Here is a 42,029-nt window from a genome sequence, read left to right as displayed (position 1 = left end):
GCGACCGGGCGCACCGGGTCAGCCACGCGGGACGACGACGACCGGACACCAGGCGCGGTGGATCACCGCCCGGTGACCGGGCCCAGGCGGTGCCCGGTGCGGCCGAGTACGAGCAGGTCGGCGGTGCCGGAGCCGGCCGCCGTCGCGGACGTCGCCGAGTGCGCTCTCCTCCGTTGCGGCGACCCCTGCCGGCTCGGCGGCGGACAGCAGCGGCCGGTTCGGCGTCCAGGCGTGGACGACCCGCAGCCGGACGCCCCGGACCGCGGCGGCCCGCCGGGCGAAGACGAGGGCGGCCTCGGCGGGGTCGTGGGCGTCGACACCCGCCACCACCTCCCGGGGCGGCCCCGTCGAACCCGGCGAAGCCCGGACCAGGACGACAAGACAGACCGCGCGGGCCGCGACGGCGAGCCCCACCGAACCGAGCGGGCGGTGCGACGCGGAGGAACCGATCACCAGCAGTTCGGCCGAATCCGCCGAGGCCAGATGGTCGGCCCGCAGCCAGGCCGCGGTGTCTGCGAGCATGCCGAGCACCCGGCCGCGCGCCTCGCTCACACCGGGCAGTCCGGGCGCCGCGTGCTGCGGCCGGGGCCAGGCGCACACCAGCCGCAGCCGGGCACCGCGCCGGACCGTCTCGTCAGCGGCCCACCCGGGCGGCGGCAAGACTCTCCGGCGAACCGTCGACTGCGGCGAGCCCCAGCGCCGCCCAGCCCCCGTCAGGCCGGGGCGGCGAGCCGCAGCTCCACGCCGACCACCCCGGGCACGGAGCACACCAGGCACTCCAGGACAGGCACGGAGACCGTGTCCGGCAGGCCGCCGCTCAGGGTGATCCGGCCGTTCTCGGAGCGGACGTCGGTGTCCACCGCAGCGGCGGGGCCGAGGGTGGCGACCAGTTCGAGGCGGACGCGGTCGGCGAGTTCCCGGTCGTCGCCGAGGTAGACCTTCAACAGGTCGCCCCGGCTGACGATGCCGACCAGGTAGTCCTCCTCGTCCACGACCGGGAGCCGCTTGAGGTGGCCGCGGGCCATCGCCCGGGCGGCCTCGCCGAGCGGGCTGCCCGGGTGCACGGTGACCGCCGGGACGGACATCATCCGCCCGGCCGTCAGGGCGTCGGCGCGCTCGCCGTCGCGGTCACGGGCGGTGAGCAGGTCGGCCTCGGAGACCACCCCGATCACCCGACCGTCGCCGGTCAGCACGGGAAGCGCGCTGACCTGCCAGCGCTGCAGGGTCTCCGCGACCTCACGGAAGTCCGCGTCGCGGCCGACGGCGACCACGGCGTGGGTCATGACGTCGGCGACCGTGCTCGGTGTGCGGGTCATCGTGGCCTCCTACGAAGCGGCGCGGTAGGCGCGGGGGCGTTCCACGGCCGGATCGGTGTCGTCCTCGGTCCAGTCGAGGGTGTGGTGGACGGCGACCACGCCGTCCACGGCGCGGCAGAGCTGTTCGGCGATCGGGACCAGGCTGCGGCGCGGAAGCCTGCCCTTGAGCGTGACCACACCGTCGTGCACCGCCACCTGGACATCACCGGGGGCGAGCCAGAGGGTCTGGCCGAGGACATCGTGGGTGATCTCCTCCCGGATGGCCGCGTCGTGTCGCAGGAAGACCTGGAGCAGGTCGCGGCGGCTCACGATGCCGACCAGGCGGCCGATCTCGTCGATCACGGGCAGGCGCTTGACCTTGTGTTTGTCCATGGCCCGAGCGGCCTCCGGCACCGACCAGCCGGGGCGGGCGGTGACGGCGGGACTGGTCATCAGCCCGCCGGCGGTCTCGGCCTCGGCGCGGGCGCGGTCGCTCGCGTCCAGCCAGCGGCCCGGGAAGCGGCCCTCCGGGTCCGGCAGAACGGCCTCCTTGCGAAGCAGGTCGGCCTCCGAGACCATGCCGAGCGGTCGGCGCTGGTCGTCGATCACCGGGATCGCGGTGATGTCGTTGCGGTGGAACAGCGCCGCGATCTCCTTGAACGGCGTGTCGGGCCGGGCGGTGACGACCTCACGGGTCATCACGTCATTGACGCTGCGGTGCTGCATCGTCCTCACTCCTCCTCGGGTGGTCCCGCCTTCACTCTCCGCCGCACCGGCCGCCGCCGGACAGGGCCGTACGGTCCCCGCGGACAGGGCCGATCCGGCCCAGGACAGCGCGACCGTACGGCGGGAGCATGGGAGGATCCGTACCTCTCTGGAGGCGGCCATGACCACGGAAGCCCACACACCCCGGCCCGGCCTGCTCACCTTCCTCGGTGGCGTGGGCACCGTCACCGGCAGCAAGTTCCTGGTCGAGACCGACCACGCCCGTCTGATGATCGACTGCGGCCTGTTCCAGGGCCTGGCCGAGCTGCGCCGCCGCAACCGGCGCCCGCTGCCGCTCGACCCGGCCGACGTACGGGCCGTGGTGCTCACCCACGCCCACCTGGACCACTGCGGCTACCTGCCGCGCCTCGTCCGGGACGGCTTCCGCGGCCCGATCCTCACCACCCCCGACACTGCCCGGATCGCCGAGCTGATCCTGCGCGACAGCGCCCACCTGCAGCGGGAGGAGGCGGACCACGCCAACGAGCACGGCTGGTCCAAACACCGGCCGGCCCAGCCGCTCTACGACGACAAGGACGTCGAGAACGCCCTGCGGATGTTCGACCCCGTCCCGTTGGACACCGACATCGAGATCACCACCGGCATCGTGCTCCGGCTGCACCGCGCCGGACACATCCTCGGCTCCGCCTGGGCCCACCTCACGCTCGAAGACGGCCACACCATCGCCGCCAGCGGCGACCTCGGCCGCCCCGTCCATCCGCTGCTGCGCCCGCCCGAACCCTTCACCGGCGCCGACGTCCTGCTCATGGAGTCCACCTACGGCCACCGCCACCACGAGGAGACGGCCGCCCGCGAATGGTTTGCCGCGGCCCTGGAGCGCACCCTGGCCCGCGGCGGGACCGTCGTCATCCCGTCCTTCGCCGTCGACCGCACCGAGGTCGTCCTGCACCAGCTGACCGAGCTGCGCAAGGCCGGCCGCCTTTCCGCCCACGTCCCGGTGTACGTGGACAGCCCGATGGCGCTGGCCACCCTGCAGATCTACCGGGAGGCCTTCGCGGCCGGCTCCGACCAGCTGCGCCCGGACGTCCTCGCCGAGGGCCCGACCGCGCTGGATCCCGAGCCGTTCACCCTGATCCGCTCGCTCCAGGAGTCACTCGCCCTGGACCACGCCCACGGCCCGGCCGTCATCGTCTCCGCCTCCGGCATGGCCACCGGCGGCCGCGTCGTCCACCATCTCGCCCGCCTGCTGCCCGACGCCCGCAACACCGTCGTCGTGGTCGGCTACGCCGCCGAGGGCACCCGCGCCCGGGACCTGGTGGACGGCGCCCGCGCGCTCAAGATGTACGGCAGCTACGTCCCGGTGCGCGCCGAGGTCGTCAACGTCCCCGCCTTCTCCGCGCACGCCGACGCCGGCGAGATCATCGACTGGCTGCGGCATGCCCCACCGCCCAGCGCCGTCTACCTCGTGCACGGCGAACCGGAGGGCTCGCAGGCGCTGCGCGACCGGATCGACCGCGAACTCGGCTGGACGGCCGTGGTGCCCCGCTCGGGCGAACGGGTGCTCGTCCGCTGATCGGCGCCGGGTACCTGGTGGCCGGTCAGCGGCCTCTTGGACCGCGCCGGTGGCCCATACGACGGCGGAACGGAGAACAGCCCGCCGCGCTCGTCCGGGCGCCGGAAGGTGGTGGTCGTCGGTGCCGGGATCAGTGGTCTGGGGACCGCGCGGTACCTGGCCGACAAGGGGCAGGACGTGTCGGTACTCGAAGCCCGCGAGCGGATCGGCGGGCGGGTCTGGACCAGCCAGAAGTGGGCCGGGGTGCCGCTTGACCTGGGTGCGTCGTGGATCCCGACGTCGACGGCAACCCGATCACCGACCTGGCGAAGCAGGCCGGCGCGAGGAGCGTGGTGACCGACCCCGAGAGCGCCACCGACTACGCGTCCGACGGACAGGAGTTCTCCGATGCCCAGACGCAGGCGCTGCAGCGCCGGCAGCAGGACACCGCGAAGGCTCTTTCGACGTTCCAGGGCGACGACAACCAGGACGCCGCGGTGCGCGACATCGTCCAGAAGGCACTCGGATGGTCGAACCTCACCGACTCCGACAAGGCCCTGGTGTCCTTCGCGCTGAACGACTACGAGCACGATTACGCGGGCAGCGTCGACCGGATGTCCGGCCTGTACTTCGACGACGACGCCAGGATCAAGGGCAAGGACGTGCTGTTCCCCGACGGCTACGGCTCCGTCACCGACCACCTCGCCAAGGACCTGACGGTGCAGACCGGGCAGGTCGTCAAGCGGATCGACTGGACCTCCGACGGCGTGACCGTCACCACCGACAGGGGAACCCTCCAGGCCGACCACGTGGTGGTCACGCTGCCCCTGGGCGTCCTGCAAAGCGGCGCGGTCACCTTCGGCCCCGGCCTGCCCGAGGACAGGCAGACCGCGATCGGCAGGCTCGGCGTGGGCGTGCTCGACAAGTGCTACCTGCGCTTCCCGAAGGTGTTCTGGGCGGAGACCGACTGGCTGATGTACCTGCCCGCCCCGGACCACGACGGGCCAGTGGGCGCAGTGGATCAACGTCGCCTGCCCCACCGGGCAGCCCGTGCTGCTCGGTTTCAACGCCGCCGACTTCGGCCGCACCACCGAGAGCTGGAGCGACAACCAGATCGTCGACAGCGCCATGACCAGCCTGAAGACCATCTGCGGCAACGACGTCCCCCGCACCGACCGAGTTCCAGATCACCCGCTGGGCCTCCGACCCGTACGCACTGGGCTCGTACTCCTTTCTCGGACGTGGCCGGAGCCCTGGGCGGACCGTGGCTGCGCACCGCCGTGACGGTCGGCGGCATGATCGCCGCCGGCGCGATGTTCTCCGCGCTCCTCACCTCCAGCGCCCGGGTGCCCTTCGTCCTGGCGCAGGACGGCTACTTCCCGGCCTGGGTGGCGAGGAGGACCGCCCGCCACCGGGTCCCGGTCGTCTCCCTCATCGGCTCCTCCGCGATCTACGCCCTGTTCTGCCTGAGCAGCTTCACCAGCCTGATCATCGCGGACGTCTTCCTCGCCAACATCACGCTCCTGCTCGAAGTCGCCGCACTCATCGCTCTGCGGGTGCGCGAACCCGACCTGGAACGCCCCTACCACGTCCCCGGCGGGGCCATCGGCCTGTCCTTCGTGACCCTGAGCCTGACCGGCGTCTGCGCGTGGGCCACGTGGCAGCAGTACGTGGAGAACGGTGCCAGGGCGGTGACCTACTGCCTCGTCGCCGTCGGCTCCTGCGCGCTGCTCTACCTCCCGTTGGCCAGGCGCCGCCGCCTCGCGGACACAGCGGCGTAGCCCAGCACCGAGGCTCAGGCCGACCCGTTGCTCCGACCTGCCGTTCCAGCAGGCCTGGGACGTCACCTGCGGCCGGGCGCGGCACCTACGGCATCCCGGTCCAGTACGGCGGCGGTACGCCCGCCTCCTCGCTCACTCCGCCCCGGGCCTTCACGAACGCCTCCACGCCGGACCCGGCGGGCCTCGTCCGCGGCTACCTCGGCCGGATGGACCAGCGCTGGCCGGGCACCGCGGCGGCGTGGAACGGCCGGGCCACTCTGTCCGCCTGGCACCTCGACCCGTACACCCACAGGGTCTACTCCTACTGGCCGGTGAGCCACCTCACCACCCACACCGGCCACGAGGGGACGGCCCAGGGCCGACTGCACTCCGCCGGCGAACACACCTCCGACGGCTTCCAGGGCTTCACGGAGGGCGGCGCGAGGACCGGCGCCCGGGCTGCCTTGCCCCCGTCGCTTCGACTGGGGGACCGAGGGGCGGATCGATCAGGCCGAGCGCCGGTAGTAAGTGATGGAGACTCTCACCGGGCCGTCGGTCGTGGCGGTGGCGAGCGTACGGACGACGGCGACATCCTGGCCGCCCGAGGCGCGGACGCAGAAGCTGCGATCGGCACGCAGTGTGGTGAACGGCAGGGCGGAGGTGGGCTGCGTTTCGATGCCCTTGAGGCAGTCGATGAGGGTGAGGGGACCGGCCGGCGGGACGTATGCGTCGCCGTCCTCCTGGATGTAGAAGGCGCCGGCCTGACGGGCCAGGTACCAGGCACTGGCATCCTGGGTGACCTTCCCGTCCTTGAGGTCGAACTCGTGGTCCCGGTCGGGCGAGGTGAGTTCGAGGTCGGTGTAGACGGTGGTGTAGCCGGGGACCCCGGCCTCGTGTGAGGAGGCGGGCGGGACGGGTGTGGCGGACGGCAGGAGGGCGGCGGCCGTGTTCTGCCTGCCGGTGTTCTGCTCGGCGGAATCGTCGAAGTAGTCGGTGTAGTCGAGCAGGACGTAGGCCGCCGCGGCGCCGAGGAGGAGGGTGGCCACCGTCACGACGGCGGCGCGGGCGCCCCGGCGTGTGGTGGCCTCGACCCTGCGTCCGCTGCCGGAAGCGGTCCCCCCGTGGGGGGGGGAACGGGGATGGGCGGGGCGGGTGCAGGCGGGGCCGGTACCCGGTCGAGAACGGTGACGGGCGGCGCGGGTGCGGTCGGCAGGTCGGTGTGGCGGTGCAGCTCGCCGCTTACCCCTGGGGGCAACCAGCCGTCGGAGAAACGGAGTTCGCCGCCGGTTGCGGGGTGGTGGCGGACGGCCTCGATCAGCCAACCCGTGCCCGGCCGGTCCCCGGGGTTCTTGGCCAGGCAGTACCGGACCAGTTCGTGCAGTCCGTACGGCAGGCGGGAGAGGTCGGGTTCCTCGTGGACCGCCCGGTAGAGGGTGGTGGGCTCGGGCCCGTCCCCGAAGGGCGGTGCGCCGGAGCCGATGTACGCGATCAGGGCCCCCAGGGCGAAGACGTCGGTGGCCGCGGTGGCGGGCTGTCCGAGGGCCTGCTCGGGGGCCATGTAGCCCGGCGAGCCGATGAGCAGGCCCGTGCCGGTGAGCGGGCTGGCGTCGGCGGCTCTTGCGATGCCGAAGTCGATGACGCGCGGCCCGTCCGCGGCCACCAGGACGTTGCCGGGCTTGAGGTCGCGGTGGACGACGCCCGCCGCGTGGATCGCCTGCAGGGCCTCGGCGATGCCGGCGAGCAGCGGCAGGACCGTGCGCTCCGGCAGCGGACCGTGGCGCCGGACGACCTGCTGGAGGGAGGGACCGGGCACGAACGTGGTGGCCAGCCAGGGGGAGGCGGCGTCGACGCCGGCGTCGACGACCTGGGCGGTGTAGAGACCGTGGATCCGGCGGGCGCTGGCGACCTCCTGGGCGAACCGGTGCCGGAACTCGGCGTCCTCCGCGAGCTCGGGCCGGACCACCTTGAGCGCGACCGGACGCCCACCGGGGGTGTACGCGAGGTAGACGCGCCCCATCCCGCCCGCACCGAGCCGCGCGCGGAGGCGGTAACCCCCGACCTCGCCGGGGTCATCGGGGGCGAGTGCCTCGAAGGCCGAGGAGGAGGCACTGAAGGGCTGCGTGGTCATGAGGGCTCCAGCAGGTGGTGCGGTGGGGACGGGGGCGGGGACGCGGTGGCAGGGGCGGCATGCTGCGGAGCCCCGGGTGCACGCCGGTGGCCGGAACCGCACCGGATCGTGTGCGGCCGCGATCACCGTCCTGGGTCGGACCCGTTCGACCGGTCACCCGGAGTGCCGGGGCCGCTCATGAGGGCGCCTTCGGGCCGGCCGCAGCGTGACCGCCGGACGCCCCCGTCGGTGCGTTCGGGGGTACGCGCCGAAGGGGGCTGCCATCCCGCAGGCCGCAGGGCGACCGACGGGGTCCTGGTGGACGGCTCCCGGGTCGTCCCCCGTCGCCCGCACGAGGGGAGAACGACCCGGGGTTCGGTCACGCGGCGGTGTCAGCCGGTGATCTCCCTGGCCGCGCGAAGACCCGACCGGTAGGCGCCGTGGACGGTGGCGTAGTCCTTGCGGTCCGTCGCCTCTCCGGCGAAGTGCACCCGGCCGTCCACGCCGGCGGCGAGCTGGTTGCGCATGTCGGACGTGGCACCGAGCTTGGTGAACGAGTACGAGCCGCATGCGTACGGGTCGGAGGCCCAGCGCGTGATCTGGTAGTCCGTCGGCTGGGGAATGTTGCCGCCGTAGATCGTCTTCAGGGTGCTCATGGCACTGTCGACGATCTGGGCGTCGCTCCAGCCCTCGATGGTGCGGCCGACGTCGCCAGCGTTGAAGCCGAGCAGCACCGGCTGGCCGGTGGGCCGGGCGACGTTGATCCACTGCGCCCACTGCCCGTACTTGCCCACGTCCGGCACGTACTCCAGCCAGTCTGTGTCCGCCCAGAACACCTTGGGGAAGCGCAGGTAGCACTTGTTGAGGACACCCGAGCCGAGCTTGCCGATGGCGGTGGTCTTGTCCTTCGGCAGGCCGGGGCCGAACTTCACCGCCCCGCTCTGCAGGACGCCCAGCGGCAGGGTGACCACGACGTGGTCGGCCTGGAAGGCGCCCTTGACGGTGGTGACCGTCACCCCGCCGGAGTTCCAGTCGATCTGCTGAACCACCTGCCCGGTCTGCACGGAGAGCCCCTTGGCCAGGTAGTCGCTGATCTGCCCGTAGCCGCCCGGGAACAGCACGTCCTTGCCCTTGATCCTGGCGTCGTCGTCGAAGTACAGGGCCGACATCTGGTCAGCGCTGCCCGAGTACTCGTGCTCGTAGTCGTTCAGCGCGAAGGACACCAGCGCCTTGTCGGAGTCCGAGAGCTTGGACCAGCCCACCGCGTCCTGTACGACGCTGCGGACCGAGGCATCATCGTCATCCTTCTTCTGGAAGGCGGACAGTGCGTTGGCGGCGGCCTTGCGCCAGCGATCGAGCGCCTGGGCCTGGGCGCCCTCGATCTCGTGGCCGGTGGCGAGGTAGTCGGTGGCGCTTTCGAGGTCGGTCACCACCGTCTTCGCACCGGCCTTCTGTGCCAGATCGGTGATCGGATTGCCGTCGATACCGTGGATCCACGACGCGCCGAGATCGAGCGGGGCGCCGGCCCACTTCTGGCTGGTCCAGATCCGCCCGCCGATCCGGTCGCGCGCTTCGAGCACCGACACCTCGTGGCCCCTGTCGGCCAGATCACGCGCGGCGGCGAGACCACTGATCCCGGCGCCGACGACGATCACCTTCTTACGCCCGGACGGGCCCGGCATCCCGCTCTCCTCGCCGTTTCCCCCGTTGTCGCCGTTGTCGTCGCAGGCGGAGAGGGAAGCGAGCAGGGCGAGACTGGGCAGGCCCAGGCCTGCGCTCCGTAGGAAGTGCCGTCGATGCATCGTCATAGCCGTCAACCGATCTGCGTTCTGACACGGGCCGGGACGAGGATGTCGCCGAACGCTCCGTCGCGTCCGTCGGCCCGCCCGCGGGTGAGGAAGCCTCGCAGGCTTCGAAGGGCCCCTCCGGTCGGGGACGGCCTCCCGCCCTGTCGTCCTCCCAACCGGCGTACGCCGCTGGGATGCCGACCTGCGGCAACCCGCCCCGCCGGCAAGTGGGGCCGATACAGCAAAGAATACTTTGAAACATCAATGTGTCAATAGAGGCATTAGAGGCCTCCAGCGAGGCGGAAACTCGTCCCGGGTGACGCCCACAAGTGACGCTCATCTCGGCGTCCGAGGCGCACTTCCGGGCATTGGCAGGCCGAGACGATCAGCACTCTCGGCGATCCAGGTCGTGCTGCCGGGGCGCGCCGGTCGAGCCGGCGCCGCCGCCCGCTCCTGCCGCCGAGGCGTGAGAGCCCGAGACCGGCGCCTCGGACGCACGGTCAGGCGGCCGCGCCCTGGAGCAGGATCGCCGTGATGAAGTCCGGGGCCTGGCGGGACCCCATGGAACCTTCGAGGGTCAGCTCCCAGGCGGTCTCGGACAGGCCGCAGAAGGTCGAGGCCAGCCAGGTCGCCGGCATGTCGTTGCGCAGCAGCCCGGCGTTCTGGCCGCGCTTGAAGAGCTCCACGGTCCGCCCGAAGACCGAGTCGGCCCGCCGACTGGCCTCGGGCACGCCCAGGACGTCGGGCTCGACGTAGACGAGGTTCCACAGCTGGGCGAACGGCGGATACTCGGCGACCAGGGCGGCGAGCACGTCTTCCACGGGAGCAGTGTCGGCCTCGGCCCGGGACAGGGCCTGGTCGCAGTCGTCGAGGATCTTCCCGGCCATCGCCTGAACCAGGTCCTGGCGGGTGGGGAAGAGCCGCACCAGGGTCGCCCGACTGATGCCCGCCCGCTTGGCGATGGCCTGCATGGACGCCGCCCGGTCCTTGGCCAGGACGGGGATCGCCGAGTCCAGGACCTCGGTCGCATCGGTACGCATCGCCGAGCCAGCCCCCAATGCTTCTGTTGATACATTGATGCCTCAATGTATTCTCTGTAGTATCACCCCTCATTGTACTGAAGAGAGCCGCGGGCCTGGGACCGGCGTCGAGTCCCGTCCCACCGACCGAGGGAACCCGCGCCATGCCGAACCACCCGGCCAACCGGGGCGTCCTCCCATCGAGCCCGAACCCGGCCCGATCACCGTGCCGCACCCGAGGAGCGAGGAATCGGACCACACGACGACGCGGACTGCCTGCCGCCCCGGCGGGTCTCCCGCCCTCACCGGACGGAAGACCCGCGCGCAGGCGCGCCTCCTGCCGGAGCGTCAGACGCACCGAAGGCGCCCGCTCAACGGACTGGGCACCACCGCAGGATGCAGCCGGACGGCGAGACGGCAGCGCGGGTACGGCAACGGTCCCCGGTGGCAGCACCGGGGACCGCGGAGGGGCACGGGCCGGTGGCCGTGCAGCAGGGTGCTGCGGCGGAGCGAAGGTGCCACGGGCGCCTCGCGGGCCCTTCACGCGGGCGGCTCGGGGACCGCACGCGATCGACGGCGAGGCGTACGGGCGAAGTCACCGTCCGTGGCCGCCGACGCCGTCCGGGCGTTCCCGTCCGCGCCCCGTCCCAGAACGCCGATGGGCCCACGCCGCACCGTGCTGCTTCACGGGGTCGCGACGATGGACGCAGCCGCCTGCGCCGTCGGTCCCGTTCGTGCCGTTCTGGCCGGGCCGCCGTCCCAGCCTGCCGCCATTGCCACCGCCTCCACCGCCCCCGCCGACGCCGGCGGGGCAGGCCCCGGTCACGGCTACGGGCAGGGTGACGGTCCCGCCGGTGCCGCCGGCCTGGCTGCCTCCGCCGACGGGGCCGCCCGCGGTGCCGGGGTAGACGGTCGGGGCGGCGTTCACGTGAGGATCATGTCGATCGGCTTCGGCCCGCCGACCGGGTCCCCGGCCTCGTTCAGATCGATCCGCACGGGCGTGCCGGCGAGAGTCCCGTCCGGCACGGCCACGCTCCCCCTGCCGGGCCCGACGGGGTACGTCCAGCTGACCGGGGCGAACTCCCGGACACCGCCGGTACGTGAAGTACCCGACAGCGCCGCACCCGTGGTGACGGCGGTGACGACATGCCGGTGCCGCGCGGTCTGCTGCGCGGTGTGCGTCTCCGCGCGGTAGACCAACAGGGCCGCGACCACGGCCGCGACCAGCGTGGCCAGCATCGCCACCGCCAGCCCGGCCACCAGGCGGCTGTACGCCTGGTCGAGCGGGCGGCACAGCGGGCTGTAGTCCCGCCCGGTCGCCCGGCGGACGTGCCGGCGCAGGGACGTGTGCGAGGACGGGTGTCTGGGGGTGGTGACAGCGGTGGACATCTCGCGCCTCCTCGTACCGGGGTGGCAGGTGCTCCCGTCCATCAGTCTTCCGATCCGCCCCCGCTCCCCCGAGGGCCTGACGGCCCCGCCGCCGGGTCCCGAGGGTCCACCCGTTCCGGGCCCCTGGTCCCGGCTGGTCCCGGCCCGGCCTTCCGTGACCGGATCCACCACTCCGGGCCCCGGCGCCGGGGCCTCCAGGACCGGGAACCAGGGTCCGTCCGGCCCCTGCCGAAGCCGCCGCGCGGTGGTGCCATGGGAGTACGGACGGCCGGGCATGCCCCGGCCCGGGACCGACCCAGGGAGAACGGCATGGAAGCCGCCGTGGGAGACCGCATCATCGTCCAAGGCACCCGTCCCGGCGCGGTGCGGCGGGACGGGGAGATCATCGGCCTGCACCACCCGGACGGCAGCCCGCCGTATGACGTGCGCTGGTCCGACGACGGCCGGGTGACCGAGTACTTCCCCGGCCCGGACGCCCGGATCCACCACTACCGGCACGCGGACGAGACGGTCCCTTCCCAACCGCACCTCTTCGCGGACTAAGGGGCCCAAGGCCATCACCGTCGCCGCCCACGCCCCGGAGCCCGGGCTGACCTCCGCCGAGGCCGCCCGGCGGCTCGCCGAGCACGGCCCCAACGAGGTCGCCGCCGACCGGCGGGTGCCGCTGTGGTCCCGGGTGGGCGCGCAGCTGCGCGATCCCCTGATCACCGTGCTGCTCGCGGCCGTCGCCCTGACCCTCGCGATCGGGGACCAACCGGACGCAGTGGTCATCGCGCTGGTGATCGTGGTCAACACGACCGTGGGAGTGGTCCAGGAGGTCCGGGCGGAGAGCGCCGTCGCCGCCCTGTCCCGGCTCTCCGCGCCGGCCGCGCGGGTGCTGCGCGACGGTGAGCAACGCGGAGTCCCCTCGACCGGGATCGTCCCGGGCGATGCGGTGGCCCTCGCCGAGGGCGACATCGTCCCGGCCGACGCGAGGCTGGTCGACTCGGCGGCCCTCCTACTCGACGAGTCGATGTTGACCGGCGAGTCCCTGCCGGTGGCCAAGGCGGTCGGAGCCGCTGTACCGGAGGACGAGACGGTCCGGGCGGGGACGGTCGTGCTGCGCGGCCGGGCACTCGCCGTGGTCACCGCCACCGGGGCGGACAGCGCGCTGGGCCGGATCGCCGCGCTGCTGCGGCCCCAGCCCGAACCCACCCCGCTCCAGCGAAGGCTGGCCGGGCTCGGACGGGTGCTGGCCGCCGTGGCGGTCGGGTTGTGCGCGGTGGTCTTCGTCGTCGGCCTGCTCCGGCACCAGCCGCCCGGCGAGATGGGGGTGACGGCGATCAGCCTGGCGGTCGCCGCCGTGCCGGAGTCGCTGCCCGCGGTCGTCACGCTCGCGCTGGCCCTGGGCGCGCGCCGGATGGCCGCCCGGCATGCCGTCGTGCGGCGGCTGCCCGCCGTGGAGACGCTCGGCTCGGTCTCGGTGCTGGCGACGGACAAGACCGGCACCCTCACCGAGGGCCGGATGGTGGTCGAGCGCCTCTGGACGCCGCACTCGACGGCCGTCGTGACCGGTCACGGATACGGACCGGCCGGCGTGACCGGTCACGGATACGGACCGGCCGGCGTGACCGGTCACGGATACGGACCGGCCGGCGGGATCGAGCTCGACGGAGACGCCGAGGACGAGGTGCGGAGCCTGCTCACCGCCGCCGCGTTGTGCAACGACGCCGTGCTGCGGCCGCCGACGGAGGCCGACGACGAGTGGGGAGCGCTCGGCGATCCCACCGAGGCTGCCCTGCTGACGGCCGCCGGCAAAGCCGGTTTGAACCACGGACAGCTTCAGGAGGCCTGGCCCCGCACCGCCGAGGTGCCGTTCGACAGCCTCCGCAAACGGATGACCACCGTGCACCGCACCGCCGAAGGCGGACTGCTGGCCTGCCTCAAGGGTGCGCCGGAGGCCGTCCTCGCCCCTGCGGTACTGGACGGGCCCCCGGAGCTGGTGGAGCGTGCCCGGAAGGCGGCCGCCGCTCTCGCCACGGAGGGCTACCGGGTGCTCGCCGTGGCCGAGCGGCACCTCGACCACCTCCCGGACCCGCCAGAGAAGGCCGAGCACGGACTGCGGCTCCTTGGCCTGGCCGCACTCGCCGACCCGCCCAAGCCCTCCGCGGCCGCCACCCTGGCCGCCTGCCGCCGGGCCGGCATCCTGCCCGTGCTGGTCACCGGAGACCATCCGGCCACCGCCCGGGCCCTGGCCGTGCGGGTCGGACTGCTGGAAGCGTCCGCCGGACCGGAGGCCGTGGTCAGCGGACAGGGGCCGGCCGGGATCGGCGACCCGACCCAGGTACGGGTGTTCGCCCGCACCGATCCCCGGCAGAAGCTCGACATCATCCAGGCCTGGCGGGCCCGCGGCGCCGTCACCGCGATGACCGGCGACGGCGTCAACGACGGCCCCGCCCTGCGGCAGGCGGACATCGGCGTGGCGATGGGCCGCCGCGGCACCGAAGTCGCCCGGCAGGCCGCCGACCTGGTCCTCGCCGACGACGAACTCGCCACCGTGGTCGGTGCGGTGGCGGAGGGCCGCCGGGTCTACGACAACATCCGCCGCTTCCTGGTGTACGGGCTGGCCGGCGGAGCGGCCGAGATCCTGGTCATGCTGGCCGGCCCGCTGTTCGGCCTGGCACTGCCGCTGCGGGCGGGCCAGATCCTGTGGATCAACCTGCTCACCCACGGCCTCACCGGCGTCGCCATGGGCGCGGAACCGCTCTCACCCGGTGCGATGGCGCGCCCCCCGCGACCGCCGCGCCAGCACATCCTGGGCTCCGGGGTCTGGCAGCGGGTGCTGCTGCTGGGCGTGGTGGCCGCGGCCGCGTCGCTCGGCGCGGCACTCTGGGCCCACGGCGGCGAACGCCCTTGGCAGAGCGTCCTGTTCCTCGCCCTGCTGGCCGCCCAGCTCGGCGTGGTACTGGGCCTGCGCGAACGCCTGCTGACCCGTGCCAACCTCTTCCTCCCGCTGGCCGTGCTCGCCTCGGCCGCGCTCGGGGCGGCCGCCCTCTACCTTCCGTTCCTGCGCGACGTGCTGGACACCGTTCCGCTGTCCTGGAGCGACCTCGCCGCACCCGTCGTCGCCGGGCTCGTCGGGTTCGTCGCGGCCCGGCTCCGCAAGCAGGGGATCTGACGCGGCGCGCGAGGCCGAGGGCCCGCCGGGCCCGGCACCGGCCGCCGGCCGGGCGGCGCAGGTGGGTACGCCGGGCCCCGGGCCCTGGGCCGGTCGGCCCTCGTGGCCGGCACCGGGCCCGCCTAGCGTGGGAACAGGATCCTGCCGCAGCAGGACCGAGGAGGAGCCATGACATCCGCAAGATGGCAGCACTGATCAGGACTCTCGGGCGCATCGCCGCCCGGCACCCCGGGCCGCCCCGCAGCAGCAGCCCGGGTGCCCCGCTCCCCGCCCCACGGTCACCTGGGAGGAGGCCGAGGAGCTGATCACCGCCGCCCTGCGGGCCGGGCTGATCGACCGGTCGGAGTACCGGGACCACCTCGCCCTGCTGGCCGAGGTGGAGGACGCCCGCAGCCCCCTGCAGCCGCCGCGACCGTGACGGCCCGCGGCGACGGGGAGACACTGATCGAGGGGCCGGAAGACGGGAGTACAGGCGATGGCTGACGGCGCAGGCGGCGGGTACCGCGCCCTGGTCGGAGAGCTGGCAGGCTTGGTGCGGCTGGCGCACGCTGCGCTCCGCGGTGCGACGGCCGCACTGACCGGACCGGCGGGCGGCGACGGCGTCCCGGCCGCAGAGAGGGCCCTCGCCGAACTGCGGTCCCGGATCGAGGAGGACGCCGCCGGCACCCTCGGCGGCCGCGCCGGGGTCGTGGCGGGCGTCCACGTCGGGTGCGGGGCTGAGGCCCTCGGGCAGCTGGCGCAGCGGCTGCTGGAGGCGGCCTGGGCGCGCCGGGAGCGGGACCCGTTCGACGAGCCGCTACTGGCCCCGCTACGCGGAGTCGCCGACTCGGCCCTGGACTCGGTCTCACGGGCGGCCGACGTGCTGGAGTCCGGGGCGCCGGGGAGCATCGCGGACGTTCTCACCGAGTCACACGACATCGGTCAGCGGCAACGGCTGCTGTACGAACTCCTGCTACGCGCGGAGGAGGCGGACCCGGTCGACGCTGCCGACCTGGTGCTGCTGTCCTGCTGCTACCGGCAGTGCGCCGACCACGCGGGGGCGATAGCCCGGTACGCGGGGCTGTTCGCGCACGCTGCGGTCTGAGGCGCTACGGCAGCCCGGCGACGGCGATCACCTCCCGCAGGAACCTCCTGGTCGGCTCGTGCCGGACCATGCCCCGGTCGGTCACCAGCATCGGCCCGAGCACCGGATCGTCCGCCGGCTCCCCTCCCCGGATCAGGCGGTCCAGCAGTGCCAGGGCGTTGTGGGCGTACGCGAGCGAGGCGGTCGTGGGCACCTGGGCGGCGAGCTCCCCGGCACCGATGACCGTCACCCCGTCGCCGACCGGCGTGGTGGTGTCCGACCGGACGCCCTCCACCGTGCCGCCCTCCGGGCCGGCCGCCAGGTCCACCAGCACCGAGCCGGGCCGCATCCGCCCCACCACGGTCGTATGGAGCAGCACCGGGGGCGTCCGGCCGGGCGGGGCGAGGGCCATGACGACCACGTCGTGGCGGGTGACGGCCTCGGCGAGGCTCGCCGTCCAGGCCGGGCGTTCACGACCGAGGGCGTCCCACAGCTCCCGTTCGCCCGCCACCGGGTGGAGTCCGGGCAGGTCCAGCAGTTCGGCCCCCAAGGCAACGACCGCCGCCCGCTCGCGGTGGCGCAGTTCGACGGCACTGACCGGCGCGCCCAGGCGGCGGGCGGTGTCCGCCGCCTGCAGGCCCGCGTGGCCGGCACCCACCACCAGCACCCGGACCGGCTCGACCAGCCCGTCCGCGGTGCCCCAGGGCGGCAGGCAGCGGTCCAGGCGGGTGGCGGCCAGCAGGACCGCCCGGTAGCCGGCCGCCCGGCCCTGGGAGGCCTCGGCGTCGAGCGGGTAGGCGGCGGGCAGGTCCGGCGCCAGATCGAGGCCGATGACCGTCACCCCGCGGTCGGCCCACCGCCGGACCAGGTAAGGGATCCGGTGCGGGCGCACCAACACGGCCAGCACCTGGCCGGGGCGAAGCTCGCGGACGGAGTCGACGTTCGGCGGGTGGATGCCCAGCAGTACGTCCGCGCGGAGCAGCAGTTCGGCCCGGCCGACCACGGCGGCGCCTGCGATCCGGTAGTCGGCGTCGTGGTGACCGGCCAGGGCACCGGCGCCGGGCTCGACCAGGACGGTCGCGCCCAGGCGCTCGGCGGCCGGCACCAGCTCGGGCACCAGGGCCACCCGCCGTTCGCCCGGCGCGGTCTCGCGGAGCACCCCTGCCGTCATGGTCCTCATCGCCGCCTCCGTCGTCCCCCGGTCGGCCACCATGCCCAGTATGTCCGTTTGCTCATCGACTTCGTCCGGTCGGATACTCGTGCGCAGGGCCCCGGGCCCAGGGTCACTCACACCCGGGCGCCGCGCGGTACGGCGGAGGGAGCCGGTCATGACCTCCAGGGGCTGGCAGTTCTGGGTGGACCGGGGCGGAACGTTCACCGATGTGGTCGCGCTGGCCCCGGACGGTCGGCTGCTGACCCACAAGCTGCTCTCACGCGGCCCAGCCCGCCACGAGGACCCCGTCGTGTCCGGGATCCGGGCCCTGCTCCCCCCGGGAGCAGACATCGAATCGGTCCGGATGGGCACCACGGTGGCCACCAACGCCCTGCTGGAGCGCACCGGGGAGCCGACCGCACTGTGCATCACCCGCGGTTTCGCGGACGCTCTGCGCATCGGGTACCAGAACCGGCCGCGGATCTTCGCCCGTGAGATCACGCTGCCCGAACCGCTGTACGCCCGGGTGGTCGAGGTGGACGAGCGGATCACCGCCGACGGGGAAGTACTGCGTCCGCCCGACCTCGGCCGGCTCGCCGAGGAGCTCCGCAACTGCCTGGCCGACGGGATCCGCTCGCTCGCCGTGGTCTGCCTGCACAGCTACCTGCACCCCGCGCACGAACGGGAGATCGAGCGGCTGGCCGGGCGACTCGGCTTCGACCAGGTGTCGTTGTCCAGTGAGGTGAGCCCGCTGATGAAGCTGGTGCCGCGCGGGGACACCGCCGTGGTGGATGCCTACCTCAACCCCGGCCTGCGCCGCTACGTCCGGCAGGTGGCGGACGAACTGGCCGGTGTCCGGCTGATGTTCATGCAGTCCAACGGCGGACTGGCCGAGGCCGGGCACTTCCGCGGCAAGGACGCGGTCCTCTCCGGTCCGGCCGGCGGCATCGTCGGCATGGTGCGGTTGTCGGAGCTCGCCGGCCACCGACGGGTGATCGGCTTCGACATGGGCGGCACCTCGACGGATGTGTCGCACTACGCCGGCGAGTACGAGCGGGTGGTGACCACTCAGGTCGCCGGGGTAAGGCTGCGGGCGCCGATGCTGGCCATCCGGACCGTCGCGGCGGGAGGCGGCTCCGTCCTGCGCTTCGACGGCGAACGCCTGCGGGTCGGCCCGGACTCGGCCGGCGCCGACCCCGGCCCCGCCTGCTACCGCAACGGTGGACCGCTCACCGTGACCGACGCCAACCTGCTGCTCGGCCGGATCCAGGCCGGGCACTTCCCGCGCGTGTTCGGGCCGGGCGGCGATCAGCCGCTCGACACCGACCTGACGAAGCGCCGGTTCGCGGAACTGGCCGCCGAGATCGGCGACCGCACGGCCGAGGAGGTCGCCGAGGGCTTCCTGCGGATCTCCGTGGGCAGCATCGCCAACGCGATCAAGCGCATCTCCGTCCAACAGGGCCACGACGTCACCCGCTACGCGCTGACCACCTTCGGCGGCGCGGGCGGCCAGGTCGCCTGCCCCGTGGCCCGGGCACTGGGCATCCGCACGGTGCTCGTCCCACCGATGGCCGGAGTCCTCTCCGCCCTCGGCATCGGTCTGGCCGACACCACCGTCCTGCTCGAGCACGCCGTCGAACTGCCGCTCGCAGCGGACGACGTGGCCGCCGTGCGGGCGCTCGCCGGGGAACTGGCGGCGGCGGCCGGCGGCCGGCTCCTCGACCAGGGCGTCCCGGAGGAACGGATCCGGCTCACCCACCGGGCCAGGCTGCGCTACCAGGGCACCGACACCTCGATCGACGTCCCGCTGGGCGCACCGGCCGACATGCGCGCGGAGTTCGAGGAACGGCACCGGGCCACCTACTCCTTCCTGATGGACCGCCCGCTGGTGATCGAGGCCCTCACCGTCGAGGGCACCGGCCTCACCGAGCGGCCGGAACTCGACGCCCTCTCCCCCGCCCCCGAGGAGCCTGCGGAGCCCACCACCGTCGAGCTGTACACCGGCGGAGAGCGACGCCAAGTCCCCTTGCTGGAGAGGGAGTCCATGCGCCCCACGGACACCGTGACCGGCCCTGCGGTCATCGCCGAGGCCAATGCCACCACCGTGGTGGACGAGGGCTGGCAGGCGACGGTCACCGAAGCCGGGCACCTCCTCGTCGAGCACGTCGAGGCGGGTACCGAGGAGGCCGTCACCACCGCCGCCGACCCCGTCCTGCTGGAGGTCTTCAACAACCTCTTCATGGCGATCGCCCAACAGATGGGCGCCCGGCTGGAGTCCACCGCCCAGTCGGTCAACATCAAGGAGCGGCTGGACTTCTCCTGCGCCCTCTTCGACCCGGACGGCAACCTGGTCGCCAACGCCCCGCACATCCCGGTCCACCTCGGCTCGATGGGAACCACCGTCAAGGAGGTGATCCGCCGCCGCGGCCGGCAGCTGCGCCCCGGCGACACCTACGCGGTCAACGACCCCTACCACGGCGGCACCCACCTGCCCGACATCACCGTGGTCACCCCGGTCTTCGATCCGGCCGGGAAGGACGTCCTGTTCTTCGTCGCCTCCCGTGGCCACCACGCCGAGATCGGCGGCATCACCCCCGGATCGATGCCCGCCGCCAGCCGCGAGATCGAGGAGGAGGGCGTGCTCTTCGACAACTGGCCCCTGGTGGTGGACGGGCGGCTGCGCGAGGAGGAGACCGTCCGGCTGCTCACCGAGGCGCGGTACCCGTCGCGCGACCCGGACACCAATCTCGCCGACCTGCGCGCCCAGATCGCGGCCAACCGGAAGGGCGTCGACGAGGTCGGCGCAATGATCGACCACTTCGGCCTCGATGTCGTCCAGGCCTACATGCGGCACGTCCAGGACAACGCCGAACAGGCGGTGCGCCGCGTCATCGACGGCCTGGTCGGCGGCAGCTGCCGCTACGAGACCGACTCCGGTGCCGTGATCGCCGTCGAGGTCAGGGTGGACCGCGACGAACGCAGCGCCACGATCGACTTCACCGGCACCTCCCCACAGCTCGGGACCAATCTCAACGCACCCTCCGCCGTGGTCACCGCCGCCGTCCTGTACGTCTTCCGCACCCTCGTCGAGGACGACATCCCCCTCAACGACGGCTGCCTGCGCCCCCTGCGGATCGTCGTCCCGCCCGGCTCGATGCTGGCGCCGGAGTACCCCGCCGCCGTCGCCGCGGGAAACGTCGAGACGTCGCAGGCCATCACCGGCGCGCTGTACGGAGCCCTCGCCGTCCAGGCCGAGGGCTCGGGCACCATGAACAACCTCAGCTTCGGCAACGAGCACCACCAGTACTACGAGACCATCGCCTCGGGCTCCGGCGCCGGTCCCGGGTTCCACGGCGCCGACGCCGTCCAGACCCACATGACCAACTCCCGCCTCACCGACCCCGAGGTCCTGGAGTGGCGCCTGCCCGTCCTGGTCGAGGAGTTCGCCGTCCGCCCCGGCAGCGGCGGCGCCGGCCACTGGCACGGCGGCGACGGCGCACTGCGCCGACTGCGCTTCCGCGAACCGGTGACGGTCAGCCTGCTCTCCAGCCACCGCAGGGTCCCGCCGTACGGCCTGGCCGGCGGCTCGCCCGGCGCCCTCGGTGCCAACCGGATCCTGCGCGCCGACGGCACCGTCGAGGACCTGCCCGGCTGCGGCAGCGCCGATGTCGGGGCGGGAGACGCCCTGGAGGTCCGCACACCCGGCGGGGGCGGCTACGGGAACCCGTAGCCGAGCCGCCGAACACGGGTGACCGGCCGTCTCCGCCCGGGGCGTCCGGTAGCGGCGGACCGACCGCGTCACGTCCGTTGCGAGGAGCACCGGCCGCGGATCCGGCCCGCGGCGATCCCGGCCAGGGCGGCAAGGCGGCGCAGCGGCAAGGCGGCCGGACGCGACGGCCGTCGCCCCGGGAGCCCGGTGGCCGACCTCGCGCGGAGGCGGCGTTCTCCGTCCAGTAGGGTGCGCGCCGACACCGAAGACCGTCGGAAGGCACGGATCCATGAGTTCGTCGGCACCGGCGCCCGACCCGGAGGAGCTGCGGCGGCACCTGGGCGTGTTCGACGCGGTGGTGATCGGGCTGGGGTCGATGATCGGCGCCGGGATCTTCGCCGCGCTGGCCCCCGCGGCAGCGGCGGCCGGCTCCGGACTGCTGCTCGGCCTGGCGCTGGCGGCCGTGGTCGCCTACTGCAACGCCACCTCCTCCGCGCGCCTGGCCGCCCGCTACCCGCAGTCCGGCGGGACGTACGTGTACGGGCGCGAGCGGCTCGGGGACTTCTGGGGCTACCTGGCCGGGTGGGGGTTCGTGGTCGGCAAGACCGCGTCCTGCGCAGCGACGACGGCGGCGAGCACGGACAGGACGACGGCGACGATCACCCGCGTCAGCCAGGCGGCCTTCTGCACACCGACGTAGTTCACCGCCGTCAGGGCCACGACCGCCGCGACCGGTGTGCGATGCGCGCGTACCCGGCGAACGCGAAGAACAGGAACCCCGCCGCCTGGAGCACCCCGTGGAAGCCGGCGTCCGCTCCGACGGCCCAACGGCCGGTGTCGGCGCCGGAGCCGCTGTAGTGCGCGTCGGCGCCGCGGTGGCGGCCCTCGGCTCCCTGCTCGCACTGATCCTCGGCGTCTCACGCACCGTCCTGGCGATGGCCCGCGACCGGCACCTGCCCCACCGGCTCGCCGCCGTCCACCCCCGCTTCGCCGTCCCGCACCGCGCCGAACTCACCGTCGGCGAGGCACGGCACCAGTCCGACCCGGTTCCCTCCGGGGAGGGCCGATCGGCCCTCCCCCCACGACCGGTCGGACCTGCTTCCGGGAGGCGTGCGCCCCTGGGCCCGACGGCCCGGCCGGGCGGACAGTGGCAGGGACGGGGCCCCCGACGTGTACGGCGCCGGGGGCCATCCTGCCAGCGCGCCCGGAGGCAGTCATGCGCCGTGTCATCCGCTTCAGGGATCTCGGCCGGGCGGACGTCGCCCTGGTCGGCGGCAAGAACGCCTCACTGGGCGAGCTGATCAACGGCCTCGCTCCCGCCGGGGTCCGGGTACCGGACGGCTTCGCCACCACCGCCGACGCCTACCGTGAGCTGCTCGACACCGGCGGCCTGCACGAGCGGATCGCCGAGCAGATCGACCGGCTGCACCAGGGCGCCCCGCTGCCCGCGGTCGGCGCCACGATCCGATCCGACGTCTTGGCCACTCCGCTGCCCGCCGCGCTCGCCCGGGACGTCCTGGCGGCGTACGAACACCTCGCCCGCGAGGCCGGGCGCCAGGACCCCGACGTCGCGGTGCGCAGCAGCGCCACCGCGGAGGACCTGCCGGAGGCCAGTTTCGCGGGCCAGCAGGAGACCTTCCTGAACGTCCGGGGGGCCGCCGCCCTGCTGGACGCCTGCCGACGTTGCTACGCCTCGCTGTTCACCGACCGGGCGATCGACTACCGCGAGCGGATGGGTTTCGACCACCTCTCGCTGGCCCTGTCGGTCGGGGTGCAGGTGATGGTGCGGTCCGATCTCGCGGGCGCGGGGGTGGTGTTCACGCTGGACCCCGAGACCGGCTTCCCGGGTGTGGTGGTGATCAGCGCCGCCTGGGGACTGGGCGAGACGGTGGTGAGCGGCCAGGTCGACCCCGACGAGTACACCGTGTTCAAGCCGGTGCTCAAGGACCACCACCTGGACCCGGTGGTGCAGGCGCAGCTGGGTGCGAAGCGCCGGAAGGCCGTGTACGGCGAAGGCGGCTCGACCACGACCGTCGACACCGACGAGGACGAGCGGTCCCGCCCGGTACTCGGCCAGGGAGACATCCGCACCCTCGCCGACTGGGCGATCGCGGTCGAGGAGCACTACGGCTGCCCGATGGACCTGGAGTGGGCCAAGGACGGTGTCAGCGGGCTGCTGTTCCTGGTCCAGGCCCGGCCGGAGACCGTGCAGTCCCGGCGTCGGGGCGAGGTGCTGCACCGGTTCCGGCTGACCGGTACGGGCGAACGGCTGGTGGACGGCATCGCGGTGGGCGAGGCGGTCGGCGCCGGGCCGGTGTGCGCGCTGGCCGAGCCGGTCGGGCTGGAGCGCTTCCCGCAGGGCGGCGTGCTGGTCACGGAGATCACCGATCCGGACTGGGAGCCGCTGATGAAGCAGGCCGCCGCGATCGTCACCGACCACGGCGGGCGCACCTCGCACGCCGCGATCGTCAGCCGGGAGCTGGGCGTGCCGGCGGTGGTCGGCACCGGTTCGGCGACCGCGGTACTGGCCGACGGGCGGGAGGTCACGGTCTCCTGCGCCGAGGGCGCGGAGGGTCACGTGTACGCGGGCCGGGTCGCCTACGAGGCGACCGAGACCGACCTCGGCTCGCTGCCGGCCACCCGGACCAAGGTGATGCTCAACCTGGCCGACCCCGGCGCCGCGTTCCGCTGGTGGCGGCTGCCGGCGGACGGCGTGGGCCTGGCCCGGACCGAGTTCGTGGTCGCCCACCAGGTGCGCGTCCACCCGATGGCCCTGGTCCACCCCGAGCTGCTCTCCACCGAGGACCGGCGGCTGGTGGACGAACTGACCCACGGCTACCCGGACCGCACCGACTACTTCGTGGACCGGCTGGCCCACGGCGTGGCCCGGATCGCCGCTTCCCGCTGGCCGGACCCGGTGGTGGTGCGCACCAGCGACTTCAAGACCAATGAGTACGCCCGGCTGGTCGGCGGCGCGCCCTTCGAACCGACCGAGGCGAACCCGATGATCGGCTGGCGCGGCGCGAGCCGGTACTACGACCCCGGCTACCGCGAGGGCTTCGCCCTGGAGTGCCGGGCGCTGCTCCGCGCCCGCGACGAGCTCGGGCTGACCAACGTCGTGGTGATGATCCCGTTCTGCCGCACCCCGGGGGAGGCCGACCGGGTCCTCTCCGTGATGGCCGACGCCGGGCTCGCCCGGGGTTCGAACGGCCTGCGGGTGTACGTGATGGCGGAGATCCCGGCCAACATCCTGCTCGCCGAACAGTTCGCCGAACGCTTCGACGGCTTCTCCATCGGCAGCAACGACCTCACTCAGCTCACCCTGGGCGTCGACCGCGACTCCGGGCTGCTGGCTCACCTCTTCGACGAACGCGACCCTGCCGTCACCCGCAGCATCGAAACCCTGATCGCCACCGCCCACGCGGCCGGTCGCCACGTCGGCCTCTGCGGCCAACGCCCGAGCAACGACCCGGACTTCACCCGCTTCCTGGTCGGGGCCGGGATCGACTCGATCTCCGTCACCCCCGACAGCTTCGCCGCTGTCAAGCACGCCGTGGCCGAGGCCGAGGCCACTGTGTGAGCGGTGCCGCCCCCAACCGCTCCTCGGCGACCGCGCCCGAGTACGCCCGGGCCGTGTGAACGCCCGGGCCGTGTGAACGCCCGGACGGGTTCGCGGGACGGGGCGCCGGTTCCAGGGCGACTCAGGGCCCGCCTGTCCGGATCTCGCGTGCACCGGTCTCCCCGGTACGCCCGGCCTCGCGGGCGGGCCGTGGCCGTCCCCTTCCGGCCCTCGCCGATGGGGCCGAGCGGCCCTGCCGCGCGGCGCCCGACGGCGGTGTGATGGACACCGGAGGCCCGGCTCCCCGGGCCCTGAGCCCCCTGGAGGCACGATCGTGCGGACCGACGACACCCGCAGCATCCTCCAGCAGCTCATGCACCCCGGATGCGAGCGGACCGTAGTGGTGGCCCGCTCCACCCCGGAAGTCGCGCTCGACCGGCCACCCGCCGTCACGGTCTCCGCGCGCGACACCGACGAAGGAAACGCACCGGAAGGACACCCGTCGTGAAGGCCGCCGACCTCATGACCACCCCGCCCGTCACCGTCGACGTCGGCGCGACCGCTTTCGACGCCGCCCAGCGGATGGCGCGGGAGGCCGTCGGCTGCGTCCTCGTCACCCTGGACGGCCGCCTCTGCGGCATCCTCACCGATCGCGACCTGGCCCTGCGCGGTCTCGCCCTCGGCCACGGGCCCTGGCAACCGGTCGCGGACCTCATGACGACGGCCGTCACCACCGTCGACACCGACGACGACCTCGACTCCGCTTACCGCACCTTCCGCGTCTCGGGCGTCCGCCGGATCCCCGTCCTCGACCACGGCCGCCCGGTCGGCATGCTCACCGTCGACGACCTGCTGCGCGACGTCGTCCAGCGGCTCTTCGACCTGCTCGTTCCGGTCTCGGCCGACGCGCTGCCCGAGACCGCGGTCTGAGTCCACCTGAGGAAACAACTCTGCATTGGAGCCCACCATGGCCGGCGACCTGCTCAGAAGATTCCCCTTCGGCTACCGGTGGCTGTCGCTGCCGGACCTTCTCGAAGACTTCCCCGCCGACTTCCGCCCGCCGACGAGCGAGCACATGATCCGCATCGAGGAGTCCGAGACCGACGGCGTCTACCAGCTCAAGGCCGAGCTACCCGGCGTCGACCCGGACAAGGACATCACGATCAGCGTCGACGACGGCGTGCTGACCGTCCAGGCCGAGCGCAGCGAGGAGAAGAAGGACAAGCAGCGCTCCGAGTTCCGCTACGGCTCGTTCAGCCGCAGCGTCCGGCTTCCCGCCGGTGTGCAGGAGGCGGACGTCACCGCCGGGTACGACCACGGCGTCCTGACCGTCCGCGCACCGATCGGCGAGGCGAGGAAACCCGCCCGCAAGATCCAGATCACGCGGGGCAGTTGATCCCGCTCCGGGCCCGGACACGCTCCGGGCCCGACCGGCCCGAGGAGGCCCGACATGACCACGAACGCCCCGCCGACGATGCGCACCAAACAGTGGAAGCTGCGCCTCGACCTCTTCGAGGAGGGCGACGAGACCAAGGTCCACGCGGTTCTCGACACCGGCGACAACGTCCTGGAAACCCGCACCACCGCCCACCGCAACCCCCACGACCCGCCGGTGCCCGAGATCGGCGACGAGTACGCCGCCGCCCGTGCCCTCATCGACCTCGGCCAACAGCTCCTGCGCGCCGGCCGCTCCGACTCGACCGCCAACGCCCCGGCCGACGCCATCGCCGGCACCGGACGGTCTCGATCGTCGCTCCCGCCGACATGGCCCACAGGAGGGGCGCCGATCTGAACGACGGCCGCATCAGCCGGGCAGGGGCGCGGTTGGGAGCGGAAGGTGCGGGTCCTAGCCTGGGCACGCACCTGTTGTTTCCCGATCCGCACCGAACAAAGGTCGAGACCACCGTGAACCTGTTCCTGCGCAGCGCGATAGCCGTTCCGTTCCTCGCGCTCGCCGTCGCGGGCTGCTCGGCGAGTGGCTCCGGGGCGGCGGCCGGGGCGTCCACGCCCACCGCGGGCCCCGCCACCGCCCCGGCTGGTATGCCGACGCAGGCCCCGGCGTCCACGCCCACCCCGACCGCGGGTGCGACGGCGGCCGCGAACGGGCCGGCCAGGGTGCTGGAGGCCTGGCTCACCGACGTCTACCGAGGGGACGTCGACCAAGCGTGGACGCTCACCCAGCTCCCCCCGACCACGGATGGCACCTCCCCGCAGCAGGACCCGAAAGCCGCCTTCACCCGGGTGGTGAACTCCCTGCACCAGAACTTCGTCCAGGCCGTCCACACACCGGACTTCCAGGTCACCCGCCAGACACCGAAAGCCGGCGGACAGAGCGTGGTCACCGACGCGGACGTGACCGTGGACGGGCACACCCTGCGGCAGGCGATCCTGAGCACCAAGCAGGGCTCGGGCCAGGTGCAGCTCGCCCTCACCTTCACCCTCGGCCAGGTCAAGGGCGACTGGCGGCTGGTCAACCTCGGCATGGACGTCGACGCGTCCGTCTCGGCCACCGACACGGTCACGGCCGGCAGCTGACCGCCGGCAACGGGCCCCGCCCAGCGATCGAAGCGCAGGGCGGCCGTCCGGAGCGCCGGGCCGCGCCGCCGTCGGGATCCCGGGCGGCGCGAGGTCCTCGTCGCCGAATCCCTCCTCACACCCGGGATTCGTCAGTGCATCGGCCGTGTCACGGACGGTCAGCGACTGCGGGGTCAGGCCGGTCGGTCCGCGGCGTCCAGGCCGGGGCCGACGACAGGGGGATATCCCCACCCTCCGTACGCCGGTTGCCCGGATAGTCCTGTGGATCTTGAAAAGGAAAGCTGAGGGCAGCAGGAAATCCCCCCTCCGAAGGAGAATCCCTGATGTTCAGTGGGAAGTTCATGAAGCGTCGTGCGGCCCACGTCGCGACCGTGACCGTGGTCGCCGCCGGGTGCGCCGTCGCGACGGCCGGCAGTGCCGGGGCGATTGTCAACGGAACGGACGCCACCCAGCGCTACCCCTTCATGGCCTCCGTCCCGGTGTCGGCCCCGGGCCTGGACGACGGCGTCTGCGGCGCCTCCCTGATCGACCGCCAGTGGGTGCTGACAGCCGCCCACTGCGTCGACCCGAACCTGGTCAAGCCGGCCGGCACCGTCCGGATCGGCAGCGACGAACGAAAGTCCGGCGGCACCGTCCGCGCGATCGCCGGCACCGTCACCCACCCCGGTTACCAGCTGGGACAGGGAGTCGGGCCCAACCTGAACGACGTCGCGCTGGTCCACCTGGACCGCCCCGTCACGGAACGGCCCATCCCCATCGCCGAACGCCCCGGCGACCCCGGAACCCCGACCCGACTGCTCGGCTTCGGCACCGTCGTCGACACCAACGACCTCGGCGGCCTGAGGTTCCCCGACCACCTCCAGCAGCTCGACACCCGCCGGGCCGCCGAATCCGAGTGCGACCCCGGCTACGCGGGCCCCACCCGGCTGTGCACCGTCAGCCGCATCCCGCAGGCGATGGCCTGCTTCGGCGACTCCGGCGGACCCCAGATCCAGCGCGGCCGGGGCGGACGCTGGGAACTGATCGGCGTCACCTCCGGCCCCGGCGTCGGCGGACACGTCCCCTGCTCCTCCGGACCCGGCCTCTACAGCAGCACACCCGCCTACGCCGACTGGATCCGCGCCACCATCCACGCGAACAGCTGAACCGCGGACGCGCCCGTCCAGCGATCTCATGGCAGGTCAAGGCGAATTGACGCACACGGCGGGGACCGAGGCCGTCAGACGGCCGGGCTGCCACGTCCCGAAGCCTCGGCTTCCCGCCCCGGTGGTCGTCATCGCTGCACGCTCGAACCGGCCGAACTCGCACCGAGCCATCCATCGACTCCGGGCAGCGAGTTCCACATTCCGGCCTGGCTCGCCGTCCTGACCGCGGAACTCGCCGCACCGACGCCGTCCGAGCCGAAAGCGTGACGACCGCTGTCAGGGGGCGCAGTCGCGGCAGACCAGCCTGCCTTGGCCGTCCGCATGAGCGATCTGGCTGCGGTGGTGGACCATGGAGCACGTCGCGCAGACGAACTCGTCCGGCTGCTCCGGCAGGACCTTGACGGTCAGCTCCTCCCCGGAGAGATCGGCTCCGGGGAGCTCCACGCTCTCCACCTCTTCGGCCCCGTCCAGGCTTGCCGCTCCGGGCCGCCGCTCCTCACGGCGGGACTTCAGCTCCTCGAGGCTCTCCTCGTTGTCGTCCTCGGTGCGCCGTGGGGCGTCGTAGTCCGTTGCCATAGTGCTCGCTCCTCGCGTGGGTCGCAGAAGTCACCCGGTGCGTCGGGGTGGTGTGAGCCGGGTTGCATGTCGCGGGTCGACAGCCGCAGAGGGTGGACTGCGCCGGGGCACATCCGGCCCCACAACTGTGCCGGCTCCCGCTGCGAATCTCCGGGTACGGCCGCCAGGGAGTGTGCGGCGCACAGGCGGAGAGAAGGAGACGCCCCGCACACGGATCCATGCGGAACGCCCGCTCATGCGCTGGAGGTCAGGCGGGACGGATGTGCTCCGCCTGCGGACCCTTCTGGCCCTGCACGACGTCGAAGGTCACCCGCTGGCCCTCCTGGAGTTCACGGAAGCCCTGGGCGTCGATGTTCGAGTAGTGGGCGAACACGTCAGGACCGCCGCCGTCCTGCTCGATGAAGCCGAACCCCTTCTCGGCGTTGAACCACTTCACGGTGCCGGTAGCCATGCGCTTCCCCTTCCTGGGAACTGGTCGGGCCCCAAGAGTGCGGGCCCGACGGGTGATCGCCCTGGTCCGGAGAGGCGTCGAACAGCAAGAACGCCCACGACGTGTCACCGCGGGCGAGAACTTCGGAACCACGATTGCTTGATCAAAACGTTACACCGCGCGGGACGCCACAGCCAGGGCGGCGAGCCGCTGGCGGGCCCGACCGGGTGCCCGGACTCCAGCGCCGAACAGGTGCGGGAGGCCTGGCGCCGGCCGCCCCTGAGAGAGGAGTCGGCCTCGAAGGAGAGCGATGACGGGTACCAGCCCCTCACGGGAACCGAGCGCCATGGTGCCCATGTCGATCTCCGGTGCGGCGTGCCGCCCAGCGGCGGCGGACCGCGTCCTCGTGCTCGGCCTGCTCCACCGCCTGCTCCACCACGGCGAGTTCGGCCGTCAGGCGCGGGATCCGGTACCGGCGCAGGGCTCGGACCCAGCGGCCGGTCCGGGCCGCCTCCTCCTCCACCAGCCGGGCCGCCGTCCGGTGTGCGGCGTACCCGGCCGCCGCGCGGACCGCCTCGCGGTAGGCCCTCTCGACGTGCACCAGTGCGGTGTTGCCCGGGGCCGGTTCGTGGGCGGCCCGGACCGCGTCGGTGCAGAAGGCACCGGGCGGGTGGCGCACTCCGATGGAGGCGGTCCACTCGATGGCCACGTCCATCCGGTCGGCGACCGCCGCCGCCTCCAACGCGCCCTCCCCGCTCACCAGCAGTCCGCGCAGGAGCCACGTCCGTGCCTCCGCGAGACGTTCCCGCCACCGCGCTTCGGCCGCCCTCTCGTCTTCGCGCAGTCGTCGGAGCCGCGCGTCCGCCGCCAGCGTGCGACCGATCTCCTCGAACGACGCGGCTGCCACAGCCCGGGGTCCGAGCAGATGGGCGGCCAGCCGCCCGGCGTTCCCGGGGAGCGAACGGCCACTCCGTCGACACCCACCTTGCGACCGTACGACTTGCTCAGTGCGGCCAGCTCGATCGCCGGCCCGTCGTGGTCCATTCCTGCCTCCCGCCCCCGACACTGTCGGCGGTCCTGGGTACCACCACTGCACCGCACCCGCCACGGCGACGACAGAGCCCAATGGACCCCTTCCGCCAGGCCGGTCGGCCGCGTTCATCGCCGGTGCCGTCGTCCTGAGCCGGTTGCCGACGCCGCCGGGCGCCACCCTGCCGGGCCGTCATCGCCGGGCGCGCACCGCTCGGCGGACCTCGGCGACGACGCGCGGCACCGCGTCGGCGACGGCCGGGCTCAGGCCCTCGCCGATCGAGAAGTCCGCACCTTCGACCGCGATGATCAACAGTTCGCGCGGCAGCTTGGCGAGTGCGGCGGCCAGGGCGACGGCGTGGCCGAGGCCCAGGCCGTGGGTGCCGGCCGCCGCGTCCTCCCCGGCCAGTGGATCGGCGAGGAGGTGGTCGGCGTCGACGTCGACCCGGTGGATCCGGCCCGGCTCCCCTGGATGGCTGTGCACCGCGTCGACCACGACCGCGAGGTCCGCGTCCTCCCACAGCTCCATCAGCCGGGTGGGCTCGCCGTCGCACAGGGTGATCCGGTCGACGGCCGGGCCGTCGGCGGCGAGTTCCGCCAGGACGGCCACAGCCACGCCGTCGTCGTGACGGTACTCGTTGCCGACGCCGATGACGACGACGCGTTCACCGGCCATGCCCGTCACCTCCGGTCCACGCTGAGGGTGAGGAAGTGCGCCGCGCAGGAGATGCACGGGTCGTAGTTGCGGATCGCCTGTTCGCACCGGCGGGTCAGCTCCGCGTCGTCCAGGTGCAGCCGGGGCTGGACGAAAGCCCGCAGGTCGGCCTCGATCGCGCTCTGGTTCTGCGCGGTCGGCGGGACGATGACGGCCCGCTGGACGATCCCGTCCTCGTCCAGGTCGTAGCGGTGGTACAGCAGCCCGCGCGGGGCCTCGGTGGCGCCGAACCCGCTTCCCGCCCGGGGCCGGACCGGGACGGCAGGGGCGGGTGGGGGCTCGTACCGCTCGATGATCCGCTGCGCTTCGGTGACGGCCCACAACACCTCCGCCGCCCGGACCACGATGCTGCGGAAGGGGTTGTCGCAGCGCGCGCCGAGTCCGGCCTCGGCGGCCAGGACGCGGACCTCGGCGGGCAGGCGTTCGCTGCCGAGGTTCCAGCGGGCAAGCGGCCCGGTCAGGTGGGGCCGGCCGTCGAGGGTGGCGTGCAGGGCCGTGGAGTGCGGCACCTGGCGTTCCCGGACGCGCTGCTCGAAGTCCCGTACCGGGAACGATCCGGCCAGCGTGCCGGTCGGGGTGCCGGAGTCGATGGCGTAGCCATCCGACTCGGTGAGGGCGAGGAGTTCGTGCCGGACGGTCAGCGGCGGGAAGTCGAACCCGGCCACCCAGCCGAGGGTGTCCTCGGCATCGGTCCGGGCCTGACTCAACACCGCTGCCAAGTGGTCGAGTTCGGCGCGGGTAGGGAGGCGGTGGAAGCCGCCGAGCCGGACGTTGACCGGGTGGATCGCCCGTCCGCCGAGCGTCTCGACGATCTCGTTCCCGGCCTTCTTGAGCCGCAGCCCGCGTTGCAGCAGGGCGGGGTCGGTGCGGGCCAGCGCGAGGGCGTCCGGCAGGCGCAGGAAGTCGGGGGCGTGCAGCAGGTAGATGTGCAGGGTGTGGCTCTCGATCCACTCCCCGCAGTACAGGAGCCGGCGCAGCCGCGCGAGTTGTCCGTCCACCACGACCCCGCAGGCGTCCTCGACCGCGCGGCAGGCACTCATCTGGTACGCGACCGGGCAGATCCCGCAGATGCGCGAGGTGAGGTCGGGCGGCTCGGTGTACCGGCGGCCGCGCAGCAGCGCCTCGAAGTAGCGCGGCGGCTCGTAGATCTGCAGCCGGACGTCCTCGACCTCGCCGTCGCGGACGGCGAGGTGCAGCGCGCCCTCACCCTCGACGCGGGCCAGCGCGCCGACGCTGAGCAGCCGCTCGGTGCGGTGGGTCATTCGGCCTCCTCGGTCGCCTGGCGGGCCGCTTCGGAGAACTCGGGGGCCTCGGCGTTGAAGGTGCGGTAGAGGCGGGCGGCGTCCGCCTCGGTGACGCCGTCGCGGCGCAGCAGTGGCAGCAGGGCCCGGGTGTCGGGCGTCTGCATCGGCCCGAAGCAGCCGTAGCAGCCGCGCCCGTACGCGGGGCAGATGGCGCCGCAGCCGGCCTGGGTGACCGGTCCCAGGCACGGGGTACCGTGGGCGACGGTGACGCAGGTGGTGCCGCGCAGCTTGCACTCGAAGCAGACGCTGTGGGTGGGGATGTCGGGCTTGCGGTCGGCGAGGTAGGCGGTGATGACCTCCAGCAGCTGCCGCTTGTCGATCGGGCAGCCGCGGAGCTCCAGGTCGACCGGTACGTGGGCGGAGATCGGGGTGGAGCGGTCGAGGCTGTCGATGTACTCGGGCCGGGCGTAGACGACGGCCTGGTACTCGGGCAGGCTCGCCAGGTTGCGCAGTGCCTGGACGCCACCGGCGGTGGCGCAGGCGCCGATGGTCACCAGGTGCCGGGACTGCTCGCGGACCCGCCGGACGCGTTCCAGGTCGGCGGCGGTCGCGATGGAGCCCTCGACCAGGGAGAGGTCGTAGGGCGGCGGCAGTTCGCGGCTGGAGGCTTCCAGGAAGTAGCCGATCTCCACCTGCCCGGCGAGCGCGAGGAGTTCGTCCTCGCAGTCGAGGAGGGTGAGCTGGCAGCCGTCGCAGGAGGAGAACTTCCAGACCGCCAGGCGCGGGGTACGGGTCATCGTGCTCACCGCTCGGGGGTGGCCAGCAGGCCCTCGGCGTGGTCCCAGCCGAAGACCGGTCCGTCCCGGCAGACGAGGACGGGTCCGAGCTGGCAGTGCCCGCACCAGGCGGTCGCGCAGCGCATGTTGCGTTCCAGCGAGACCCGGATCCGCTCGGCGGGTACGCCCCGGCGCAGCAGCTCCCGGGCGGTGGCGCGCATCATCACTTCTGGGCCGCACAGATAGGCGGCGCAGCGTTCGGGGTGGAAGTCGGCGTCGTCCAGCAGGCCGGTGACCAGCCCGGTGGCGCCGGGCCAACCGGGCTCCGGGCGGTCCACTGTGGTCCGGAGGTCCGCCCCGGCGCGCCAGCGCGGCAGGTCGTCGAGGAACAGTTGCTCGCCCGGGTCGCGGTACCCGGTGAGCACCGAGACCGTCCCGTACGCCTCGGTCCGGGCGAGGACCTCCTCGATCAGCGGACGCAGCGGGGCGAGCCCGATGCCGCCGGCGACGATCAGCACGTCGCTGCCGGTGGACGGGGTCTGCCAGGCCGTCCCGTACGGTCCGCGGGTGCCGATCCAGTGGCCGCGCTCGGCCCGGCACAGCGCCTCGCTGACCTTGCCGACCGCCCGGACGGTGTGACGGAGCAGGGCGCCGTCGATGCCGCTGACGGAGACCGGGATCTCCCCGGTGCCGAAGGCGTACAGCATCGCGTACTGCCCGGGCCGGAACCGGCGCAGCCGGGCGGCGACCGGGACGAGGTCGAGGGTGACGGTGTCGGCGCTCTCCCGGCGGCGGGCGAGCACCCGGTACGGGACGGGGGTCATCGGGTGAGGGGTCGTCGGGTGCGGGGTCGTCGGGTGCGTCACGGGGCTCCCTCCGATGTCGTCGCGTCCTCGGCGCGCAGGGCGGCGACCTCTTCGGTGATGTCGATGCCGACCGGGCACCAGGCGATGCAGCGGCCGCAGCCGACACACCCCGAGGAGCCGAACTGGTCGTGCCAGGTGCCGAGTTTGTGGGTGAGCCACTGGCGGTAGCGGCTGCGGGCGGAGGTGCGGACCGGGCCGGTGCCGTGCAGGTGGGAGAAGTCGAGGTCGAAGCAGGAGTCCCAGCGGCGCCAGCGCTCGGCGTGGTCGCCGGTGAGGTCGGTGACCTCCTCGGTGGTGGTGCAGAAGCAGGTGGGGCAGACCATGGTGCAGTTGCCGCAGGTCAGGCAGCGGTCGGCGACCTGGTCCCAGCGTTCGGCGGTCATCGTGCCGGCCATCAGCGCGCGCAGGTCGGTGGGGTCCATGGTCCGGCCCATCCGCCCTGCGGCCTCGCTGACGGCGCGGCGGGCGTGCTCGCCGTCGGTGGGGCGGGTGGGGAGTGCGGCGAGTACGTCCTCGCCGTCGGGGCTGCCCGCGCGCACCAGGTAGTGCAGGCCGTCGGGCTCCGCCGTCTCGGTGAGCGCCAGGTCGTACGACGATCCCTGCGGCAGGCCCGGGCCGGTGCCCATCGAGGTGCAGAAGCAGACCGCGCTCGGCTCGGTGCACTCGGCCACGACGATGAACGCCCGGGTCCGGCGCGGCCCGTACACCGGGTCGACGTACGGGCCGCCGGTCAGCACCCGGTCCTGCACGGCGATCGCCCGCAGGTCGCAGGGGCGGACGCCGAGGAAGGCGTAGCGGGGTGGCGGTTCGTCGTCGTCCCGGACGGTGAAGGAGCCGTCCTCGGCGCGGTCGGCCTGCCAGAGCCGGGCCCGGGGCGGGTGCAGAAAGGTCTTCCAGGACTGCGGCCCGGCCGAATGGGCGAAGGCCGCCCGGTCCGAACGCGGGCGCAGCCGGTAGGTCCCGGCCTCGGCCTCGACGCCCCAGCCGTACGGCAGCTCCCCCGCCGAGGCCAGCTCGGCGAGCACGATCGCACCGTCCCGCACGGTGGGTCCGATCACGGTGTATCCGCGCTGCCGCAGGGCCTCGACGAGCGCGGCGAGGCCCTGTTCGTCCAGTTCGGCGAGCGGTGCGGTGATGGTTTCCATCGGGTTGTCCTCGGGCCGGTCCCCGGTACCTCCCGGGGGTGGGTGGTACGCGTAGTTCCACTGTCCACCGCGCCCCGGGATTCCGCAGGGGCCGCCCGGCCCCGGGCCGGGGGCCGTCGGGGCCCTCCGCCGCGCCGCACAGGACCGTGGCCCGGTGCCTCGCGAAGGCCTGAGCCGAACGGGCCGGGCACGAGGACGCGATCCGCCGGCGCCGGGTGGCCGGCCGGGCCGGATCGCTGACCGGGGCGGGCTCGGGGCCGGTCAGGGCCCACCGGTCTGCGGTACGGGACCGACCGGCCCTGCCCGCGCGGCCGGCGGCGGCCGACGATGAGGGTGGTCAAGGCTCCGCACAGAGCCGGTGACGGCGCCGGCCGGGGCCGACGAAGGAGTCTGCGATGAACGGCTTCGAGAACCGCCCCGTGATCGTGGGCGTCGACCGCTCCGAGGCGAGCCGCTGGGCCGTGCGCTGGGCGGCGGACGAGGCTGCCGGACGCGGCCTGCCGCTGCAACTGCTGCACGCCCAGGAGTGGCCGACCGGTCAGCCGGAGGAGGAGGGCCACCACCGGGTGATCGGCCTGCGGGCCGCCGGTGACGCGCTGCTGGACACCGCCCGGCTACTGGCCGCCGAGCGGCACCCCGGGCTGGAGATCACCACGAAGCTGGCCGAGGGCCGCCCGGTACGGGTGCTGCGCGAGGCGGCCGACGAGGCCGCCCAGCTCGTCCTCGGCATCCGCCGGCTGACGGAGGCACGCTCCGCGCTGCCGATCGGTTCCAAGGGTGCGTCCCTGGTCGGTCACCTGAACTGCCCGATCGCCCTCGTTCCCGAGCCGCCCGAGGATCTGTCCGGGCCCGGGTCGGTCGTGGTCGGGGTGGACGGCTCGGAGGCGTCCCGGGCCGCGATCGGCTTCGCCTTCGAGGAGGCGTCGCTCGTCGGGGCCGACGTTCAGGCCGTGGAGGTCCGACGCCCCACTGAGGTCGGCCGGCCCGGCCTGATCGAGGAGTCCCTGGTGGACCTGTCCGAGGCCATGGCCGGCTGGCAGGAGAAGTACCCGGACATCCGGGTCCGGCGCGAGGTGCTCACCGGCTCCCCCGCTCCGATGCTGGCCGCCGTCGCGACCCGCGCCCGCTGCCTGGTCATCGGCAGCAGGGGCCTCGGCGGCTTCCGCGGCCTGCTGTTCGGCTCTACCGGGCGGGCCCTGGTGCACCGCTGCACCGTCCCGCTGGTGATCGTCCCGAACGGCATCCAGGCCTGACCGAGGAGGTCGACATGCGGACCACGAACGAAGGCCGGGCACACCCCCGCCCGGCCGACCCCGGCGACCTCGGCCGCCGGGTCGCCCGCCGCCGTGCCCGACTGGGGCTCACCCGCGAGCTGGTGGCGGAGCGCGGCGGGCTGGACCCGGGGTTCCTGGAGTACCTGGAGACGCACCCCGTCCCGGTCGGCGTCACCACCCTGGCCCGGATCGCCGACGCGCTCGACACCACGGTCACCGACCTGCTCGGCGGCGGCCGCGATGTCCCGTCCGGCCGGGCCCGCGCCAACACGCGCGTCCGGCTGGAGGAGCTGGACGCGGCGGCCTGCTGGGCCAAGCTCAGCCCCGGCGGCGTCGGCCGGGTGATCCTGGCCGCGCCGCGCGGACTGGTGGCGCTGCCCGTCAACTACCGGGTGCTGGACGCCGGCATCCTCTACCGCACTGAGGCGGACGGCACCCTGTCCCGGGCGGCTGGCAGCGAAGTCGCCTTCGAGGTCGACCAGTTGGACGAGGCGTTCGCCACCGGCTGGAGCGTCCTGGTGAACGGCACCGCATCGACGGTCACCGAGGAGGAGGCCGTGCACTGGTTCCAGCAGCACGCCGACCCGCGCCCCTGGGCGGGCGGCACCCGGGACACCTGGATGCGCATCAAGCCCACCGGGATCTCGGGCCGGATCATCCGCCCCGACGGTCCCCCGATCATCGAGGAGGAGATCCCGCGATGACCGCGAAACCGCACGTCCTGGTCGCCGGCGGGGGCTTCGCCGGCCTGGAGACGGCCTTCACCCTCCGCCACCGGCTCGGCGACCGCGTCCGCATCACGCTCACCGCCGACCGGGAGGACTTCCTCTTCAAGCCCAACACCGTCTACCTGCCCTTCGGCGCCGACAAGTGCGCCGGGCCGCTGTACGAGATCGCGCTGATGCTGGACACCTGGCTGCGCCGGGCCGGCCTCCGCCCCCTCGTCCACCTCACCTGGACCACCTACGAGTCCGGCTACGTCCAGGCCTTCGGCCCACGCCTGCCCAGGTGGTGGAGCAGGAGTTCGCCGCCCGGGGCATCGAGGGCCACACCTCGGCCGAGGTCGACAAGGTCGGCGAGGACGCGGTCCGCTACACCGACGGCACCGCCCGGCCCTTCGACCTGCTCATCGCCTTCCCGCCGTACGTCGCCGCGGTGGACCACCCCGACCTGCCGCACGACGACCGCGGCTTCCTGCGCACCCTCTCCGCCACCAGGCAGGTCCAGGGGCACCCGCAGATCTACGCCCCGGGCGACGCCGGGGACTTCCCCGTCAAGCAGGCCTTCCTGGCCTTCCTCCAGGCCGACGCCGTCGCCGACCACATCGACACCGTGGTCGCACTCGAACTGCCGTACCGCCCAAGCCCGTTCGAGCCGGTCAGCATGTGTGTGACGGAGATGCCCGACAAGGCCACCTTCGCCCAGGTGCCGCTGGAGGAGACCCGTGACCCGGCACTGCCCGTACGCGCCTCGGCCGACGCCGGCGACCTCTACCGCGTCGGCACGTCCCCGCTCTGGCGGCTCGGGAAGAAGGCGCTCGGCGTCTACCTGCCCGTCCGGTTCCGCGCCGGCCGGCCGTTCCCCGGCGGACGCCCCTGGCAGGCGATGCAGCTGGCCCTCGACGGGATGTGCCGCACCCTCGCCACCGGCCCGTCCTGACGGTCCCCGCCCCGGCCGGGCACCTGTGCCGTCACCCGGGTGCCGGGCCGTGCTGGCGGCGACGGCGGACGGCACCCACCGTGGTGGGAGGGGCGACCGCCTACAGGACGGTGACGGTACAGATGGACGCGAATGACTCCGCTCCCCGCATCGTGGTCGGCGTCGACGGCTCTCCGTCGTCGTACGCCGCACTGCGCTGGGCGATCCGACACGCGACGCTCACCGGCGGGGTCGTGGACGCCGTGGGCGCCTGGGAACCGCCGAGCCACTACGGCTGGTCCGCGCCGGTGGTCGACACGTCCTTCGACGAGAATCTCGCCCAGCAGCGGTTCGCCGAGGAACTCGGAGAGGTGCTCGGGCCGGACCGACCGGTAGAGGTGCGGGAACGCCTGGTCCTGGGCGACCCCTCCGACGTCCTCCTGAAAGCAGCGAGGGGAGCCGAGGTACTGGTGGTGGGCAGTCACGGGCACAGCGGTTTCACCCGTGCGCTGCTCGGTTCGGTGAGCATGCGCTGCGCTCAGCACGCCACCTGCCCGGTGGTCATCGTCCGCCCGCAGTGACGCTCATCCATACACCTGGTCGAGGACGTCCTCGACCCGACGGCGCGGACTGGCCGCACCGGGCGGGCCGTAGCCAAGGCGCAGAACCAGTTGGACGTTCGCCGGCCCCTCGGCGGTGTCGCGCAGGCGCCAGCGGGTGTCGGGGATCTCGACGGCCTGGTGCAGGACGGAGGCACGCAGGCCGTGGACGGTGGCGAGCAACCAGACCCGTTCCATCGCCTGTCCGGTCCGCAGCCATTCCGCCTGGCCGTCGGAGTGGGTGGTGAGGGTGGCGAGTTGGGGCAGGGCCTCGAAGCGTTCGGCTGGGGTGGTGTGGCGCGGCGGATGGCCGGTGAACCCCCGCATCGGGACGCGGGCGTCGCGGTCGTGCTCGCCGAGGGCGGCCAGCGGGATGCCGTCGAAGGACGGTTCCAGGCGCAGCCAGCGGCGGGTCTCGGCCTCGCGGGTGACATCGGCCGCGATCCGGGCCTCGGCCTCGGCGGTGAGGTCGAGGACTCGGCGTACGCCGTGCTCCTCCAGCACGGTGAGGGTGACGCCTTCGTCCCGGGCGGCCGTGATCAGGTCGGCGACGATCGCTTCGGGGACGTCCCGGTTGGTGAACGGGTGCCGGCTGGAGTGGCGCCCCGCGATGGCCGGGTAGAGGTCAGCTCCGAAGGGCTGTGCTGAGCGGGCCGGTGCCGAAAGGTCGAGGACGGCGCGCGGCTGCGCCTCCGCGCCGTTCGGGAGCAGCTGGACGACGGCCTCGCGGCCGAGGTGGGCAGCGGCCACCCGCAGGTTGAACACGGCGGCGCCGAGCGAGATGTGCAGCGCCCGCCCGTCCGGGTCGGCGGCGGGGACGGCCCGGTTCAGGTCCGCGTGGACCTCCAGGCCGAGCAGGTCGGGGGTGGGGCGGAAGCGCCAGGGCTGGCTGTTGTGCAGCGACGGTGCCAGGCCTCCAGCCTCGGCCAGCACACGCAGGTCGGCGGTGGTGAGGGCAGTTCCGGTGGTCATGATGGTTCACTCCCTGCTGCCGCTGCTCCCGGCGGGGAGCGCCGGTGATTCGAGGATCCACCGCGTCGGCGGTGTCCGGCGAGGGCCCAACGGCCCTGCCCGCAGCGGCCGGGGGACCTTGTGTGCGGACGGCTCGGCTTCACCGAACGGCTTGGGCCACGAGCTCGATGCGGCCGTTGCGGAGGTGGTTGCGGTGGCCGTCGGTGAACTCCACCCGGAGGCTGTGGTCAGCCGGGGCGTCCACCACCACGGCGCTCTCGATCGTGCCGTAGGACGATTCGCGGTAGACGCACACGCGGTCGCCGATGTGGAACTCCGTCGTCTCCGAGATGATCATCGAACTCACCTTCCGCCCCTCGTTGGATTGCGTCCACCATCCCGCGTCGGGCGTGACGGCTCCGAGAGGCGCAGGGTCCGTACGGGCGGGCCTCCCCGCCCTTGCCCTCTGGTACGTCCGGCCTCGCCAGGCGCTCCCCGGACTCCCCCTCCGGCCCGGCCGATGGGGCCGGGTGGCGGGCCGAACGGCCCTGCCGCCGCGCGCCCGGCAAGCGGTCTCCTGGATGACAGAGGCCCGGTCGACCCCGTGCCGGGCACTGAGCACCCGGAGGCACGGCCGTGCTGACCGACGACTCCCGCACCACCACCCAGCAGCTGATGCACACCGCCGCCGGGCGGACCGTCGCGGTGTCCCGCTACACCCCGGAAGTCCTGCCGGACAGCGGTCGCATCGTGCTCGACACGCCCCTCGAACCGTACGACGTCCACCAGGTCTGGATCTCGCTCACTGCGGCCGAGGCCCGGCAGCTGGCCGGGATGCTGCTACGCCAGGCCACCCTCCTTGAGCGGCCACAGACTCCACAGCCCGGCCGGATCGAGGTCGACCCGGTGGCGGGAGACCTGTACGCCGTCGACGTCCGGTCGCACGTCCTGACCGTCGACCAACCCCTCGACGCAGGTGGCGGAGACGCCGCACCGACCCCGGTCGAACTGTGCGCCTCCGCCCTGGCCTCCTGTACCGCCCACTACGCCGGCGGCTACCTCGACCGGCACGGCCTCACCCGGGACGGTCTCCACGTCACCGCGGACTACACCATGGCCCAGGACCGCCCGGCCAGGATCGCCACGGTGTCCATCGAGGTCACCGCCCCCGGCCTGCCGCCCGAGCAGGCCCCCGGGCTGCTCGCGGTCGTCCGCCACTGCACGGTGAAGAACACGCTCGACCACCCGCCCGAGGTCACCGTCTCCCTCAACGGCAACACCGCGGGCCGGGCGTCATGACGGCAGCAGATCTGACGGCCGCGCCGCCGGTCACCGTCGATCCCACCACCACGACTGTCAAGGCCGCCCTGCGGATTGAGCAGGAGGCCGTCGGCTGCGTCCTCGTCACCGACCACGGCCGACTGAGCGGCACCCTCACCGACCGCGGACTCCCCCACGGCCACCATCCCGAGCAGCTGGTCACCGACCTGATGACCACACCGGTCACCATCGTGGACGCCGACGACGACCTCGACACCGCCTACCGCACCTTCCGCAGCGCCGACGTCCACCGCCTGCCCGTCCTTGACCACGGCCGGGTGGCCGGGATGCTCGCCGACGGCGCCGTCCGGCGCTTCGCCGATGAACAGGGCGTCGCCGGTGAGCACGCCGTACGGGACCGCGTCGTCGGGCTGCTCGAAGACGGCCCCGTGACGACGAGCCTAAAGCGCCGCGCCCCGAGGCCTCACACCCCACACGTCCTTGCACCTCGACCGCCTGGCCACTCAGTGATCACTGGCGATCACACCCGCATCGCTTTGAGAGGTTTCCATTCATAAATGATCTCTACACAGATCATTGTCAGTGGCGCCAGCTAGCCTCCAGCAACTTCGAATTGATGCAACATCAGAGAGGCGAATCACTCATGGCACCCCAGGCAACCATCCGTCGCGGCACGCGCCGCATCCAACACACGTACGTCTGGCTGGCAACCCTCAGTGGCAACGAGGGCAGGTGCACCTACTGCGATACGGAGCCCGCGACGACGTTGGATCACGAGACGCCGGTCGCGGACGAAGGTGCGGACGTCTGGTGGAACTTCATCCCTGCATGCAAGCCCTGCAACGACTGGAAAGGAAAGCGTACGGCGAAGCAGTGGTTCACCGACCAGAAGCTGCACCGCGAGCGGCCGGATGTCGGCTTCGACACCCGCATGATGCCGTTGCGGATGGCTCTAGGGTTCGAAGGCCGAGTGGAGAAAGTCAGGCGCGAGTTGCGGAACACCGACCGTCGCGACTGGTTCCGGCACCATTTCGGAGCGGCACGGCACCGGAGCAAGGAGGAGATGTGGGAGCGGTTCGCGGAGTGCGAAGCAATGCTGGCCAGGTATCCGTTCAAGCCGTGGAATACGCCGAACGTCGGATCGGAATCTGCCGACCAGTGCCATCGCCGCATGTGCTGCAGCTGGCGGCACCCTGATGCCGCCGCCATCAGGGCGGTGATCCTCCCGCAGGAGCAGCGCGCCGCCTTCACACGCGCTGCCTTCGCTGCCGGCTTGTCCGAGGGAGACCTTGTCGCGACGCTCATCCGTGAGCACCTGCGGCGCGCGGAGATCCCCGAACAGCGCCGACAGTAGGTTCGTGCACACGACGCACCGGGCTGCCCCGGCGCAGCGCCGCGCGGGTGCGGTCACGCCGTCGGGGCGGCCTCCCACGCGCCGTAGCCGCCGATGAGGTCGTAGGCGTGCGGGTGGCCGTGGTGGCGCAGGAGGCTGGCGGCGATGGAGGAGCGGCTGCCGCCGGCGCAGTGCAGGACGATGCGGCGGTCGGTG

41 protein-coding genes and 2 pseudogenes are annotated in these 42,029 nt (G+C 73.2%); 23 read left to right on the top strand and 20 right to left on the bottom strand.

The window, feature by feature from the left end; genetic code table 11:
* Window positions 1-18: 18 nt before the first annotated feature.
* Genes BG452_RS38690 through BG452_RS38680 form a run of 3 tightly spaced genes read right to left on the bottom strand, consistent with a single transcriptional unit; the run spans window position 19 to window position 2,021 of the window.
* A complete protein-coding gene (locus BG452_RS38690) occupies window positions 19-660 on the bottom strand; it encodes a hypothetical protein (RefSeq protein WP_188309014.1) in 642 nt (213 codons plus the stop codon).
* Between the two features lie 53 nt (window positions 661-713).
* Window positions 714-1,316, bottom strand: a complete 603-nt coding sequence (locus BG452_RS38685; protein ID WP_188309013.1) for a CBS domain-containing protein — start codon at window positions 1,314-1,316, stop codon at window positions 714-716.
* Window positions 1,317-1,325: 9 nt separating this feature from the next.
* On the bottom strand, window positions 1,326-2,021 hold the full coding sequence (locus BG452_RS38680; RefSeq protein WP_188309012.1) for a CBS domain-containing protein: 696 nt from the start codon (window positions 2,019-2,021) through the stop codon (window positions 1,326-1,328).
* 160 nt (window positions 2,022-2,181) lie between these two features.
* On the opposite strand from BG452_RS38680, the gene BG452_RS38675 reads away from it, so the two are divergent.
* From BG452_RS38675 to BG452_RS48300, 4 genes and pseudogenes are all read left to right on the top strand, one after another.
* Window positions 2,182-3,594, top strand: a complete 1,413-nt coding sequence (locus tag BG452_RS38675) for an MBL fold metallo-hydrolase RNA specificity domain-containing protein (protein ID WP_188309011.1) — start codon at window positions 2,182-2,184, stop codon at window positions 3,592-3,594.
* A gap of 36 nt (window positions 3,595-3,630) precedes the next feature.
* Window positions 3,631-3,930, top strand: coding sequence for an FAD-dependent oxidoreductase (locus BG452_RS38670; protein ID WP_411293087.1), 300 nt, complete (start codon window positions 3,631-3,633; stop codon window positions 3,928-3,930).
* Entirely contained in the window at window positions 3,861-5,354 is a 1,494-nt protein-coding gene (locus tag BG452_RS38665) for an amino acid permease (RefSeq protein WP_188309009.1), read from the top strand. The genes BG452_RS38670 and BG452_RS38665 overlap by 70 nt, the downstream gene beginning before the upstream one ends.
* Window positions 5,273-5,785, top strand: a pseudogene (locus tag BG452_RS48300) (FAD-dependent oxidoreductase); the annotation flags it as partial. The gene BG452_RS38665 and the pseudogene BG452_RS48300, both read left to right, overlap by 82 nt.
* A 54-nt stretch (window positions 5,786-5,839) precedes the next feature.
* Here the strand turns inward: BG452_RS48300 and BG452_RS47435 are convergent.
* The 5 genes from BG452_RS47435 to BG452_RS38640 all read right to left on the bottom strand — a co-directional run bounded on the left by BG452_RS47435 (window position 5,840) and on the right by BG452_RS38640 (window position 11,635).
* Window positions 5,840-6,379, bottom strand: coding sequence for a hypothetical protein (locus BG452_RS47435; protein ID WP_188309008.1), 540 nt, complete (start codon window positions 6,377-6,379; stop codon window positions 5,840-5,842).
* A 2-nt stretch (window positions 6,380-6,381) separates the two neighbouring features.
* Window positions 6,382-7,461 (bottom strand): serine/threonine-protein kinase, encoded by a 1,080-nt coding sequence (locus BG452_RS38655; RefSeq protein WP_188309007.1) that lies wholly within the window; start codon window positions 7,459-7,461, stop codon window positions 6,382-6,384.
* A gap of 371 nt (window positions 7,462-7,832) precedes the next feature.
* Window positions 7,833-9,248, bottom strand: coding sequence for an NAD(P)/FAD-dependent oxidoreductase (locus BG452_RS38650; RefSeq protein ID WP_317621424.1), 1,416 nt, complete (start codon window positions 9,246-9,248; stop codon window positions 7,833-7,835).
* A gap of 479 nt (window positions 9,249-9,727) precedes the next feature.
* Complete coding sequence (locus BG452_RS38645; protein ID WP_188309006.1) at window positions 9,728-10,267, bottom strand: TetR/AcrR family transcriptional regulator; 540 nt, start codon at window positions 10,265-10,267, stop codon at window positions 9,728-9,730.
* A gap of 903 nt (window positions 10,268-11,170) precedes the next feature.
* A complete protein-coding gene (locus BG452_RS38640; protein WP_188309005.1) occupies window positions 11,171-11,635 on the bottom strand; it encodes a hypothetical protein in 465 nt (154 codons plus the stop codon).
* Between the two features lie 309 nt (window positions 11,636-11,944).
* Here BG452_RS38640 and BG452_RS38635 point away from each other — a divergent pair, with 309 nt between their 5' ends.
* From BG452_RS38635 to BG452_RS38625, 3 genes are all read left to right on the top strand, one after another.
* Window positions 11,945-12,178 carry a DUF1918 domain-containing protein gene (locus tag BG452_RS38635; RefSeq protein ID WP_188309004.1) on the top strand — a complete coding sequence of 78 codons (234 nt, stop codon included), beginning with the start codon at window positions 11,945-11,947 and terminating at the stop codon, window positions 12,176-12,178.
* Window positions 12,179-12,191: 13 nt separating this feature from the next.
* Window positions 12,192-14,792, top strand: a complete 2,601-nt coding sequence (locus tag BG452_RS38630; RefSeq protein WP_317621426.1) for a cation-translocating P-type ATPase — start codon at window positions 12,192-12,194, stop codon at window positions 14,790-14,792.
* Window positions 14,793-15,267: 475 nt separating this feature from the next.
* Window positions 15,268-15,876: a hypothetical protein gene (locus BG452_RS38625; RefSeq protein WP_188309003.1), complete on the top strand. Its 609-nt coding sequence runs from the start codon at window positions 15,268-15,270 to the stop codon at window positions 15,874-15,876.
* 4 nt (window positions 15,877-15,880) lie between these two features.
* Here BG452_RS38625 and BG452_RS38620 read toward each other — a convergent pair whose 3' ends face one another.
* A complete protein-coding gene (locus BG452_RS38620; protein WP_223243364.1) occupies window positions 15,881-17,035 on the bottom strand; it encodes an NAD(P) transhydrogenase subunit alpha in 1,155 nt (384 codons plus the stop codon).
* A gap of 148 nt (window positions 17,036-17,183) precedes the next feature.
* Between BG452_RS38620 and BG452_RS38615 the strand changes: the two genes are divergently transcribed.
* The 9 genes and pseudogenes from BG452_RS38615 (at window position 17,184) to BG452_RS38565 (ending at window position 27,956) form a co-directional block, all read left to right on the top strand.
* Complete coding sequence (locus BG452_RS38615) at window positions 17,184-20,738, top strand: hydantoinase B/oxoprolinase family protein (protein WP_188309002.1); 3,555 nt, start codon at window positions 17,184-17,186, stop codon at window positions 20,736-20,738.
* A 268-nt stretch (window positions 20,739-21,006) separates the two neighbouring features.
* Window positions 21,007-21,739: pseudogene (locus tag BG452_RS48295) on the top strand (amino acid permease); the annotation flags it as partial.
* A gap of 194 nt (window positions 21,740-21,933) precedes the next feature.
* Entirely contained in the window at window positions 21,934-24,297 is a 2,364-nt protein-coding gene (gene ppsA / locus BG452_RS38595) for a phosphoenolpyruvate synthase (RefSeq protein WP_188309001.1), read from the top strand.
* 313 nt (window positions 24,298-24,610) lie between these two features.
* Entirely contained in the window at window positions 24,611-24,784 is a 174-nt protein-coding gene (locus BG452_RS47430; protein ID WP_188309000.1) for a hypothetical protein, read from the top strand.
* Complete coding sequence (locus tag BG452_RS38585) at window positions 24,781-25,206, top strand: cyclic nucleotide-binding/CBS domain-containing protein (protein ID WP_188308999.1); 426 nt, start codon at window positions 24,781-24,783, stop codon at window positions 25,204-25,206. The genes BG452_RS47430 and BG452_RS38585 overlap by 4 nt, the downstream gene beginning before the upstream one ends.
* A gap of 25 nt (window positions 25,207-25,231) precedes the next feature.
* Window positions 25,232-25,672, top strand: coding sequence for an Hsp20/alpha crystallin family protein (locus BG452_RS38580; protein ID WP_223243362.1), 441 nt, complete (start codon window positions 25,232-25,234; stop codon window positions 25,670-25,672).
* Between the two features lie 54 nt (window positions 25,673-25,726).
* On the top strand, window positions 25,727-26,068 hold the full coding sequence (locus tag BG452_RS38575; protein ID WP_188308998.1) for a dsRBD fold-containing protein: 342 nt from the start codon (window positions 25,727-25,729) through the stop codon (window positions 26,066-26,068).
* A 113-nt stretch (window positions 26,069-26,181) separates the two neighbouring features.
* Window positions 26,182-26,811 (top strand): hypothetical protein, encoded by a 630-nt coding sequence (locus tag BG452_RS38570; RefSeq protein WP_188308997.1) that lies wholly within the window; start codon window positions 26,182-26,184, stop codon window positions 26,809-26,811.
* 323 nt (window positions 26,812-27,134) lie between these two features.
* The gene (locus BG452_RS38565; protein ID WP_188308996.1) at window positions 27,135-27,956 is read left to right on the top strand and encodes a S1 family peptidase; all 822 of its coding nucleotides are present in this window, start codon (window positions 27,135-27,137) and stop codon (window positions 27,954-27,956) included.
* 276 nt (window positions 27,957-28,232) lie between these two features.
* Here BG452_RS38565 and BG452_RS38560 read toward each other — a convergent pair whose 3' ends face one another.
* The 8 genes from BG452_RS38560 to BG452_RS38525 form a co-directional block, all read right to left on the bottom strand.
* Window positions 28,233-28,532, bottom strand: coding sequence for a DUF4193 domain-containing protein (locus BG452_RS38560; protein WP_188308995.1), 300 nt, complete (start codon window positions 28,530-28,532; stop codon window positions 28,233-28,235).
* Between the two features lie 247 nt (window positions 28,533-28,779).
* Window positions 28,780-28,983 (bottom strand): cold-shock protein, encoded by a 204-nt coding sequence (locus BG452_RS38555; RefSeq protein WP_043910359.1) that lies wholly within the window; start codon window positions 28,981-28,983, stop codon window positions 28,780-28,782.
* 307 nt (window positions 28,984-29,290) lie between these two features.
* Window positions 29,291-29,869 carry a V-type ATP synthase subunit D gene (locus tag BG452_RS38550; RefSeq protein WP_317621423.1) on the bottom strand — a complete coding sequence of 193 codons (579 nt, stop codon included), beginning with the start codon at window positions 29,867-29,869 and terminating at the stop codon, window positions 29,291-29,293.
* Window positions 29,870-30,184: 315 nt separating this feature from the next.
* Window positions 30,185-30,667 (bottom strand): hydrogenase maturation protease, encoded by a 483-nt coding sequence (locus tag BG452_RS38545; RefSeq protein ID WP_188308993.1) that lies wholly within the window; start codon window positions 30,665-30,667, stop codon window positions 30,185-30,187.
* A gap of 5 nt (window positions 30,668-30,672) precedes the next feature.
* A complete protein-coding gene (locus BG452_RS38540; protein ID WP_188308992.1) occupies window positions 30,673-31,968 on the bottom strand; it encodes a Ni/Fe hydrogenase subunit alpha in 1,296 nt (431 codons plus the stop codon).
* Window positions 31,965-32,747, bottom strand: coding sequence for an oxidoreductase (locus BG452_RS38535; RefSeq protein WP_188309016.1), 783 nt, complete (start codon window positions 32,745-32,747; stop codon window positions 31,965-31,967). Before BG452_RS38535 ends, BG452_RS38540 begins: the two co-directional genes overlap by 4 nt.
* Window positions 32,748-32,752: 5 nt before the next feature.
* Window positions 32,753-33,550 carry an FAD/NAD(P)-binding protein gene (locus BG452_RS38530; RefSeq protein WP_188308991.1) on the bottom strand — a complete coding sequence of 266 codons (798 nt, stop codon included), beginning with the start codon at window positions 33,548-33,550 and terminating at the stop codon, window positions 32,753-32,755.
* Between the two features lie 38 nt (window positions 33,551-33,588).
* Window positions 33,589-34,737, bottom strand: a complete 1,149-nt coding sequence (locus BG452_RS38525; protein ID WP_188308990.1) for a 4Fe-4S dicluster domain-containing protein — start codon at window positions 34,735-34,737, stop codon at window positions 33,589-33,591.
* A gap of 395 nt (window positions 34,738-35,132) precedes the next feature.
* Here BG452_RS38525 and BG452_RS38520 point away from each other — a divergent pair, with 395 nt between their 5' ends.
* The 4 genes from BG452_RS38520 (at window position 35,133) to BG452_RS38505 (ending at window position 38,230) form a co-directional block, all read left to right on the top strand.
* On the top strand, window positions 35,133-35,990 hold the full coding sequence (locus BG452_RS38520; RefSeq protein ID WP_188308989.1) for a universal stress protein: 858 nt from the start codon (window positions 35,133-35,135) through the stop codon (window positions 35,988-35,990).
* Between the two features lie 14 nt (window positions 35,991-36,004).
* Window positions 36,005-36,715, top strand: a complete 711-nt coding sequence (locus BG452_RS38515) for a helix-turn-helix domain-containing protein (RefSeq protein ID WP_188308988.1) — start codon at window positions 36,005-36,007, stop codon at window positions 36,713-36,715.
* A gap of 304 nt (window positions 36,716-37,019) precedes the next feature.
* On the top strand, window positions 37,020-37,670 hold the full coding sequence (locus tag BG452_RS38510) for a hypothetical protein (RefSeq protein ID WP_188308987.1): 651 nt from the start codon (window positions 37,020-37,022) through the stop codon (window positions 37,668-37,670).
* A 122-nt stretch (window positions 37,671-37,792) separates the two neighbouring features.
* Window positions 37,793-38,230 (top strand): universal stress protein, encoded by a 438-nt coding sequence (locus tag BG452_RS38505; protein ID WP_188308986.1) that lies wholly within the window; start codon window positions 37,793-37,795, stop codon window positions 38,228-38,230.
* Window positions 38,231-38,233: 3 nt separating this feature from the next.
* Here BG452_RS38505 and BG452_RS38500 read toward each other — a convergent pair whose 3' ends face one another.
* Together BG452_RS38500 and BG452_RS38495 are read right to left on the bottom strand one after the other, a co-directional pair.
* Entirely contained in the window at window positions 38,234-39,220 is a 987-nt protein-coding gene (locus BG452_RS38500; protein WP_188308985.1) for an Acg family FMN-binding oxidoreductase, read from the bottom strand.
* Between the two features lie 139 nt (window positions 39,221-39,359).
* Window positions 39,360-39,557, bottom strand: coding sequence for a hypothetical protein (locus BG452_RS38495; protein ID WP_188308984.1), 198 nt, complete (start codon window positions 39,555-39,557; stop codon window positions 39,360-39,362).
* A gap of 278 nt (window positions 39,558-39,835) precedes the next feature.
* Between BG452_RS38495 and BG452_RS38490 the strand changes: the two genes are divergently transcribed.
* From BG452_RS38490 to BG452_RS38480, 3 genes are all read left to right on the top strand, one after another.
* Entirely contained in the window at window positions 39,836-40,498 is a 663-nt protein-coding gene (locus BG452_RS38490; protein WP_317621422.1) for an OsmC family protein, read from the top strand.
* On the top strand, window positions 40,495-41,037 hold the full coding sequence (locus BG452_RS38485; protein ID WP_188308983.1) for a CBS domain-containing protein: 543 nt from the start codon (window positions 40,495-40,497) through the stop codon (window positions 41,035-41,037). Before BG452_RS38490 ends, BG452_RS38485 begins: the two co-directional genes overlap by 4 nt.
* Window positions 41,038-41,123: 86 nt before the next feature.
* Window positions 41,124-41,834: an HNH endonuclease gene (locus BG452_RS38480; protein ID WP_188308982.1), complete on the top strand. Its 711-nt coding sequence runs from the start codon at window positions 41,124-41,126 to the stop codon at window positions 41,832-41,834.
* A 53-nt stretch (window positions 41,835-41,887) separates the two neighbouring features.
* Here the strand turns inward: BG452_RS38480 and BG452_RS38475 are convergent.
* Window positions 41,888-42,029 (bottom strand): rhodanese-like domain-containing protein (locus BG452_RS38475; RefSeq protein WP_188308981.1); only part of this gene is annotated, 142 nt, incomplete at its 5' end.

This window comes from Streptomyces sp. CBMA123 (assembly GCF_014596465.1).
Classification (GTDB): domain Bacteria; phylum Actinomycetota; class Actinomycetes; order Streptomycetales; family Streptomycetaceae; genus Kitasatospora.
Note: the sequence above shows the minus strand (reverse complement) of the source record. Positions and strands in the feature narration are given on the sequence as shown.

Excerpts from the sequence above, each read along its gene's own strand:
- BG452_RS38520 (WP_188308989.1), top strand. The coding sequence starts at position 35,133 with ATGAACGGCTTCGAGAACCGCCCCGTGATCGTGGGCGTCGACCGCTCC.
- BG452_RS38655 (WP_188309007.1), bottom strand. The coding sequence starts at position 7,461 with ATGACCACGCAGCCCTTCAGTGCCTCCTCCTCGGCCTTCGAGGCACTC.
- BG452_RS38505 (WP_188308986.1), top strand. The coding sequence starts at position 37,793 with ATGGACGCGAATGACTCCGCTCCCCGCATCGTGGTCGGCGTCGACGGC.
- BG452_RS38675 (WP_188309011.1), top strand. The coding sequence starts at position 2,182 with ATGACCACGGAAGCCCACACACCCCGGCCCGGCCTGCTCACCTTCCTC.
- BG452_RS38500 (WP_188308985.1), bottom strand. The coding sequence starts at position 39,220 with ATGACCACCGGAACTGCCCTCACCACCGCCGACCTGCGTGTGCTGGCC.
- BG452_RS38480 (WP_188308982.1), top strand. The coding sequence starts at position 41,124 with ATGGCACCCCAGGCAACCATCCGTCGCGGCACGCGCCGCATCCAACAC.
- BG452_RS38530 (WP_188308991.1), bottom strand. The coding sequence starts at position 33,550 with ATGACCCCCGTCCCGTACCGGGTGCTCGCCCGCCGCCGGGAGAGCGCC.
- BG452_RS38625 (WP_188309003.1), top strand. The coding sequence starts at position 15,268 with ATGGCTGACGGCGCAGGCGGCGGGTACCGCGCCCTGGTCGGAGAGCTG.
- BG452_RS38540 (WP_188308992.1), bottom strand. The coding sequence starts at position 31,968 with ATGACCCACCGCACCGAGCGGCTGCTCAGCGTCGGCGCGCTGGCCCGC.
- BG452_RS38565 (WP_188308996.1), top strand. The coding sequence starts at position 27,135 with ATGTTCAGTGGGAAGTTCATGAAGCGTCGTGCGGCCCACGTCGCGACC.
- BG452_RS38615 (WP_188309002.1), top strand. The coding sequence starts at position 17,184 with ATGACCTCCAGGGGCTGGCAGTTCTGGGTGGACCGGGGCGGAACGTTC.
- BG452_RS38635 (WP_188309004.1), top strand. The coding sequence starts at position 11,945 with ATGGAAGCCGCCGTGGGAGACCGCATCATCGTCCAAGGCACCCGTCCC.
- ppsA (WP_188309001.1), top strand. The coding sequence starts at position 21,934 with ATGCGCCGTGTCATCCGCTTCAGGGATCTCGGCCGGGCGGACGTCGCC.
- BG452_RS38545 (WP_188308993.1), bottom strand. The coding sequence starts at position 30,667 with ATGGCCGGTGAACGCGTCGTCGTCATCGGCGTCGGCAACGAGTACCGT.
- BG452_RS38495 (WP_188308984.1), bottom strand. The coding sequence starts at position 39,557 with ATGATCATCTCGGAGACGACGGAGTTCCACATCGGCGACCGCGTGTGC.
- BG452_RS38535 (WP_188309016.1), bottom strand. The coding sequence starts at position 32,747 with ATGACCCGTACCCCGCGCCTGGCGGTCTGGAAGTTCTCCTCCTGCGAC.
- BG452_RS38685 (WP_188309013.1), bottom strand. The coding sequence starts at position 1,316 with ATGACCCGCACACCGAGCACGGTCGCCGACGTCATGACCCACGCCGTG.
- BG452_RS38515 (WP_188308988.1), top strand. The coding sequence starts at position 36,005 with ATGCGGACCACGAACGAAGGCCGGGCACACCCCCGCCCGGCCGACCCC.
- BG452_RS38555 (WP_043910359.1), bottom strand. The coding sequence starts at position 28,983 with ATGGCTACCGGCACCGTGAAGTGGTTCAACGCCGAGAAGGGGTTCGGC.
- BG452_RS38620 (WP_223243364.1), bottom strand. The coding sequence starts at position 17,035 with ATGAGGACCATGACGGCAGGGGTGCTCCGCGAGACCGCGCCGGGCGAA.
- BG452_RS38640 (WP_188309005.1), bottom strand. The coding sequence starts at position 11,635 with ATGTCCACCGCTGTCACCACCCCCAGACACCCGTCCTCGCACACGTCC.
- BG452_RS38680 (WP_188309012.1), bottom strand. The coding sequence starts at position 2,021 with ATGCAGCACCGCAGCGTCAATGACGTGATGACCCGTGAGGTCGTCACC.
- BG452_RS38575 (WP_188308998.1), top strand. The coding sequence starts at position 25,727 with ATGACCACGAACGCCCCGCCGACGATGCGCACCAAACAGTGGAAGCTG.
- BG452_RS38485 (WP_188308983.1), top strand. The coding sequence starts at position 40,495 with ATGACGGCAGCAGATCTGACGGCCGCGCCGCCGGTCACCGTCGATCCC.
- BG452_RS38560 (WP_188308995.1), bottom strand. The coding sequence starts at position 28,532 with ATGGCAACGGACTACGACGCCCCACGGCGCACCGAGGACGACAACGAG.
- BG452_RS38645 (WP_188309006.1), bottom strand. The coding sequence starts at position 10,267 with ATGCGTACCGATGCGACCGAGGTCCTGGACTCGGCGATCCCCGTCCTG.
- BG452_RS38525 (WP_188308990.1), bottom strand. The coding sequence starts at position 34,737 with ATGGAAACCATCACCGCACCGCTCGCCGAACTGGACGAACAGGGCCTC.
- BG452_RS38650 (WP_317621424.1), bottom strand. The coding sequence starts at position 9,248 with ATGACGATGCATCGACGGCACTTCCTACGGAGCGCAGGCCTGGGCCTG.